The 50,615-nt window shown below is 61.2% G+C and carries 51 protein-coding genes; 15 read left to right on the top strand and 36 right to left on the bottom strand.

Going from position 1 to position 50,615, the window contains the following annotated elements; all coding sequences use genetic code 11:
• Window positions 1-121 precede the first annotated feature (121 nt).
• The 9 genes from HX855_RS07640 to HX855_RS07680 all read right to left on the bottom strand — a co-directional run bounded on the left by HX855_RS07640 (window position 122) and on the right by HX855_RS07680 (window position 10,848).
• Window positions 122-886, bottom strand: a complete 765-nt coding sequence (locus tag HX855_RS07640; RefSeq protein ID WP_003209529.1) for an ABC transporter ATP-binding protein — start codon at window positions 884-886, stop codon at window positions 122-124.
• A gap of 13 nt (window positions 887-899) precedes the next feature.
• Window positions 900-2,018, bottom strand: coding sequence for a succinylglutamate desuccinylase/aspartoacylase family protein (locus HX855_RS07645; protein ID WP_177082226.1), 1,119 nt, complete (start codon window positions 2,016-2,018; stop codon window positions 900-902).
• 9 nt (window positions 2,019-2,027) lie between these two features.
• Window positions 2,028-2,738, bottom strand: a complete 711-nt coding sequence (locus HX855_RS07650) for an ABC transporter permease (RefSeq protein WP_177082227.1) — start codon at window positions 2,736-2,738, stop codon at window positions 2,028-2,030.
• Window positions 2,735-3,463 (bottom strand): ABC transporter permease, encoded by a 729-nt coding sequence (locus tag HX855_RS07655; RefSeq protein WP_177082228.1) that lies wholly within the window; start codon window positions 3,461-3,463, stop codon window positions 2,735-2,737. Before HX855_RS07655 ends, HX855_RS07650 begins: the two co-directional genes overlap by 4 nt.
• A 57-nt stretch (window positions 3,464-3,520) precedes the next feature.
• On the bottom strand, window positions 3,521-4,300 hold the full coding sequence (locus tag HX855_RS07660) for a transporter substrate-binding domain-containing protein (RefSeq protein ID WP_177023308.1): 780 nt from the start codon (window positions 4,298-4,300) through the stop codon (window positions 3,521-3,523).
• Window positions 4,301-4,660: 360 nt separating this feature from the next.
• On the bottom strand, window positions 4,661-6,295 hold the full coding sequence (locus HX855_RS07665; RefSeq protein WP_177082229.1) for an ATP-dependent DNA ligase: 1,635 nt from the start codon (window positions 6,293-6,295) through the stop codon (window positions 4,661-4,663).
• The gene (locus HX855_RS07670) at window positions 6,292-7,296 is read right to left on the bottom strand and encodes a ligase-associated DNA damage response exonuclease (protein WP_177082230.1); all 1,005 of its coding nucleotides are present in this window, start codon (window positions 7,294-7,296) and stop codon (window positions 6,292-6,294) included. Before HX855_RS07670 ends, HX855_RS07665 begins: the two co-directional genes overlap by 4 nt.
• Window positions 7,297-7,528: 232 nt before the next feature.
• Window positions 7,529-9,970: a penicillin acylase family protein gene (locus HX855_RS07675; protein WP_177082232.1), complete on the bottom strand. Its 2,442-nt coding sequence runs from the start codon at window positions 9,968-9,970 to the stop codon at window positions 7,529-7,531.
• Window positions 9,971-10,203: 233 nt separating this feature from the next.
• Window positions 10,204-10,848: a glutathione binding-like protein gene (locus HX855_RS07680; protein ID WP_177082234.1), complete on the bottom strand. Its 645-nt coding sequence runs from the start codon at window positions 10,846-10,848 to the stop codon at window positions 10,204-10,206.
• Between the two features lie 96 nt (window positions 10,849-10,944).
• On the opposite strand from HX855_RS07680, the gene HX855_RS07685 reads away from it, so the two are divergent.
• On the top strand, window positions 10,945-11,496 hold the full coding sequence (locus tag HX855_RS07685; RefSeq protein ID WP_177082236.1) for a cysteine hydrolase family protein: 552 nt from the start codon (window positions 10,945-10,947) through the stop codon (window positions 11,494-11,496).
• Window positions 11,497-11,654: 158 nt separating this feature from the next.
• On the opposite strand, the gene HX855_RS07690 is transcribed toward HX855_RS07685, so the two are convergent.
• From HX855_RS07690 to HX855_RS07710, 5 genes are all read right to left on the bottom strand, one after another.
• Complete coding sequence (locus HX855_RS07690) at window positions 11,655-12,443, bottom strand: ABC transporter ATP-binding protein (protein ID WP_177082238.1); 789 nt, start codon at window positions 12,441-12,443, stop codon at window positions 11,655-11,657.
• The gene (locus HX855_RS07695) at window positions 12,440-13,498 is read right to left on the bottom strand and encodes an iron ABC transporter permease (RefSeq protein WP_177082240.1); all 1,059 of its coding nucleotides are present in this window, start codon (window positions 13,496-13,498) and stop codon (window positions 12,440-12,442) included. The genes HX855_RS07690 and HX855_RS07695 overlap by 4 nt, the downstream gene beginning before the upstream one ends.
• Window positions 13,499-13,659: 161 nt before the next feature.
• Window positions 13,660-14,775, bottom strand: coding sequence for an ABC transporter substrate-binding protein (locus tag HX855_RS07700; RefSeq protein WP_177082242.1), 1,116 nt, complete (start codon window positions 14,773-14,775; stop codon window positions 13,660-13,662).
• Window positions 14,776-14,803: 28 nt separating this feature from the next.
• Window positions 14,804-15,484, bottom strand: coding sequence for a Fe2+-dependent dioxygenase (locus HX855_RS07705; RefSeq protein ID WP_177082244.1), 681 nt, complete (start codon window positions 15,482-15,484; stop codon window positions 14,804-14,806).
• Window positions 15,485-15,487: 3 nt separating this feature from the next.
• Window positions 15,488-17,869, bottom strand: a complete 2,382-nt coding sequence (locus tag HX855_RS07710) for a TonB-dependent siderophore receptor (RefSeq protein WP_177082246.1) — start codon at window positions 17,867-17,869, stop codon at window positions 15,488-15,490.
• Window positions 17,870-18,065: 196 nt separating this feature from the next.
• Here HX855_RS07710 and HX855_RS07715 point away from each other — a divergent pair, with 196 nt between their 5' ends.
• Window positions 18,066-18,776 (top strand): response regulator, encoded by a 711-nt coding sequence (locus tag HX855_RS07715; protein ID WP_177082248.1) that lies wholly within the window; start codon window positions 18,066-18,068, stop codon window positions 18,774-18,776.
• A complete protein-coding gene (locus tag HX855_RS07720) occupies window positions 18,773-20,164 on the top strand; it encodes an ATP-binding protein (RefSeq protein WP_177082250.1) in 1,392 nt (463 codons plus the stop codon). Before HX855_RS07715 ends, HX855_RS07720 begins: the two co-directional genes overlap by 4 nt.
• Before the next feature lie 121 nt (window positions 20,165-20,285).
• Here the strand turns inward: HX855_RS07720 and HX855_RS07725 are convergent, their stop codons facing one another.
• The 4 genes from HX855_RS07725 to HX855_RS07740 all read right to left on the bottom strand — a co-directional run bounded on the left by HX855_RS07725 (window position 20,286) and on the right by HX855_RS07740 (window position 22,017).
• Complete coding sequence (locus HX855_RS07725) at window positions 20,286-20,486, bottom strand: SEC-C metal-binding domain-containing protein (protein WP_003213695.1); 201 nt, start codon at window positions 20,484-20,486, stop codon at window positions 20,286-20,288.
• Window positions 20,483-20,983, bottom strand: a complete 501-nt coding sequence (locus HX855_RS07730; RefSeq protein WP_177082252.1) for an LEA type 2 family protein — start codon at window positions 20,981-20,983, stop codon at window positions 20,483-20,485. The genes HX855_RS07725 and HX855_RS07730 overlap by 4 nt, the downstream gene beginning before the upstream one ends.
• 61 nt (window positions 20,984-21,044) lie before the next feature.
• The gene (locus HX855_RS07735; protein WP_177082254.1) at window positions 21,045-21,515 is read right to left on the bottom strand and encodes a YchJ family protein; all 471 of its coding nucleotides are present in this window, start codon (window positions 21,513-21,515) and stop codon (window positions 21,045-21,047) included.
• 4 nt (window positions 21,516-21,519) lie between these two features.
• Window positions 21,520-22,017: a DUF6231 family protein gene (locus HX855_RS07740; protein WP_177082256.1), complete on the bottom strand. Its 498-nt coding sequence runs from the start codon at window positions 22,015-22,017 to the stop codon at window positions 21,520-21,522.
• A gap of 180 nt (window positions 22,018-22,197) precedes the next feature.
• Here HX855_RS07740 and HX855_RS07745 point away from each other — a divergent pair, with 180 nt between their 5' ends.
• The 3 genes from HX855_RS07745 to HX855_RS07755 all read left to right on the top strand — a co-directional run bounded on the left by HX855_RS07745 (window position 22,198) and on the right by HX855_RS07755 (window position 24,066).
• A complete protein-coding gene (locus tag HX855_RS07745; RefSeq protein WP_177082258.1) occupies window positions 22,198-22,893 on the top strand; it encodes an OmpA family protein in 696 nt (231 codons plus the stop codon).
• A 128-nt stretch (window positions 22,894-23,021) separates the two neighbouring features.
• Complete coding sequence (locus HX855_RS07750) at window positions 23,022-23,315, top strand: DUF1145 domain-containing protein (RefSeq protein ID WP_177082260.1); 294 nt, start codon at window positions 23,022-23,024, stop codon at window positions 23,313-23,315.
• Window positions 23,308-24,066, top strand: a complete 759-nt coding sequence (locus HX855_RS07755) for a collagen-like protein (protein WP_177082262.1) — start codon at window positions 23,308-23,310, stop codon at window positions 24,064-24,066. The genes HX855_RS07750 and HX855_RS07755 overlap by 8 nt, the downstream gene beginning before the upstream one ends.
• A gap of 135 nt (window positions 24,067-24,201) precedes the next feature.
• On the opposite strand, the gene HX855_RS07760 is transcribed toward HX855_RS07755, so the two are convergent.
• On the bottom strand, window positions 24,202-24,666 hold the full coding sequence (locus HX855_RS07760) for a CopD family protein (protein ID WP_177082264.1): 465 nt from the start codon (window positions 24,664-24,666) through the stop codon (window positions 24,202-24,204).
• A gap of 99 nt (window positions 24,667-24,765) precedes the next feature.
• Here HX855_RS07760 and dinG point away from each other — a divergent pair, with 99 nt between their 5' ends.
• The 6 genes from dinG to HX855_RS07790 all read left to right on the top strand — a co-directional run bounded on the left by dinG (window position 24,766) and on the right by HX855_RS07790 (window position 33,309).
• On the top strand, window positions 24,766-26,910 hold the full coding sequence (gene dinG, locus HX855_RS07765) for an ATP-dependent DNA helicase DinG (RefSeq protein WP_177082266.1): 2,145 nt from the start codon (window positions 24,766-24,768) through the stop codon (window positions 26,908-26,910).
• 95 nt (window positions 26,911-27,005) lie between these two features.
• Window positions 27,006-29,333 carry a beta-galactosidase gene (locus HX855_RS07770; RefSeq protein WP_177082268.1) on the top strand — a complete coding sequence of 776 codons (2,328 nt, stop codon included), beginning with the start codon at window positions 27,006-27,008 and terminating at the stop codon, window positions 29,331-29,333.
• A 92-nt stretch (window positions 29,334-29,425) separates the two neighbouring features.
• A complete protein-coding gene (locus HX855_RS07775; protein ID WP_177082270.1) occupies window positions 29,426-30,571 on the top strand; it encodes a serine hydrolase domain-containing protein in 1,146 nt (381 codons plus the stop codon).
• 142 nt (window positions 30,572-30,713) lie between these two features.
• Complete coding sequence (locus HX855_RS07780; protein WP_177082272.1) at window positions 30,714-31,886, top strand: OmpA family protein; 1,173 nt, start codon at window positions 30,714-30,716, stop codon at window positions 31,884-31,886.
• Window positions 31,887-31,913: 27 nt separating this feature from the next.
• On the top strand, window positions 31,914-32,561 hold the full coding sequence (pdxH, locus tag HX855_RS07785) for a pyridoxamine 5'-phosphate oxidase (protein ID WP_177082274.1): 648 nt from the start codon (window positions 31,914-31,916) through the stop codon (window positions 32,559-32,561).
• Window positions 32,562-32,844: 283 nt separating this feature from the next.
• Window positions 32,845-33,309, top strand: coding sequence for a glycine zipper 2TM domain-containing protein (locus HX855_RS07790; protein ID WP_003189251.1), 465 nt, complete (start codon window positions 32,845-32,847; stop codon window positions 33,307-33,309).
• A 77-nt stretch (window positions 33,310-33,386) separates the two neighbouring features.
• Here HX855_RS07790 and HX855_RS07795 read toward each other — a convergent pair whose 3' ends face one another.
• From HX855_RS07795 to nhaA, 4 genes are all read right to left on the bottom strand, one after another.
• Window positions 33,387-33,716 (bottom strand): hypothetical protein, encoded by a 330-nt coding sequence (locus HX855_RS07795; protein WP_177082276.1) that lies wholly within the window; start codon window positions 33,714-33,716, stop codon window positions 33,387-33,389.
• Window positions 33,717-33,737: 21 nt separating this feature from the next.
• Window positions 33,738-33,983: a pyocin S6 family toxin immunity protein gene (locus tag HX855_RS07800; protein ID WP_177082278.1), complete on the bottom strand. Its 246-nt coding sequence runs from the start codon at window positions 33,981-33,983 to the stop codon at window positions 33,738-33,740.
• 14 nt (window positions 33,984-33,997) lie between these two features.
• Window positions 33,998-35,203, bottom strand: coding sequence for an S-type pyocin domain-containing protein (locus HX855_RS07805; RefSeq protein WP_177082280.1), 1,206 nt, complete (start codon window positions 35,201-35,203; stop codon window positions 33,998-34,000).
• Between the two features lie 156 nt (window positions 35,204-35,359).
• The gene (gene nhaA, locus HX855_RS07810; RefSeq protein WP_177082282.1) at window positions 35,360-36,547 is read right to left on the bottom strand and encodes a Na+/H+ antiporter NhaA; all 1,188 of its coding nucleotides are present in this window, start codon (window positions 36,545-36,547) and stop codon (window positions 35,360-35,362) included.
• Between the two features lie 213 nt (window positions 36,548-36,760).
• Between nhaA and HX855_RS07815 the strand changes: the two genes are divergently transcribed.
• On the top strand, window positions 36,761-37,858 hold the full coding sequence (locus HX855_RS07815; RefSeq protein WP_177082305.1) for a PLP-dependent cysteine synthase family protein: 1,098 nt from the start codon (window positions 36,761-36,763) through the stop codon (window positions 37,856-37,858).
• 136 nt (window positions 37,859-37,994) lie between these two features.
• Here HX855_RS07815 and HX855_RS07820 read toward each other — a convergent pair whose 3' ends face one another.
• From HX855_RS07820 to HX855_RS07830, 3 genes are all read right to left on the bottom strand, one after another.
• Complete coding sequence (locus HX855_RS07820; protein ID WP_177082284.1) at window positions 37,995-39,608, bottom strand: NAD(P)/FAD-dependent oxidoreductase; 1,614 nt, start codon at window positions 39,606-39,608, stop codon at window positions 37,995-37,997.
• Between the two features lie 107 nt (window positions 39,609-39,715).
• Complete coding sequence (locus HX855_RS07825; protein WP_177082285.1) at window positions 39,716-40,387, bottom strand: COG3650 family protein; 672 nt, start codon at window positions 40,385-40,387, stop codon at window positions 39,716-39,718.
• A gap of 74 nt (window positions 40,388-40,461) precedes the next feature.
• Window positions 40,462-41,061 (bottom strand): short chain dehydrogenase, encoded by a 600-nt coding sequence (locus HX855_RS07830; RefSeq protein ID WP_177082287.1) that lies wholly within the window; start codon window positions 41,059-41,061, stop codon window positions 40,462-40,464.
• 104 nt (window positions 41,062-41,165) lie between these two features.
• Between HX855_RS07830 and HX855_RS07835 the strand changes: the two genes are divergently transcribed.
• Complete coding sequence (locus tag HX855_RS07835; RefSeq protein ID WP_177082289.1) at window positions 41,166-42,074, top strand: LysR family transcriptional regulator; 909 nt, start codon at window positions 41,166-41,168, stop codon at window positions 42,072-42,074.
• Here HX855_RS07835 and HX855_RS07840 read toward each other — a convergent pair.
• From HX855_RS07840 to HX855_RS07885, 10 genes are all read right to left on the bottom strand, one after another.
• Window positions 42,071-42,556, bottom strand: coding sequence for a DoxX family protein (locus HX855_RS07840; protein WP_177082291.1), 486 nt, complete (start codon window positions 42,554-42,556; stop codon window positions 42,071-42,073). The two genes, HX855_RS07835 and HX855_RS07840, sit on opposite strands and share 4 nt — an antisense overlap.
• Window positions 42,553-43,329 (bottom strand): DUF2063 domain-containing protein, encoded by a 777-nt coding sequence (locus tag HX855_RS07845; RefSeq protein ID WP_177082293.1) that lies wholly within the window; start codon window positions 43,327-43,329, stop codon window positions 42,553-42,555. Before HX855_RS07845 ends, HX855_RS07840 begins: the two co-directional genes overlap by 4 nt.
• A complete protein-coding gene (locus HX855_RS07850; protein ID WP_177082295.1) occupies window positions 43,326-44,201 on the bottom strand; it encodes a DUF692 domain-containing protein in 876 nt (291 codons plus the stop codon). Before HX855_RS07850 ends, HX855_RS07845 begins: the two co-directional genes overlap by 4 nt.
• Before the next feature lie 26 nt (window positions 44,202-44,227).
• On the bottom strand, window positions 44,228-44,533 hold the full coding sequence (locus HX855_RS07855) for a DUF2282 domain-containing protein (protein WP_177082297.1): 306 nt from the start codon (window positions 44,531-44,533) through the stop codon (window positions 44,228-44,230).
• A 217-nt stretch (window positions 44,534-44,750) separates the two neighbouring features.
• A complete protein-coding gene (locus HX855_RS07860; protein ID WP_003211664.1) occupies window positions 44,751-45,452 on the bottom strand; it encodes an ABC transporter ATP-binding protein in 702 nt (233 codons plus the stop codon).
• A 1-nt stretch (window position 45,453) separates the two neighbouring features.
• A complete protein-coding gene (gene livG, locus HX855_RS07865) occupies window positions 45,454-46,221 on the bottom strand; it encodes a high-affinity branched-chain amino acid ABC transporter ATP-binding protein LivG (protein WP_177082299.1) in 768 nt (255 codons plus the stop codon).
• Window positions 46,218-47,471: a high-affinity branched-chain amino acid ABC transporter permease LivM gene (locus HX855_RS07870; RefSeq protein WP_177082301.1), complete on the bottom strand. Its 1,254-nt coding sequence runs from the start codon at window positions 47,469-47,471 to the stop codon at window positions 46,218-46,220. Before HX855_RS07870 ends, livG begins: the two co-directional genes overlap by 4 nt.
• Window positions 47,468-48,391 carry a high-affinity branched-chain amino acid ABC transporter permease LivH gene (gene livH, locus HX855_RS07875; RefSeq protein ID WP_003211659.1) on the bottom strand — a complete coding sequence of 308 codons (924 nt, stop codon included), beginning with the start codon at window positions 48,389-48,391 and terminating at the stop codon, window positions 47,468-47,470. The genes HX855_RS07870 and livH overlap by 4 nt, the downstream gene beginning before the upstream one ends.
• Complete coding sequence (locus tag HX855_RS07880; RefSeq protein ID WP_177082225.1) at window positions 48,391-48,573, bottom strand: hypothetical protein; 183 nt, start codon at window positions 48,571-48,573, stop codon at window positions 48,391-48,393. The genes livH and HX855_RS07880 overlap by 1 nt, the downstream gene beginning before the upstream one ends.
• Before the next feature lie 45 nt (window positions 48,574-48,618).
• The gene (locus tag HX855_RS07885) at window positions 48,619-49,746 is read right to left on the bottom strand and encodes a branched-chain amino acid ABC transporter substrate-binding protein (RefSeq protein ID WP_177079680.1); all 1,128 of its coding nucleotides are present in this window, start codon (window positions 49,744-49,746) and stop codon (window positions 48,619-48,621) included.
• A gap of 340 nt (window positions 49,747-50,086) precedes the next feature.
• On the opposite strand from HX855_RS07885, the gene HX855_RS07890 reads away from it, so the two are divergent.
• Window positions 50,087-50,389 (top strand): DUF2288 domain-containing protein, encoded by a 303-nt coding sequence (locus HX855_RS07890; RefSeq protein ID WP_177082303.1) that lies wholly within the window; start codon window positions 50,087-50,089, stop codon window positions 50,387-50,389.
• Window positions 50,390-50,615 lie beyond the last annotated feature (226 nt).

Genomic DNA, 50,615 nt, shown 5'->3' on the forward strand with positions numbered 1-50,615 from the left:
GCGAGGCACCGAGTGGTGGGGCAAGAGCGTTTTGCTTACTTTTGCGCTTTTCAAAAGTGAGCCGCTGTAAGAGCGGAACCGTCAGCGGCCGTTACCTAAATAACGGATATGCCCCCCAGCCCTACTTCAAATTCCCACTCAAAAACTGCTGCAACCGCTCACTCTTCGGATTCCCCAGCACATCCTCCGGCGCGCCCTGTTCCTCCACCAACCCCTTGTGCAAAAACAGCACCTGGCTCGAAACCTTCCGGGCAAAGCTCATCTCATGGGTCACCATGATCATCGTCCGGCCCTCCTCAGCCAAACCCTGGATCACCTTCAACACCTCACCCACCAATTCCGGGTCCAGCGCCGAAGTCGGCTCATCAAACAGCATCACCTCCGGCTCCATCGCCAACGCCCGGGCAATCGCAACCCGCTGCTGCTGACCACCCGACAAAAACGCCGGATACTGACCCGCCACCCGCGCCGGCAGCCCAACCTTGTCCAGATAACGGCGAGCGCGGTCCTCGGCGTCCTTCTTGCTGCAGCCCAAGACCCGACGCGGCGCCATGGTGATGTTCTCCAGCACACTCATATGGCTCCACAAGTTGAAATGCTGAAACACCATCGCCAACCGCGTACGCAAACGCTGCAACTCCGCGTCATCAGCCACGCGCATCCCGTGGCGGTCACTGACCATACGAATCTGCTGGCCATCCAACGTCATGGCCCCGTCATTCGGCTGTTCAAGAAAGTTGATACACCGCAAAAAGGTGCTTTTGCCCGAGCCGCTGGCGCCGATCAAACTGATCACATCGCCGGTCTTGGCCTTGAGCGAAACACCTTTGAGCACCTCATTGTCGCCATAGCTTTTATGCAGGCCTTCAACGGTCAATTTGTACATGGGGCGTGCATCCTCAAGGCGAAAGTAGATAGCCGCTGCGATAGGCCTCAAGGCCTGCGACATGGGCGATAACCATCCCGGCAGTGGCCATGCGTCGCAGCGAGCGGGCGTAAAGCAGGCCGGCATTGCGGCAATGCACCGGCGTTACGCGGTCAGAAATGGGGTCGATGATTTCGGCAATCAGTTGCCCGGCTTCCAGGTATTCCCCGGGCAGTGCGCTGAACACCAGCAAGCCGCCCACGGGGGTAGCGATCGGCTCCACACCCGCCAGCGGTGTGGCCGGGTAGGGCAGTTCCGGCAATGGCGCAGGCTCGCCGCTGATCGCGCCGAAGTGAATCAGGTAGTCAATGATCGCCTGGCAGTCGAGGCTGGCCAGGCCATGATTCACATCACCTTGGCCGCGCAATTCGACGGTCACCGAAAAACTGCCCATCGGAATCGGGAAGCGCTCGCCAAACCGTTGCTGCAGTTGCCACCACACCAGGGTGAAACACTCATCGAACGACTGCCCGCCGGAGTCGGTGGCCAACAGGCTGGCTTCCGACCCGATATAGCGCGCCAACGGCTCAACCTTTGGCCACGCTTCGGGGGTGGTGTACAGGTGCGCCACGGCTTCGAAGTCGCAGTGCAGGTCCAGCACCATGTCGGCGTCGCACGCCAGGCGTTGCAGCGTCAGGCGCTGGGACTCCAGTTGCGTAACCGGTTCTTGCGCCGCCAGGGCCAGGGTCAGGGCGTCGCGGATCAACTCCACGTTGTGCTGCGGGTCATCCCCCAGCAGGCCTTCGACCTGATGGCCGACTTCGCCGCTCAGGTCGACAAACAGGCGATTGAAGTTCTGCCCGCTTTCCAACTCGTAGCGGCCCAGGGGGATGTCCATCAACACCTGTTCCAGGCCGGTCGGGTTGGCGATGGGCACCAGCACGACCTCGCTGCGCAGGCGGCCGGCGGCGGCCAGTTGCGCCAGGCGTGCCTTCAAGTGCCAGGCCACCAACATGCCCGGCAACTCGTCGGCATGCAGCGACGACTGGATGTAGATCTTGCCTTCGGCCTGTTCCGGCCCGAAGTGGAAGCTGTGGATCTGCCGCGCCGTGCCCGGCACCGGCGCCACAAGTGGATGAATCTGATGACGCATGAAGGCTCCTTAATGGCTGGGCCCGAGAAAGGCCAGCCAGCGGCGCTCCGCCAGACGAAACAGACCGACCAGGGCAAAGGTCACGGTCAGGTAGATCAGCGCAGCGATACCGAATGATTGAAACGTCATGTAGGTGGCCGAGTTGGCGTCCCGGGCGACTTTCAGGATATCCGGGATCGTCGCGGTGAAGGCCACCGTCGTCGAGTGCAGCATCAGGATGACTTCATTACTGTAGTACGGCAGCGAGCGACGCAGGGCCGACGGCATGATCACGTAGGCGTACAACTTCCAGCCGCTCAGGCCGTAGGCTTTCGCCGCTTCCACTTCGCCGTGGGCCATGCTGCGGATTGCCCCGGCAAAAATCTCCGTGGTGTAGGCGCAGGTGTTGAGGGCGAAGGCGAGAATCGTGCAGTTCATCGCATCACGAAAGAACGCATCCAGCACCGGCTGCGCGCGAACCGCCGCGATGCTGTAGATCCCGGTGTAGCAAATCAGCAATTGGATATACAGCGGCGTGCCGCGAAACAGGTAGGTGTAGAACTGCACCGGCCAGCGCACCCAACGATTGGGTGAAACCCGGGCGATGGACAGCGGAATGGAGACCAGGAAGCCGATGAAGATTGAGGCACTGAGCAGCCACATCGTCATGGCCAGGCCGGTAATGTGTTGGCCGTCGCTATAAAGGAAGGGGCGCCAGTATTGCTGAATAAGCTCGATCATCGCACGGCCTCCCGGGAGCCTGCGGAGTAGCGCCGTTCCAGGTAACGCAGGACGACGTTGGACGCGCTGGTGATCAGCAGGTAGATAAACGCCGCGATCACGAGGAAATAGAACAGCTGATAGGTGCTTTTGCCCGCATCCTGCGCGGCCTTGACCAGGTCCGCCAGGCCGATGATCGACACCAGTGCCGTGGCTTTGAGCATCACACACCAGTTGTTGTTAATGCCCGGCAGGGCGAAGCGCATCATCTGCGGGAAGGTCACGAAACGAAACCGCTGGCCGCGCGTAAGCCCGTAGGCCGTGGCGGCCTCCAATTGGCCACGGGGCACGGCGAGGATCGCGCCGCGAAAGGTCTCGGTGAAATACGCACCGTAGATAAAGCCCAGGGTGATCACCCCGGCGCTGAATGGGTCGATCTCGATGTAGTCCCATTCCATAAAGTCGGTAAAGCCAGTCAGCCAGATTTGCAGGCTGTAGAAAATCAGCAGCATCAGCACCAGGTCAGGCACGCCGCGAATCAAGGTGGTGTAGATCTGCGCGGGAATCCGCACGAACGACAGGCTGGAGAGTTTGGCGGTGGCGCCGAGCAGGCCCAGCAACACGCTGACGGCCAGGGAGAACACCGACAACTTGACGGTCATCCAGGTGCCTTGCAGCAACAGCGGGCCGAAACCCTTCAAGCTAAAGGCACTGAGCCCCAGGGTTTGCAAAAGATCTTCGAACATAAATCAGGACCTATGGCGATAAAAAAGCGCCCCTCCAGAGGAAGGGCGCCCCAGGCATTATTTGCCGCTGTACAGGTTCAGATCGCCAAAGTGTTTCTTCTGGATGGTGGCGTAGGTGCCATCATCGTGTAACGCTTTGATACCTTTATCCAACAAGGCCTTGAGGTCTTTGTTACCTTTTTTGATACCGACCGCAGTTTTGGACGGCAGCAATGGATCGTCGATGGCCTTGCTGACTTCGTAGTCAGCGCCGGCTGGCGACTTCAAAAAGCCCAGTTCGGCTTGCAGCATGTCCTGTACGGAAGCGTCCAGGCGGCCGGAAGTCAGGTCGGCATACACCTGGTCCTGGTTGGCATAGGCCTTGGTGGTCACACCGGCTTTGTCCAGTACGGCCTTGGCGTAGGCTTCCTGGATGGTGCCTTGCTCGTAGCCCACGGTTTTGCCCTTGAGGGACTCAGGCGTGGAGTAGTTCGCGCCCTTTTTGAACACCAGGGACGTCGGGCCGGAGAACAGCTCGTTGGAGAAGTCGATCGCCTTTTCACGGGCTTCGGTCACGGTCATCGAGGAAATCACGCCATCAAACTTGTTGGCATTGAGGCCTGGAATCATGCCGTCGAAATCACTTTCGACCCACTTGCACTTGACCTTCAGCTCGGCACAGATGGCATTGCCCAGGTCGATATCGAAGCCCACCAGGCTACCGTCAGCGGCTTTTGACTCAAACGGCGCGTAGGACGGATCGACACCAAAACGCAATTCCTTGTATTCCTTGGCCAGCGCAGAACCTGCGGCCATGCACAGAGCCAGTGCAGAAAGGGTCAGCAATGCTTTTTTCATTATGTAATCCCTGGAAACCAAGATAAGCGCTTGTGGCGCGGTTAGGACTGTTACTGAACGGTGTCAGACCGAACTCAAGTAGCAATTTCTGCACCATAGTTCCGAATGGTCGTTTTAAAAGGTGAGATTAAGGAGTTTAGTCGACAGGAAATGCCCGAAAATGGGCATTGATAAATCCATGCATCATTTTGAGGCGTGTGAAGTTTTCAAATGAGGGGGCGGGCTTGCTGTGGTGAGGGGGCTTGTCCCCCGTCGGGTTCACCACAGATTGATGGGGCTGCTTCGCAGCCCAACGCGGGGCAAGCCCGCTCGCCACAGCAAACCCGCTCCCACATTGATCGGTGGCGTTTGTGAGAGGTGTCAGGCCAGTAAATCCTGCAGGGTCGCCAGGTTGTCGGCCTCCTCGACGGACTTGTCCTGGCGCCAGCGCAACATCCTCGGGAAACGCACGGCAATCCCGCTCTTATGCCGCTTGGACAGGGCAATGCCTTCGAAGCCCAGCTCAAACACCAGGCTTGGGGTAACACTGCTCACCGGGCCGAATTTTTCCACGGTGGTCTTGCGGATAATCCCGTCGACCTTGCGCATTTCTTCATCGGTCAGCCCCGAATACGCCTTGGCGAACGGCACCAGCGTACGTTCGCCGCCCGGCGGGCCGTCCCACACGGCGAAGGTGTAGTCGCTGTACAGGCTGGCGCGCCGGCCATGGCCACGTTGGGCGTAGATCAACACCGCGTCGACGCTGAACGGGTCGACTTTCCACTTCCACCACACGCCCATGTCCTTGGTCCGGCCCACCCCGTAAAGGCCATCCCGCGCCTTGAGCATCATGCCTTCCACCCCCAGGCTGCGGGACGCTTCGCGCTGCTGCGCCAATGCCTGCCAGCTGGCGCCGGTCAGCACTGGCGAAGCTCGTAACGCGGGCTGGTCGCAGTCGGCAATCACCTGCTCCAGTTGTGCCCGGCGCTCGGCCTGGGTGTGGTTGCGCCAGTCTTCGCCGTGGTGTTCCAGCAGGTCGTAGGCCAGCACCGCGACCGGGGCGTCCTCGAGGATTTTCTTGCCCAGGGTTTTGCGGCCGATGCGTTGTTGCAGCAGGGCGAAGGGTTGTACCGAGCCTTTCCACACCACGATTTCCCCGTCGATCACCGTGCCATCAGGCAGGCCGTGTACCAGGTCGTGCAGCTCCGGGAAGCGATCGGTGACCAGTTCTTCGCCCCGTGACCAGATCCACAGGCGGCCTTCGCGCTTGACCAGTTGCGCGCGGATGCCGTCCCACTTCCATTCCACCTGCCAGTCAGCGGGGGCGCCGAGCAGGGCATCGAATTGCTCCACCGGTTGGGCCAGGGCATGGGCAAGAAAAAACGGATAAGGCTGCCCACCACGTTGGGCGTGTTCGTCGGACGATTCGGCGGCAATCAGCTTCAAATAGCCTTCGGCCGTCGGGCGATTGGACAGGTCGGTGTAGCCCACCAGACGCTGGGCCACCCGCTTGCTGTCCAGCTCCGCCATCGCGGCGAGGGCTCGGGTGACGAGCAGCTTCGACACGCCGACCCGGAAACTGCCGGTGATCAGCTTGATGCACAGCATCAGGCTCGGTTGATCCAGTTGTGCCCATAAGGCGGGCAGGCGCTCGGCCAATGCTTCGGGCGGCAAGCCACGCAGGGGCAGGAGTTTTTCTTCCAGCCACACCGCCAAACCGTCGTCCGAGGTGTGGGGCGATTCCGGTAACAGCAGGGAAATGGTTTCCGCCAGGTCGCCTACCGACTGATAACTCTCTTCGAACAACCACGGCTCAATGCCGGCGGCGGCGGTCGCCATGTCCCGCAGCAATCGTGAGGGCACCAGTTGCCGGGGCCGCCCTCCGGATAAAAAGTACACCGCCCACGCGGCATCTTGCGCCGGCGCCTGGAGAAAATAGGCCTGCAGCGCGGCAAGCTTGGCGTTGCTGGAGGTGGTGGCGTCGAGGTTGGCGTACAGCTCGGCGAAGGCTTTCATGACGCCACTTCCTCTTCGTCATCGCCGTATTCGGTGGTGAATCCCTGGGCATCCAGGCCTTGTTCCCGCAGGTGCCGGACCAATACGCCCACGGAACCGTGGGTGACCATCACCCGCTCGGCGCCGGTTTGCTCAATGGCCCACAACAGGCCGGGCCAATCGGCGTGGTCTGAAAGCACAAAGCCGCGGTCCACCCCGCGTCGCCGCCGGGCACCGCGCAAGCGCATCCAGCCGCTGGCGAAGGCGTCGCTGTAATCGCCGAAACGGCGCATCCAGGTACTGCCGCCGGCCGAGGGCGGGGCGATGATCAGGGCTTGGCGGAGCAAGGGGTCGGTCTTTTTGAAATCACCGGCGTAGAGGGTTTCGGGGATATAGATGCCGGCTTCGCGGTACACCCGGTTCAGGGGGTCGACCGCGCCATGGCTGAGGATCGGGCCGATACTGGCGTCGATGCCGTGGAGGATTCGCTGAGCCTTGCCGAAGGAATAACAGAACAACACGCTGGCTTTGCCGGCGGCGATATTGGCCTGCCACCAATCGTTGATCCCGGCAAAAATCTGCGCCTGGGGCTGCCAGCGGTAGATCGGCAGGCCGAAGGTCGATTCGGTAATAAAGGTATGGCAGCGCACCGGCTCGAACGGCGCACAGGTGCCGTCGGGCTCCACTTTATAGTCACCGGAGGCCACCCAGACTTCGCCCTGGTATTCCAAACGCACCTGGGCCGAACCGAGCACGTGGCCAGCCGGATGGAAACTCACGTTGACGCCGTGGTGGCGCAGGGTTTCACCGTAGGCCAGGGTTTGCAGGTTGATGCCCTGGCCCAGGCGCGAACGCAGGATGCCTTCGCCGGGGGCCGCGGCCAGGTAATGCTGGTTGCCGGTGCGGGCGTGATCGCCGTGGGCGTGGGTGATCACCGAGCGCTCCACCGGGCGCCAGGGATCGATGTAGAAATCCCCGGCGGGGCAGTAGAGGCCTTCGGGCCGGGCGATAACAAGGTCCATGGGCGTGCCGGGGAGGTGGGCTTGTTAGTTATGAGGCGGGGATGAGCGGAGAAGTTCTATCGGAATGTATGCAGTCAAATGTGGGAGCGGGCTTGCTGTGGTGAGGGGGCTTGTCCCCCGTCGGGTTCACCCCAGATGGATGGGGCTGCTTCGCAGCCCAACGCAGGGCAAGCCCGCTCACCACAGCAAGCCCGCTCCCACAGTTTGATTCGGTTTTGTCAGGTATATCGGGTTATTTTCCCGGCACCAACGTCAACCGCGTCTTCCCATACACCCCGTCAAAATTCTGCGGCTGCATCGGGAAGCTCAGGTATTGCGCCTTCAGCCACGGGTCGATGCCATTGGCGTAGTTCGGGCTGGCCGGGTTGCCGGATTGGCCGATGCCGCTTTGGCCCATCATCGGTTCCACTTGCCCGAAGTCGACAATCATCCGCAGCGCCGGCACCTGGGTGGTGTCGAAGCTCTGGCCCCAGCTATACGGCGCGCTGTTCAGCGTGTTGTGATCGCCCCCCGCTGCCACTGGCCCACGAAGGGCCTGGCCGCGGGTGTTTTTCCAGGTGTAGCTGTGCAGTTTGCCCCACTGCCAGGCCTTGTGATCGACGCCCAATGCGCTGTCGCCCGCGGTGATTGCAGCGGCCAGGCTGCGGGCCAGGATCGCCGGCTTGTCGGTTTTCTGCCCGGTGCGGGCGTCGTTCCAGAACGGGCTGTCTTCGCGGCCCAGCAGGTGATCGGCCACGGCCGAGTACGACAGGTTGGCATTGCCGATAAAGGCTTTCCAGGTGGCACTGTTTTCCGGGCCGAGTTCGTCGAGGAAAATCTGCTTGGCGCTTTCCTGCAGGAACAACTCATAGATCGCCGCGTCGGCGGAGGTGGCGGACAGCCGGCCATCGAAGGCCATCAGGCGGCCCAACGCTTCCCGCGCCTTGGCCTGTTCGGCCAGCGGCAATGCGTCGATCGCCTGTTTCAGCGGCTGGGCCATGCCCGGCGCCTGGAACATGCTCTTGAGCTTGGCGGCAAACGTGGTGGTCTGGTCGTACTGCATGGCGATCATGCTGCGGCTGTCATGCTTGCCGCTGCCCGCCAGTTGCGCGATCCGTTCGGCGCGTTCCGGCGCCGCCCACGAGTTGGACAGTTGCATGCCGTAGCCGCGGGGAATGGTGCGCTGGTTGGCGGTGCCGATCCAGCCCTGGGTCGGGTCCTGATCGTAAGGGTGCAGCATCGCGTCGGCGTAGCCGTCCCAATCGAAACGCCCATCCCAGCCCGGCGACGGCACCAGGCCTTCGCCCTCACGGCGGTTCGGGAAGCGCCCGGTCACTTGCCAGCCGATGCTGCTGGCGTCGGCGAAGATCATGTTCAGGGCAATGGCGCGAATTTCCCGGGTGGCGTCAGACGCTTTACCGGCATTTTGCGCACGGGACAGGTCGAAGAACGCGTCCAGGCTCTTGTCGTCCTTGAAGTCGGCGGTCTGCAAGGCCAGGCCGTAGCCGCTGTTCAGCGACTGGGCGCTATTGAGCAATGGCCCGTGACGGGTTTCGTACACCGCTTCACGAATCGGCCGCTGGCCCTTGGCGAAGTAGGTTTCGTTACGCACGATGGCCGGCAGCCATTTGCCGTTGTTCTCGTAGTACAGCGCAGTGCCCTGGCGCTTGACCTTCTCCAGGAACACGTCCTGAGTGTCACCCGCGACCTGGCTCATGCTCCAGGCCACCTTGCCGTTGAAGCCGGAAAGCAGGGTTGGCAGACCGGCAATCGACACACCGGCGGCCTGGTATTTCGGCGAGCGGATCTGCACGTAGTTCCACAGCGACGGGGCCTGCATCGACGTCGACAGGTCGTTGGCCAGCAGGCTCTTGTTGCTGCGGCTGCGCTGCGGGCCGATCGCCCAGTTGCTGGAGCTGGAGGTGCCCAGGGTGTTCAGGGTGCCGAGGTGTTCGCTGAGGCTGGTCAACGCGGCAAGGCCCGGGATCTGGCTCAGGTTGATGCCCTTGAGCTTGTCGGACTCGGCCACCGGCAATGGTTCATCCGGGTAGCTTGGGGTCAGCCAGGCGAGTTTGTCGGCGCCGACTTTTTGCGCCAGTACCAACGAGGACAGTTCTTCCTGCAAGTTGGTGGACTCGCTGAAATTCAGCAGGCAGAACAGCAGCGCCGAATCTTCCGGCTTCCAGTATTCAGGCTTGTAGCCGGTCTGGGCCAGGTCAGGCGGCAGCTTGTCGCGGTAGCGGAACAGGTAGGCGTTGACCCCGCGCGCATACACTTCAAAGAAGCGCTTGAGGCGCGGCGACGAGGCGTTATACAGCTCGCCGGCGCTCTTGCGCAGGTTGACCGCCCGCATGAAACGGTCGACATCCAGCACATCCGGCCCGGACATTTCCGCCAGACGGCCCTGGGCCAGCAGGCGCAGGGTGACCATCTGGGTGATGCGGTCGCTGGCGTGCACGTAGCCCAGGGTGAACAGCGCGTCATGGAAGGTGCTGCTTTCAATCAGCGGGATGCCCTGGCTGTTGCGGCGCACCGAAACGTTCTGCGCCAAGCCCTTGATGGGCTGCACGCCGGAAACCGGAGGCAGGGTGTCTTGGGTGCTTTGTAACTGGCAACCGGCCAGGCCCAGGGCACTGGCAATGGCCGCGGCAACGCCGAACCGGGGAAGAAAATGTGAGAGGGCTGGCGAGGCCATGGCAAAGCTCCTGCGGGGGTAGCGTCAGTAAAGGCGCTACGTTAGTGAGCGCGGCGAAACGACGCAAGCGGGAGGCGATGCTTATTTCAGGATTTGCGTAAGGTTTCTAGTCGGGCACAAATCAGTGTGGGAGCGGGCTTGCTCGCGAAGGCGGTGTATCAGCTAAAAGAGTTGTGGCTGATCCACCGCCTTCGCGAGCAAGCCCGCTCCCACATTTTTGATCCCGTTGACCTTCAGGACTTCGGCGGATTGACCTTCTGCACCAGCTCATAAGCACGCACTGTCGCCGGGCGTTGCTTGATGTGGTTGAACCAGCGTTCTACATGTGGGAAGTCTTCCAGCTTCTGGCTTTGCCACTTGTGGGAAACGATCCACGGATAGATCGCCATGTCGGCAATGCTGTATGCCTCGCCGGCCACAAATGTGCGGTCGGCCAGGCGCCGGTCCAGCACGCCATACAGGCGGGCGGTCTCATCCACATAGCGTTTGATCGCGTAGGGAATCTTCTCCGGGGCAAACTGGCTGAAGTGGTGATTCTGCCCGGCCATCGGGCCCAGGCCGCCCATTTGCCAGAACAACCATTGCAGGGCTTCCTGACGCCCGCGCAGGTCCTGGGGAATGAACTGGCCGGTTTTTTCCGCGAGGTACAGCAGGATTGCGCCGGATTCAAACAGGGAAATCGGTGCGCCACCGTCCGTCGGGTTGTGATCGACGATGGCCGGGATGCGGTTGTTGGGAGCGATTTTCAGAAAGTCGGGCTTGAACTGGTCGCCCTGGCCGATGTTGATCGGGTGCACCTTGTAAGGCAGGCCGGCTTCTTCCAGGAACAACGATACTTTGTGACCGTTGGGGGTGGTCCAGTAGTACAGATCGATCATGAAGCTCTCCAAGGGGTGGGACGCTTGGGCGAATGCCTGTAGGTATAGGTAATGTTACCGTGACGAAAATTCAATGAAACATTTGGGTCTATCGATATGGAAATCCGTTCGGGCGCAGCGTTGGTGCTGATTGATCAGCAAAAAGGCATCCATCATCCCAAGCTGGGGCGGCGTAATAACCCGCAGGCGGAAGCACGGATGCTTGAGCTTTTGAAGCATTGGCGGCGCAACGGGTGGCCGGTGATTCATGTGCAGCATTTGTCCCATTCACCGGAGTCGGTGTTCTGGCCGGAACAGTCGGGTGTGGAGTTTCAGGACGCGTTTATTCCGCAAGCCGATGAGCGACTGATCCAGAAGCGGGTGCCGGACGCGTTTTGTGGGACGGGGCTGGAAGCGAATTTGCGTGAGGCCGGGATTCGGCAAGTGGTGCTGGTGGGCGTGGCCACCCATAACTCGGTGGAGGCCACGGCCCGAACTGCCGGCAACCTGGGGTTTGAGACATGGGTGATCGAAGATGCCTGCTACACCTTCGACAAGGCGGACTTTTTCGGGCGGATGCATTCGGCCGAGACGGTGCACGCCATGTCGTTGGGTAACCTGCACGGTGAATACGCCACAGTGATTTCCTCCAAACAGTTGCTGGAGTGACCGTTGTGGCGAGGGAGCTTGCTCCCGCTGGACCGGGCTGGAGCTCCAGTGCGAAGCGCTCCCGAGTGCCTCACCTCAGTCCGCCTGAAGACGCGTGTGCCCAGGTTTTGGGGCTGCTGCGCAGCCCAACGGGAGCAAGCTCCCTCGCCACAGAGGATCTAAGCCACGGCGCCATCCACCAGCACCTGCAACGTCTGCTGGGAACACCGCTCAATGCGCACCTGCACGCCATAGACCTCGGCAAACAACGCCGCATCCAGCACGTCGTCCGCTGTACCACTGGCATACAACCGGCCCTGTCGCAGCACCGCGATATGGTCGGCATAACGCGCCGCCAGGTTGATGTCGTGCAGCACCACCACCGCAATCAGGTTGTGCTCGCGCACCAAACCCCTGACGCAGTCCATGACCTTCAGCTGGTAGTTCAGATCCAGCGCGCTGGTGGGCTCATCCAGCAGCATCACCTGCGGGCGGCGCGCGATCAGTTGCGCCAGGCTGACCAATTGCCGTTGGCCTCCGGATAACGTGCTCAACAGCTGATCCGCCAGATGAGCGATGCCGATCCTTTGCAATGCATCAAACGCCTCGCGCATGCACGCGTCGCTGGACAGCGCAAGGCCATCGACGCTCGCCACCCGCAGCGCGGCGATCACGCTTTCCATCACGCTCAGGCTTAAGCCCGGCGGCAGGTTCTGCGGCATATAGGTCACGCGTCGGGCGCGTTCGCCGACAGACATTTTTGTCAGGTCCAGGTCACCCAATCTGACAACGCCCTGCATCTTTTCCAACCCGGCCACGGCCCGCAACAACGTCGATTTGCCCGCACCGTTGGGCCCGATCAACGCGGTCAAGCTGCCGTGGGCCAAGGTCGGCAAACTCAAGTCATGCACAATCTGCCGCCGGCCATAACTGACGTGGGCGTTTTGAACCGACAACCCGCTACTCATAACTGCCTCCCACGCTTGAACACCAGCAACACGAAAATCGGCACGCCCACCAGGGCGGTGACGATACCCACCGGTACGATCACCCCGGGCATGATCAGCTTGCTGGCGATGGACGACAGCGACAGCAGCAAAGCGCCCACAAGCGCGCTGGCCGGCAGCAGGAAGCGCTGGTCTTCCCCCACCAGAATCCGCGCGATATGCGGACCTACCAGGCCGATAAATCCGATGGTTCCCACAAACGCCACGGCGGTGGCCGACAGCAGGCTGATGCGCAACAACGAGAAAAACCGCAGGCGCTTCACGTCGACACCAAAGCTTTGCGCGCGGTCTTCGCCCATGCGCAGCAGGGTCAGGCGCGGGGCGGCAGCGAAGGAAAAGGGCATGACCACGGCGACCACAAAGGCAAGGATGCCGAGCTTGTCCCAATTGGCGCGGGTCACGCTGCCCAGGGTCCAGAACACCAGTTGCTGCAGCACGTCCTCGGTGGCCACCAGTTGCAACAGGGCGACCACCGCGTTGCAACTGAACACCAGGGCAATCCCGAACAGCACCAGGCTTTCCACCCCGGCACCCCGCAGGCGTGACATGGCTTGCAGCAAAAATACCGAGGCGGCGGCGAATACAAACGCCGAAATGGAAATGGCTGTATTGGCCGACACCCACAGCGTGGTCACCGGAAACACAATCACCAAGGACGCGCCCAGCGCCGCCGCCGAGGAAACCCCCAGCGTGAACGGACTGGCAAGCGGGTTATTAAGGATGGCCTGCATCTCGGCGCCTGCGAGCGACAGTGCGCAACCGACCAATACGGCCATCAAGGCGTAGGGCAGGCGCACGTTCCAGATAATCACTTGGTCGGTGGCACTCAGGTGGGCCGGGTGCAGCAAACCGTCGAGCAGGGCGCCAAGGCCCATGCCCGACGGGCCGCTGGCCAGGTCCACGAGGATTGCGCAAACCAGCGCGCCTCCCAGCAGGGCCAACAGCCAGCAACGGCGCGCGAGCAGGCGACGATAGCCCTGGCTGGCGGTGGCGAGGTCGAGGGTTTGAGTGGTCATTGGATTCGCAGCCTTGAAAACGACGAAAATCCCTGTCGATACTCGGTCAGTGTGGGAGCTGGCTTGCCTGCGATGGCGATGGTGAATCCAACACCGCTATCGCAGGCAAGCCAGCTCCCACAGGAACCGTGTCCAGGCAGGGAATGGGGTGTGAGCCTTGGTTACTTGGCCTTGCCATCAATCCAGTAAGCACCCTGCAGCGGCATGCCGAGGAACTGCTGGTTCATCGCTTCCATGGTGGCCTGTGGGTCCAGCTTGGCGAACAGCTCCGGATGCACCCACTTGGCCAGCGCTTCAATCGCCAGCAGGTTGTACGGCGAGTTGTAGAAGTCATGCCACAGGCCGTGGGCATTGCCCTCACGAATCGCCCGAAGGTTCACAAACTCTGGCCGTGCGAGCACCGTGTCAAACGCGGCTTGAGCGTCTTTGTTGCTCACGCCAGCCCCCAGAATTAACCCAGGCGTGTGATTGCCGGTGGCCACATACACATCCGGGTCAGCCTTCAGCGCGTACTCCACACTGATATCCCCCAGCGCCCCCGGCACCACGTCGGCGGCGATGTTGCGCCCGCCCACCAGTTTGATCACTTCACCCATGCCGCTCTTGCCGGTGGTGTGCCCCGGTGCCTGCCAGGCGCCGGCCAGCAGCTCAAGGAACACGCTCGGGCGCGGCCCGGCCGGCAAGGTGGCGACGGCGTCGGTGATCACCTTGATGTGCTGGTCATAAAAGTCGAGGAACGCCTTGGCCTGGGTTTCCCGGCCAAGGGCCTGGCCCAGGGCCGTCATGCTGGTGTGGGTGCCTTGCACCGGGTTGATGCGGAAGTCGACGAACAACACCGCTATCCCTGCCTTGGCCAATACATCCGCCACCGGGCTGTGTTCGGTCGGGCCGTGGCCGGAAATGCTGAACACCGCCAGGTCGGGTTTCAGCGAAAGAATTTCCTCGGCGCTGACGCTTTGCTCCGAGGCCTGACCAATCAGCGGAATGTCTTTCACCGTCGGAAATTTCGCCACGTAAGCGTTGTAGGTGTGGGCGTCCAGCAGTTTCAGATCATTCTGCCAGCCGACGATCCGTTGGAACGGCGCGTCCTTGTCCAGCAAGGCAAAGGCCGAAATCAGCCGGCCTTCGCCGAGCACCACACGCTGTACGTGGTCTGGCACCTCGACCTTGCGGCCCAGCACATCGGTGACTTCATGGGCGGCGGCGGTTTCGGCGTGACCAAGGATCAGCACGGCAAACAGCGCGCCCAGCTTGAGGAAGTTGCGAGGTTTCAGCATGGCGAGAACTCCAGGTGAAGGCGGCGCATCAGGCATCGCTCCAGCGCCGCAAAAGGTTGTGATAGGCGCCGCTCAGTTGCAGCAGCGCGTGGTCGTCGGCGTGCTGGGCGGTGAGGCGTTGAATCGCCACGTCCATGTCCAGCAGCAGTTGGCGCTGGCTGTCTTCGCGCACCAGGCTTTCGATCCAGAAGAAACTGGCGATGCGCTCGCCTCGGGTCACCGGGTTGATCTTGTGCAGGCTGCTGCCCGGATAGATCAGCACGTGCCCGGCGGGCAGCTTCACCGCGTGGTCGCCGAAGGTGTCGCGGATAACCAGTTCGCCGCCGTCATAGCTGGCCGGGTCGGCGAGGAACAAGGTGGCGGAGATATCGGTGCGCACCCGTTCGCGCACGCCCTTGAGGCCACGGATGGCATTATCGATATGCCAGTCGAAGGCCTCGCCGCCGCTGTAGCGGTTGAACAGTGGCGGGTAGATTTTCTTTGGCAGGGCCGCGGACATGAACAGCGCGTTGTCCGACAGCCGCGACAGAATTTGCTCACCCAGGCGAATGGCTACCGGAGTGTCCTCCGACAACTGCCGGTTATTTTTCGCCATGGCCGAGCGCTGCCCGGCGGTGACCTTGCCGTCGACCCACGGTTGGTCGAGCAAGGTGGCGACGGCCACCTCGACTTCCTGGGCACTCAACAGGCCGGGGATCTCGATCAGCACGGCTTAAAACTCATAGTCGACGCTGGCCGTGAGCGTGCGCCCGGCGCCCGGGATGCCGTAGAGCTGGAAGCCGTCCAGGGATGAGCCGATCTGGCTGTAGTAGAACTTGTTGAACACGTTGTTGAGGTTGAGGTTGACCGTGGTTTGTTTGGTCACCTTGTATTGCGCGGCCAGGTTGTTGAGCCAGTAGCCGGGGGCCTTTTCGTGGTCGCGGGTGTAGATGGCGTACACGCCGGACGGGCCGGTGGCGTAGCTGCTGTTGTTGTTCAGGCCGCCGACGTATTTGTTGTCGCTGTAGCGCCGGCGTCCTACGTATTGCGCGCCGTAGCTCAGGCTCAGGTCGTCGGTGACGGCGTAGGTGGTCCACAGGTTGGCGGTCAGGTCGGGAACGTTCTTGGCTTCTTCGCCTTTGTTGGCGCCCTTGGTCTGGGTGCTCTTGAGCGCCGAGAACCCGCTGTACACCGTCCAGCGCGGGGTGATATTGCCTTGCAGGCCCAGCTCCACGCCGTCGACACGTTTGGCCGGGAGGGCGCGGACCGGGGCGCTTTCGCCATCCTGATATTCCCAGGAGTTGTCCAGTTCGGTGCGGAAAATCGCGGCGGTGACGTTCAGCAGGTCGTGGGCAATGTCCCACTTGGTGCCGATTTCGTAGGTTTTCGACTTGGCCGGGGTGTAGTTGCTGGTGCTGGCGGCGCCGTAGATCTGATTGTTGGTGGACGCGCCCAAGGCCGACGGTTGTGCCGCCTCGCTGTAGGACACGTAGATGCTGCCGTTAGGCAACGGCTTGTACACCGCGCCAACGCGACCGCTCACGGCGCCGTCGGTGCTGTTGATGGACGCCTGGCCACGCTGGGTGGTCTCGGCCTGCCAGTTGTCGTAGCGCAGGGAACCGAGCACTTGCCACTGTTCGTTCAGGGTGATGGTGTCACCCAGGTAGATACCGGCGTTGTCGATCACCGAGCGAGGCTGGCCTTCGCCCTTGGTCACCGTGGTGCTGGCAAAGCTGTGGTTCGGGTCGTTCATGTCAAAGAACAGATCGCCCGCCGGCACCTCGGCGTTGCGTTTCAGGCCGCCGTAGGTCTCGTGATAGAACTCAAGCCCGCTGACCACGGCGTGTTCCAGGCTGCCGGTATTGAGCGTGAAGGCGAAGTCGGTCTGGTTGTCGAGAATGGTGTAGCGCGTCGACTGACCGAAGTCGCTGCCCCGCAGAATGCCGTAGGCGGTGTTACCGCTGTTGGTATATCCCGGGTAGGCATTCACCGTGCTGCCGGGGACTTGGCTGATCGGTCCTACGCCCGTGTAGCCCAAGGTCGCACAGCGTGTGCCGGTGCAGGTTTTCTGGCCATTGGCGTTGGCGGCAAAGAAGCGTGCGGGTGAAAGCACCGCGAAGTTGTCGGTGCGCTCCCACTTGGTCTGGTTTTTCAGGGTCGCTTCGTTCCAGTCGAAATCATGCTCGAAGCGGGTGGTCAGCGAGGTGGTTTTGGTTTGCTGGGTGTACAGGTGCGAATCGCCGTACCAATTGGAGCGCTTCACGCCGGGCATGCGGTCGCCATCGGTGCCGCGCTGGATCGGTACGCCACCGTCCGGGGTGTTGTCGTCCTTCTGGTAGAAGGTGTCGATAAACAGGCGGGTGTCGGTGCCCAGGCCGAAGCCGAGGGACGTCGCGATGCCCCAGCGGTCGTAGTCCACGTCGTCGCGCTCGGCCACCTGGTTGTAGTGCTTCATCAGGTTGATGCGCAGGGCGGTGGTGTCGTTCAGTTGTTTGTTGAAATCGCCCGTGAGGCGGCGGTAGCTGTCGGTGCCGATGCCGGCGGAGAGTTTGTTGGCATCCCCCAGGTGCGCTTCTTTGCTCACCAGGTTGACGCTGCCGCCTACAGCCGACACGCCGGATTCGATCGAACCGGTGCCCTTGAACACTTCCGCCTGTTGCAGGTTGAAGGTGTCGGTACGGGTCGATTGGCCAGCATCCCGCACGCCGTCGACGGTCAGGCTTTGTTCCGAGGAAAAGCCGCGAATCGAAAACAGGTCGCCCCAGCCCAGGTTGCCTTCGCCGGACATGAAGGTGATGCCCGGCACGTTGCGCAACACTTCCTGCAACGTCTGCGCGTTCTGCTCCTTGAGCACTTGCTGCGGGACGATGGTCACGCTTTGCGGCGCGTCCAGCAGGGGCTGGCTGATTTTTGCCGAGGTCACCCGGTCCACCTTGAAGGTGGAGGTGGCTTCGCCATCGACTTTGATTTCCGGCAGGCTCAGCACCGAATCATTGGACGCCGCCACGGGCGCATCGGCCCAGGCAGTGGGAGAAAGGCTGCCGGCGGCAAGCAGGCCAAACATCGGCGCAAGGGTAGAGGGCAGCGACAAGGCGCGAGGGGAAGGCAATGGCATTCAGAGTGACCTAGGCTAAATTACAATTAATCTCATTTAGATTCGGTAGTCTAAAGACCGATACCGGGCGTCATGCCGTGGCTTTGTAATGTGGATGCGCGATTACCGCTTACCACAACATTCCATTACATTTGCGCGTACTCCCGGCTGACGTTTCGGCTATCTCCTGCCTTTTGAGTTTCGGACGAGTTGCCCCATGGCCAAACAAGACCACCTGCTGATCGTTGATGACGACCCGCAAATCCGCCAACTGTTGTGTGACTACCTGAGTGACGCCGGTTTTCAGGTGTCCACTGCCGGCGACGGCAAGGAAATGCGCCGTCGCCTGGCGCTGAACGTCATCGACCTGATCGTGCTCGACCTGATGCTGCCCGGCGAAGACGGCCTGAGTTTGTGCCGTGAATTGCGGGTCAGCTCCAACACGCCGGTGATCATGCTCACCGCCAAGGGCACGCTGATCGACCGGATCGTCGGCCTGGAGATCGGCGCCGACGATTATTTGCCCAAGCCGTTCGACCCACGGGAATTGCTGGTGCGAATCAAGGTGGTGCTGCGCCGGGTGCAGAGTTTTCCCGACCGGGCGCGGCTGGACGAAGCGCCGAGTATCAGCTTCGCCGGCTGGCAGCTGGACACCCGGGCGCGGCAATTGCTCTCGCCGGACGGCGTGGTGGTGAGCCTCGGCAACTCCGATTACCGGGTGTTGCGCCTGCTGTTGCAGCACCCCAACCGGCCGCTGAGCCGCGACTTCTTGCTCAACCACGTGTTCGACAAGGACAGCACGCCATTCGATCGCTCCATTGATGTGTGCGTCAGCCGCCTGCGCTCGCAATTGCCGGCCGGGCTGATCAAGACCGTGCGCAATGAGGGCTACATGCTCACCGCCGACGACGTGGCGCTGCAATCGTGACACTGCTGCCGCGTTCGCTGTTTGGCCGGCTGGTGCTGATTCTGGTCAGCGGCATGCTCGCGGCCCAGGCCCTGACCAGCAGCATCTGGTACGACATGCGTCATGGCCAGGTCCTGGAAATCCCCAGCCGGCTGATTGCCACGCGGCTGGCGGACGTGGTGCGGCTGGTGCACAGCGATCCGGCGCAGGCTGATGTGCTGATCAAGATGCTGGACACACCGCGTTTTCACCTGACCTTGAGTGATCAGGCCAGTGATGTGGCCAGTAGTATCAGCGGCAGCGACCAGGCCACCGAGCGTTTGCTCAATAAAGTGCTCTCGGAAAAGACCGGCTACACCCAGAACCTGCACCTGTTGAGCCTCAAGTTGCTGGACGCTGAAGGCCATCACGCGGGGCTGTCGACCTTGCTCGGTTCCAAACCGGTGGTGGGACAGTTCCTGATTGACCTGCGTTTGCCGGACGGGCGCTGGCTGCAGGTGCAGGCCACCGAGGAGCAGGGCTGGACCAGTACGTCGCCGATGGACTTGCTGTTCGACTACGTGATGCGCATTTACTTGCTGCGGGTATTGGTGCTGGTGATCATCGCCCTGGTGGCGGTGCGCCTGGCCATTCGCCCGCTCAATGCCCTGGCCAAGGCTGCCGAAGCGTTGGGCCGGGACATTCAGCGGCCACCGTTGGCTGTTGATGGCCCCACGGAAGTGCGCCGCGCCGCCCAGGCGTTCAATGCCATGCAGCAGCGGCTGATCGCCAACATTGCTGAACGCACGCGCTTCCTCGCGGCGATTTCCCACGACCTGCGGTCGCCCATCACACGCCTGCGGTTGCGCACGGAAATGCTCGACGACAACCGCACCAAGGAACGTTTTCGCAGCGACCTGGAGGAAATGGAACACATGGTTGCCAGCACCCTGGACTTTGTCAGCAGCGGTGAAATCAACGAGAAGCGCCAGAACATCGACATCAACGCCTTGCTGCAAAGCTTGCAAGCGGACCTGCAGGATGTGGGAGAGACCGTCACGATAGAGGGGCGGGCCAAACAGCCATTGCCCGGATACGCCCGCAGCCTCAAGCGTTGTGTGCAGAACCTGCTGGAGAACGCGGTGCGTTATGGCAGTGAGGTGGTGGTGCGGGTTGAGGACAAGGCGCCCAGCCTGAAGATTGTGATCAGCGACCGTGGGCCGGGGATTCCCCAGGAACAGCTGGAGCAGGTGATGGAGCCGTTCTACCGGGTGGAAGGCTCACGCAATGCCGAGACCGGCGGGTACGGGCTGGGGTTGAGCATCGCGCATACGATTGCCAGTGCCCATGATGGGCGGTTGAGCTTGAGTAATCGGGAAGGCGGGGGATTGGAGGTGGTGTTGCAGTTTCAGCGCAAAATTCCAGCTTGAAATACGGTCAAAATGTGGGAGCTGGCTTGCCTGCGATAGCGGTGTTTCAGTCACACCAATGTTGTCTGAAAGATTGCTATCGCAGGCAAGCCAGCTCCCACACTGACCAGTGTTCAGGGCATCAAGCCCCGTGGCACTTCTTGAATTTCTTCTCGCTGCCGCACGGGCAAGGATCGTTACGACCCACATCCTTCAACGTGTTGCGCACCGGCTCCTGGTGAGCGTGGCCGCAGTTTGGGCCGTGGACATGGCCGTGGTCGTGATCATGGTGATCGTGGTCGTGGTTGCAGTCAGGACCATGGACATGGGGTTGCTGAGTCATCGATGTCGCTCCGGAATAAAATCGCCGGGCATTATCTCGCCATTGCGCCGCACCTGCACGTCGTTCCCGATAAATAAACCGGTTTTCAGTTCGCCTTCAAGGCGATAGGGCACGGGCTCCCGCGGATTTTTCAACATGTCGACCACCTCGCGGATCTGCGGCCACAGGTTGGTGCGCACCGATACCCGGAAAAAAGCGTGGCTGTGGGGCGGCACGGTCAGCCATTCATTGGACTCGCCTTCGGTCAGCAGCATAGTGCCCAGGGTGACCTTGTACACCAGGCCGCGCACCGTCAGGTCGTTGTCATCGCGGTTATCCACACGGAAATACAGCTTGAACTTCTGCTCCAGCAGCTTGACCCGCACGGGATCGACCTTGACCAGCCGAACCTCGGGGGCGGGCGCATCGTCGGCAAACCAGGACGCGCAGCCGGACAGCCCGAGCATCAATGCCAGCAGAAGGCTGTAAGTCCTGAATACCCGCGCTTGAGAAACCATGCCGTTACTCCGTATGAAGAGTCAGCATAGCAAGCACGAGCCCGCCGGGTATCAACGAATGTCAGAGGTAGCCGGAACAGCACTTCTTGAATTTCTGCCCGCTGCCGCACAGACAGGCGTCATTGCGCCCGGCCTTCACGTCCACCGTCGGGTCGATGAAGTACCAGTGTTCCTTGTTCTGTACGAATGAGGAGCGCTCACGGTGGCTGTGTTCGCCGGTGCTGTCGTGCCAGCGGGCGGTAAAGGTCACGAAGGCATGTTCCGGCTGGCCGCCGAACACCTCGGAGCTTTCCACTGAAAGGCCCAGCCAGGTGCTTTGGGCGCTCCAGGCGCCGATGGCCGCGGTGTCCAGTCCCGCCTGTTGTGCGGGCAGGGTGGTGGTTACCAGGTAGTCCACCAGGCCCAGCACATAGGCGCTGTAGCGCGAGCGCATCAACGCTTCGGCGCATGGTGCCGGGTGGCCAGCGTGGTAATGGCCGCAGCAGGCATCCAGCAGGTTGCCACTGCCGCAGGGGCAAATGGATGTACTCATCGGGTTACCACCAATACTTTCCAAAGTTTTCCGGGTTGGCCCAGAAGCGGGCGTTCAGCCAATCCGGCACCTGCTTATAGTCAAGCAGATCATAGGTAAACAGCGTCAAAACCTGATCGTCCCGCTGGAAACGCTCGCTGGCTTGCAGGGCCAGGGAGAAGAAGTCGGTGTCTTGCCAGTGGCAGGCGGCCAGGTCCACCAGCACTGCAATGCGGCTGGCGTTGAGGTTGCGGATGCCCCCCAACAGGGTCAGGCCCGCAGGTTTTGACAGGTGTTCCAGGCAGTCGACCACCAGGGCCAGGTCAAAACGCTGGGCGGCGAGGTCGGCGGGCAAGGGGCCAGGCTCGGCAAAGGACACCACGGTATCCGGGTGGGCCTCTTTGAACGCATCCAACGCCGGGAACTGGCTGGCACCCAATAACAGCAGGCGTTTGGGCGCGTGTAGATCAAGCAGCGCGGCGAGCGCTTGCTGGGGTGTACGGGTAGAAATACCGGCGGTCATCGAAGATCCTCGCATCAGGACCGTAGAGACTAGCCTGCCTGAGCGTGCGGGCCTAGAGCGGGCGGCGACAATAAACAGCCCGGCCCAATGAATACAGGGGTGTGACACGCTGGCGCAGATGAAAAGAGCCGTCTTTACTCCACCCATCGGCCCCCGCCGATCCCCTCAGGAGAAAGTCAGATGAGCATCATGCGGACAGCTCTACCCTTGGTTCTGCTAACCGGAGTATTGACAGGTTGCGCAGGCTTGCAAAAAACCGATTGGCCCACCTGCGCTGCGGTCGGCGGTGTGACGGGAGCGGCCATCGGTGCGACCCAAAGCTCTTCCTATGCGGGCTATGGCGCGCTGCTGATCGGCGGCATGGCCGGCGCCTACTGCTGGGTGCACGGCGATGGCGATGAAGACGGCGACGGTGTGCCGGACAGCCGCGACAAGTGCCCTGGCACGCCCAAAGGGGTGCAGGTGGATGCCAATGGCTGCCCACCGGTTCCGGTCGCGGTGGTTCAAGAGGAAGTGGTGGTGGTCAAGGAAGAGACCATCGTGATCCGTGACGTGCACTTCGAGTTCGACTCCGCCAAGCTGACGGCTGCCGACAAAACCAAGCTCGACACCATCGCCACCCGCCTGAAAAAAGAAGCCTCGAGTGCGCAACTGCGCGTCAGCGGGCATACCGACAGCGTCGGTAAAGACGCCTACAACCAAAAACTCTCTGAACGACGCGCTCACTCGGTGACCGACTACCTGGTCAGTTCCGGCATCCCGCGTAGCAGTTTTGTCTCAGTGACCGGCGCCGGCGAAAGCCATCCGGTGGCGGATAACAAAACCGCGGATGGCCGCGCCCTGAACCGTCGCGTGGAAATTCAGATCAACCGCTGACACACCCTCAAGGCCCCTGTGGGATCCACAGGGGCCCCTTTATCAATTTTTTAATCCTTCACTGGCACAACGCCCTTAGAAGTCGTTACTGTGCGCCCAAAGAATAATGTGCAAGGGGAGCGTGCGGGATGAAGGTGTTTTGGGGGCTGGGGAAGTGTTTGACGTTGGTGTTCTGGGTCGTGGTGGTGGTCAATCTGTTTACACCCCTGATCAATCCGTTTCACCTGTTGGTCAGTCTGGCCGGCAGCCTATTGTTGTTGACCCATATTCTTGAGCTGCTGTTGTTCAACGGCAGTGTGAAAAACCGTGCCCATCCCTGGCGTGACCGCTTGCAAATCCTGCTGGTGGGTATGTTCCATGTGCAGAGCTTTTCGGCGCCGGCACCGACTGATGATGTAAATAAGGAGGCCAATCATGCGTAAGGTTTTTCTGTTGGCCCTGCTGGTCAGCCCCATCGCCCTGGCCCAGAGCGTCAGCGTCGAGACCAACTCGTTGATGCGCCTGCCCAACAGCAGTGGCGTTTTGCAGCTGGAAAGGCTGGACGTGGCGGATTACGGCACCTTGCTGATTCCCGCCAATATCACTCAGGTGACGGTGGATGAATTGCACCTGGGCCGCGACGCACGCATCGCCATCGTCCCCGGCAGCACTGCGCTGCAGTTGCAGGTGCGCCAGGCGCAGCTGGAACATGGTAGCCAGATCACCTCCCGTGGCGCACCGGGTACTCACGAACGTCCGGCCAAGGCCGGGCGCGATTTGATCTTGCGCATTAACTCCCTGACGGCCGATGAGCTGTCGGTGGATGCTCGCGGCGGTGCAGGCGCCCAGGGTTACGCCGGACTGGACGGTGCCAACGGTGAAGACCCGGGTTGCACCTGGGGCTCGGCCGGGCGCGGCGCCAATGGCGACAACGGCGGCGACGGGCTGCCGGGTGCGGCGGGTGCGCAGGTTCGTGTGGAGCTGCCGCAGGACTTCCCAGGCGAGAAAATCAAAGTCTGGGTGGACGGCGGTGCCGGTGGTTTGGCGGGCACGGCGGGCAAACCGGGTAAAGGCGGGCAGTCCAAGGGGTGCCTGGTGTACCGCGCCGATGGCGGCGAGAAAGGCCGGGCCGGGTTGGAAGGGCAGCCGGGGCCAGCGGGGCCTGCGGGTGCTGTGACTGTTCAACGGCTTTAATGCTTTACCTGTGGCGAGGGAGCTTGCTCCCGCTGGGCTGCGTAGCGGCCCCAAAAAAAGCGGGAGCGCTGCGCACTCCAGCGGGAGCAAGCTCCCTCGCCACAGCAAGCCCCTCGCCACAGGGTATGGGGTGCCCTAGAACATCGGCCGTGCCGAAGCAATCGCCACCAGCACCAACCCCACAATCAAATTAATCCCCACCAACTTACGAATCTGCCCCAGCGCCGCCGCCCCGGCCGGCCAATCCTCAGCCGCCACCGCCGTGCGCAACTCAGGCAACTTCAACGCCTGGATCCGGATAAACAACGCCGTCATCACCACATACAATCCCATCATGATCTGCACATAACGCGGCGCGGTCTCAAACCCGTTGAAGCGCAGTTGCAGCAGGCCGACGCCGCTGATCGGCAAGACCAGCACCGCCACCCAGACCCACACGAAAAAACGTTGAAACACATTTACCCAGAGTTTCAGCCGGGCAGGCCCGTCCAGCGCGGCCATGGCGGCGGGGCGCAGGATCATCCAGGCGAAAAACATACTGCCGACCCAGATCAGGGCGGCCAGTACATGCAGGGTATAAGCAAGGCTAAACACGGTCATTGGGGTACTCCGTTCTGCGCGGGATTAATTAGCGGGGTATGATAGCGGCCGATCCGAACCACTGAAAATTTATCCAGCGTTTTTTGCGCCCGACTATCCATGATCAGCACTGAACTCAAAACCACGATCCAGGGCGCCTACTCGCGTTTTCTCGAAGCCAAGAGCTTGAAACCGCGGTACGGCCAGCGCCTGATGATCGCCGAAGTCGCCAAGGTCCTCGGGGATATCGACACCGACGACGAAGGCCGGCGCAGTGGCGACCCCGCGGTGGTGGCCGTCGAAGCCGGCACCGGTACCGGCAAAACCGTGGCCTATTGCATCGCGGCGATTCCCACCGCCAAGGCCGCCGGCAAACGCCTGGTGATTGCCACCGCCACCGTCGCCCTGCAAGAGCAGATTGTCTACAAAGACCTGCCAGACCTGATGCGCAACAGCGGCCTGAACTTCACCTTCGCCCTGGCCAAGGGCCGTGGGCGCTACATGTGCCTGTCCAAGCTCGATGTATTGTTGCAGGAAGGCCACGCGCAAACCGCCACAGCGTCGCTGTTCGAAGAAGAAGGCTTCAAGATTGAGGTCGATGAGGTCAGTCAGAAGCTGTTTACCAGCATGATCGAGAAACTCGCCGGCAATAAATGGGACGGCGACCGCGACAGCTGGCCGAATGCCCTGGAAGACGCCGACTGGGCACGCCTGACCACCGATCACAGCCAGTGCACCAACCGCCATTGCCCCAACTTCGGCCAGTGCGCCTTTTACAAGGCCCGGGAAGGCATGGGCAAGGTCGACGTTATTGTCACCAACCATGACATGGTCCTGGCCGACCTGGCCCTGGGCGGCGGCGCCGTATTGCCGGACCCGCGTGACACCCTCTACGTGTTCGACGAAGGCCATCACCTGCCCGACAAGGCCATCGGCCACTTCGCCCACTACACGCGCCTGCGTTCCACCGCCGACTGGCTGGAAACCACCGCCAAGAACCTCACCAAACTGCTGGCCCAGCACCCGCTGCCCGGCGACCTGGGCAAGTTGATCGAGCAGGTTCCGGAGCTGGCGCGAGAGATCAAGACCCAGCAGCAGTTCATGTTCAGCGCCTGCGAGCAGGTAGCCGACTTCAAGCCCGGCGAAGACGTGGAAGGCCGTGAGCGGCCGCGTCATCGTTTCGTCGGCGGGCTAATCCCCGAGCACATGCGCGAGATGGGCATCGAGCTGAAGAAAGGCTTCTCGCGCCTGACCGACCTGTTCACCCGTCTTACCGACCTGCTCAAGGAAGGCATGGACGGCGAGGTGAACATCGGCATCGCCAGCAACCAGGCCGAAGAATGGTACCCACTGTTCGGCAGCCTGCTGTCCCGCTCCCAGGGCAACTGGGAGCTATGGACCGCTTTTACCGTGGAAGACCCGGAAGACAACCCGCCCATGGCGCGTTGGCTGACGTTGTCGGAAAGCGGTGCGCTGTTTGATATCGAGGTCAACGCCAGCCCGATCCTGGCGGCGGAAATGCTCCGACGCAACCTGTGGAACGTGGCCTACGGCACCCTGGTGACCTCGGCCACGCTGACAGCCCTGGGCACCTTCGACCGCTTCCGCATGCGCGCCGGGCTGCCGAAAAAAGCCGTTACCGCCGTGGTGCCGAGCCCGTTCCATCACGCCGACGCCGGTGTGCTGCGGGTGCCGGACCTCAAGGCCGACCCACGGGATGCGCCGGCCCACACGGCGGCGATCATTCGCGACCTGCCGTCGCTGGTGGAAGGTTCCCGGGGCACGCTGGTGCTGTTCTCGTCCCGCAAACAGATGCAGGACGTGTTCGACGGCCTCGACCGTGACTGGCGCAAGCAGGTGTTTATCCAGGGCAACCTGTCGAAACAGGAAACCCTGAACAAGCACAAGGCGCGGGTGGATGGCGGTGACTCCAGCGTGCTGTTTGGCCTGGCGAGTTTCGCCGAAGGTGTGGATTTGCCGGGCGCCTACTGCGAGCACGTGGTGATCGCCAAGATCCCGTTCTCGGTGCCGGATGACCCGGTGGAAGCGGCGCTGGCCGAATGGATCGAGGCCCGGGGCGGTAATCCGTTCATGGAAATCTCGGTGCCGGACGCTTCCCTGAAGCTGGTCCAGGCCTGCGGGCGCCTGCTGCGGACCGAAGAAGATCGCGGCACCATCACCTTGCTTGACCGGCGCCTGGTCACCCAGCGCTATGGGAAAGCTATCCTGAATGCTTTGCCGCCGTTCCGGCGGGAAATTTCATAAGCCACCGTGGGCGAAATCGCCCACTTCGTGGTCTATCTCACCATCGTTTCACTTCATCAGGCCAGTCATCGGCCGTTTGGGAGAGCCTTGTTCACATGATTCGCACGCTGCCCGCTGTTTTTGCCCTGTTGTTTGCCGCGCCATTGCTGGCTGCGCCTGCCGGGCAACAAACGTTATTCAACTTTGTACGGCCCGCCGATGTGGTCAAGGTGGCGACCCAGGACGCCAGCCTGCCGCAATACAACGCCGAACAAACCCCTGAAGGCGAAGTGCTGCGCCGTATCACCTTCAACCCCGCGGCCGAACCGAGCCTGGTGCTCAGCCCGCAAAGCGGCGCCTGGGACTGGTCGCAGTCCGGCGCCATGAGCTTGCGCATCCAAAGTGCGATGGACTGGGCGCTGACCGTGTACGTCAAAGTACAGAGCAATGACGGCAGGGCGCTGTTCAGCCGTGTCGACCTGCCTGCCGGCCCGGCGCAGACGTTGCTGATTCCCCTGCAAGCCAATTCGCCGCTGAGCCAGGGCATGAAGGCCGGCCCGCCGATGCCCATCACCGTTGACGGCCAGCGCGTGTTGCTGGCCAGCAGTGAAGGCGAGATCGACCGCAGCCAGGTGGTGTCGGTGACCCTGTCGATGATCAAGCCCAATGTTGCCCAGAGCATTTTGCTGGAGCGCTTTGGCGTGCAGGACATCGAACCCGTGCTCAAGGCCACCTACAGTGAACTGGTGGACGCTTACGGGCAGTCCACCCGGGCCCGCTGGCCGGAAAAAGTCAGCAGTGACGACCAGTTGAGGGCCGCTGCGGTCAAGGAGCAGCAACAGCTCAAGGGCTGGCTGGCCGAACGCGACAAGGCGTCCCTGGACAAATTCGGCGGCTGGAACAAGGGCCCGGCCTTTGACGCCAGCGGTTTCTTCCGCACCGAGAAACGTGACGGGCGCTGGTACCTGGTGACACCGCAAGGCCATCCTTTCTATTCCCTGGGCGTTAACACCGTGGCCCCGGACAACAGCCAGACCTACGTGGCGGGCCGCGAATGGATGTTTGCCGCGTTGCCCAAGGCCGGTGAACCGTTCGACAAATACTACGGCAGCAGTGACAGCCGCAGCGGCAATGGCGCAGATCAGGGCCGCAGCTTTAATGCCGGGCGCTGGTACGACTTCTATGGCGCCAACCTGCAGCGCACCTATGGCCAGCCTTGCGTGCCGCCTGCGCCGTGCACGCCGGAAGGTTTCGACTCGAAACGCTGGGTCAGCCATACCCTCGACCGCTTGCGAGCCTGGGGTTTCAACACCGTGGGCAACTGGAGTGCGCCGCAGTTGGCGACCGCCGACCGGGTGCCTTACACCTTGCCCCTGTCGATCGTCGGTGATTACGCGAGCATCAGCACCGGTACCGATTGGTGGGGCGGCATGCCCGACCCGTTCGACCCGCGCTTCGCCATGGCCACCGAACGCGCGGTGGCGATTGCCGCCCGCGACCATCGGGATGACCCGTGGCTGATCGGTTACTTTGCCGACAACGAGCTGGCCTGGGCCGGCCCCGGCGATGATCCGAAATCCCGCTATGCCTTGGCCTACGGCACCTTGCGCATGACCACCGACGTACCGGCCAAGCGCGCGTTTCTCAAACAATTGCGCGACAAGTACCGCAACCAGGCCGGGCTGTCGAAGGCCTGGGGCATCGACCTGCCGGCCTGGGAGCTGATGGAAGACCCGGGTTTTGTGCCGCCGATGCCGAACCCCGAGCACCCGGAAATCGAAGCAGACTTCAAATACTTCCAGAAGACCTTCGCCGATGCCTACTTCAAGACCATCTCCGACTCGCTGAAATGGCATGCGCCCAACCAGCTGTTGCTGGGTGGCCGTTACGCGGTCAGTACACCGGAGGCGGTGGCGTCCTGCGCGCAGTATTGCGACGTGTTGAGTTTCAACATGTACACCCTCAAGCCCCAGGACGGTTACGATTTCGCAGCGCTGCGGGCGCTGGACAAGCCAGTACTGATCACCGAGTTCAACTTCGGCTCGGCGGACCGTGGCCCGTTCTGGGGCGGCGTGACCCAGTTGGCCAGGGAAGAGGACCGTGGGGCTGCCTACGCCAACTTCCTCAAGCAGGCCATGGCTGAACCGTCGATCGTTGGCGTGCACTGGTTCCAGTACCTGGACCAGCCGGTCACCGGACGTCTGCTGGACGGCGAAAACGGCCACTTTGGCCTGGTGGGCATCACCGATGTGCCGTACCAGGGCTTTGTCGACAGTGTGCGTAAAAGTAACCTGGCGGCGGTCGACCAGTTGGGCAAGGAGGCCGAAAAGGCCAAGGCGGCAAGCGCGGCCCACACCGGTGAAGGCGGTAGAACCGGGCGTGAGGGCAATGCCGGGGAGCCGGGCGCAGGGCATGCCGGCGGGCATTCCGGCAAGGGCCATTGATGGGGCCTGATCGACGAGTGCGGGTTCCCAAATCACTCAATGGCTGGAACAATGTCGGCCACTTTTTGCGGTACGTTTCCGAGGGGGCTTAGGTGCAGATTCAGGGTCATTACGAGCTCCAATTCGAAGCGGTGCGTGAAGCCTTTGCCGCGCTGTTCGACGACCCTCAGGAGCGTGGCGCCGCGCTGTGTATCCAGATCGGTGGCGAAACCGTCGTCGACCTGTGGGCCGGTACTGCCGACAAGGACGGTGCCGAGGCCTGGCATAGCGATACCATCGCCAACCTGTTCTCCTGCACCAAGACCTTCACGGCCGTCACGGCGCTGCAGCTGGTAGCCGAAGGCAAGTTGCAGCTGGATGCACCGGTCGCTAAATACTGGCCGCAATTCGCGGCAGCCGGCAAAGAAGCCATCACCCTGCGCCATCTGCTCTGCCACCAGGCCGGGCTGCCGGCCCTGCGCGAAACCCTGCCCGCTGAAGCGCTTTACGACTGGCCAATGATGGTCGACGCCCTTGCGGCCGAGGCCCCGTGGTGGAAGCTCGGAGAAGGCCATGGCTATGCGGCGATTACCTACGGCTGGCTGGTGGGTGAATTACTCCGTCGCGCCGACGGCCGCGGGCCGGGCGAGTCCATCGTGGCCCGGGTTGCACGGCCATTGGGCCTGGACTTCCATGTGGGTCTGGCAGATGAAGAGTTTTATCGCGTGGCCCATATAGCCCGGGGCAAGGGCAATGTAGGCGATGAGGCGGCACAACGTTTACTTCAAGTAACGATGCGCGAGCCGATGGCCATGACTACCCGCGCATTTACCAATCCACCGTCTATTCTCACCAGCACTAATAAACCCGAATGGCGGCGTATGCAGCAGCCAGCGGCAAATGGTCACGGTAATGCGCGAAGTCTGGCGGGTTTTTATAGTGGGCTGCTCGACGGTAGTTTGCTGGAAGCCGATATGCTTGAAGAGTTGACCCGTGAACACAGTATTGGCCCGGATAAAACCTTATTGACACAAACCCGGTTCGGCCTGGGCTGCATGTTGGATCAACCGAACGTGCCAAACGCCACGTTCGGCCTTGGCCCACGGGCGTTCGGGCATCCCGGGGCAGGGGGCTCGGTGGGGTTTGCCGACCCGGAACATGATGTAGCCTTTGGTTTTGTGACCAATACATTGGGGCCTTACGTACTTATGGACCCGCGGGCGCAAAAGTTGGTCAGAATATTGGCCGGTTGTCTGTAAATAGCTTGCTGTCTTGCGTTTTTTTGTTACAAAGGCACATACAAAAAGACGCTAGGCAAAATGTTGTAACTTTAATGTTCCAGAAGCGTCTGTTTAACGGGTCATTCAGGCCCCTGATTTTTTCTCATTTTGTGGATATCTCATGTTATCGAACAAGTCCTTGGCACTGGCGCTATGCCTCACTATTACTGGCTGTGCACAAACCCCACAAAATGATGCCGAAGGTGGGCATTGGTGGTCATTTGGCTCTGATAAGGCTGCTACCAAGGACGCAGTGAGCCAAGCTGATACCAAGCCGGATGCCAAGCCTGCCGTCGCTGCCAAGGCGGCTGCGCCGGTAGCGCCTGCCGCTGCGGCACCTGCCCCGGCTGCTGCTGCACCCGTCGCCAAGGCGGATACCGGCTCCAGCTGGTGGCCGTTCTCGTCGAAAACCGACGATGCCAAGGCTGACCTGAAGGCCGACCTCAAGGCTGCGACGCCTGCATCCGGCGCCCCAGCTGCTGCACCGGCTGCCGCACCCGCTGTTGCCAAGACAGATACCGATACCAAATGGTGGTGGCCGTTCGAAAGCAAGCCAAAGCCATTGGCCAAGGTCGACGTTGCCAACATCCCGATGCCTGATCCAAAAGTTACCCAGGCCTGGCTGGACGATTACGAGCCACGCCTGCGTCTCGCGATCAAGGACAGCAACCTGCAACTGGAACGTCGCGACAACGTCTTGGTCGTGATTGCCCCGGTCGACGGCTCCTACAACCCGAAACGCCCGGCGATGTTGCTGCCGGTGACCCTGGGTCCATTCACCCGCGTTGCCAAGGCGGTTGAAGGCGATCCGAAGACGGCCGTACTGGTACTGGGCCACGTCGATACCACAGGCGCCGAGCCGGTGAGCCAGGCCCTGACCAAGGAACGTGCGCAGTCCATCGCCTCGATCTTCAGCCTCAGCGGCCTGAAGCAGGACCGCCTGATGCTGCGTGGCATGGGTGACCTGATGCCGCGCGCCGCCAACGACAGCACCCAGGGCCGTGCCCTGAACCGTCGCATGGAAATCATGTTCACCCAGCGCACCACCATGCTGGCCCTGCTGAGCAAGTACAACTCGGCCAACCCGCCGAAGGCTGAAATGGTTGCGGTGCAAGACGTTCCTGCGCCAGTGGCGGCTCCGGTCAAGAAAGCGGCTCCAGCGAAAAAGCCAGTCGCCAAGAAAGCCGCTGCCAAGCCGGCTGCCAAAAAGGCACCTGCCAAGCCCGCCGCGAAAAAACCGGCACCGGCCAAGGCTGCAGCTCCAGCCGCTACGAACGACCAGGCAAAAAACTGATTATTTGAGCAAGAAGGATAACGCCGCATGACCCAGGCACTGGCCGATATGCGCCGTGACTACACACGGGACGGTTTGAGCGAGGCCCAGGCCCCGGACGAACCGTTTGCCTTGTTCCACCAGTGGTTCAGCGACGCGGTGAAAACCGAGCAGCCACCGGTGGAGGCCAATGCCATGACGCTGGCAACGGTCGACCAGGACGGTCGTCCCCATTGCCGGATCCTGCTGCTCAAGGGGCTGGATGCACAGGGCTTTACCTTCTTCACCAATTATCAGAGCGCCAAGGGCGAACAGCTCGCGGCGCGCCCGTTTGCTGCCATGACCTTCTTCTGGCCGACCCTGGAGCGCCAGGTGCGCATCGAAGGTCGGGTCGTGAAGGTCTCGCCCGAGGAGTCGGACGCTTACTTCCAGGTCCGCCCGCTGGGCAGCCGCCTGGGCGCCTGGGCTTCACCGCAGAGCCGGGTGATCAGGGATCGCGAAGAATTGCAGGACCTGCTCAAGGCGACCGAACAACGCTTCAGCGATACCCAGCCAGACTGCCCCGAGCACTGGGGCGGCTACCGCCTGCTGCCAGAGCGCATCGAGTTCTGGCAAGGCCGCGCGAGTCGTTTGCACGACCGCTTGAACTACCGCTTGCAGGGTGCCGACTGGGCCCGTGAGCGGCTGGCGCCCTGAGCCCACCTTTCGTCACCTCGCCTGAATGTTGCACGGCACGCCGAAGTCTCTAGTCAGACGCTTCGGTTGGCCAGTGCTGCGTCATGCTGCCCTTACGTATGGCTACAATGATTAAACAGGCCTATGAAGAGCCTGATGGCGTTGAGGCTGTTACCATTCGTCGAGTTTTTCGGTACAGGCTCTCTGTACTAAGGCTGAATGAAAACAATTTTCTGCCCGGCATGCCGTGACAGGCAGCAAGCCGCAGCGGTTTAATGAATACCTGTCCTTTGGAGTTGATGCTATGCGTAAGTCCGTTTTACTGGTTGCCTGCTTTACCACCCTGTCGCTGCTGCTGGGTGGCTGCGCCTCGAGTCTGACCGGCGACTCGTACTCCCGTGACGAAGCACGTCGTGTGCAGACTGTTCGCATGGGCACCATCGAATCCCTGCGTCCGGTGAAAATCGAAGGCACCAAGACCCCAATCGGCGGCGCTGCTGGCGCAGTCATCGGTGGCGTTGGCGGCAGCGCCATCGGTGGCGGCCGTGGCAGTATCGTCACCGCCGTTATCGGTGCAGTTGCCGGCGGCCTGCTGGGCTCGGCCACCGAAGAAGGCCTGACCCGCACCCAGGGCGTTGAAATTACCGTTCGCGAAGACGACGGCAGCATGCGCGCCTACGTCCAGGCTGTTCAAGAGAACGAAATCTTCCGCATCGGTGATCGCGTTCGCATCATGACTGTGGACGGAACCAGCCGCGTTACTCGTTAAGAGTAAGGTCGCAGGAACAGAAAAACCCCAACCGGGTGATCGGTTGGGGTTTTTTGTTGGGCGTATGTCTTGCCGGATCAGGTGAACATCTGGATATCGTCAAGCGTGTCTTGGACGGCACCACTCAGAAACGGTGATTTTGTTTTTGCTTGTTGCAGTGCTGGCGAAATTTTCGCCATGTCCAGCTCACCGAAGCGCCGCGCGATGTGGCCTATCGCAATGATGGCAGCTGACGCGATGTTCTCGTCATCATTGCTCACATACCGGAGGCAGGTTTCTTGTGCCCACGTAGCGTCTGTTTCGTTAAGGCCGATGGATATTATTGCTTCTGTGACCTTGCTTAGGTCGGTGGTGGTGAGAAAGCTGATAGCTTCATCGTGACTCAAAGACGGGTCGTGATAAATCAAGGCATACCTTTGGTTGTGCCGTTACGCGCGTACCCCGATGAAGTATTCCAAGTCATCGGGGAGGTTGATGTTAAGCAACACCGCCAATTGCGTTATCTGACTTTTTGTCAGCTCCAGCTCACCTGGAGCCAGGTTTTCCAGAGGCTTTGACTCTGTGAGTTGGGCAGCAGCCTGATTGAGTTCGGCTCCTTCTATATCGAATTCGAATTGCAACGAGTCATCCTGTTTTTCGTCAGGGTAGAAGCCGGTAATTGATAAATGGGTCATGAATCGTATTCTCGCTATTGTCGAGTAGTCGTTCTGCCTGGCTTTGCTGGGCCAGTCTGCTCGCCCGTTATATGGTTGAACTCTCCTAGGTGTATCGCAAATCTGTCAAATTTTTCCACGGCGTTGCTTTTATAGTCCCATTCGTAGATTTTCCCTTTCCTATCGACCCACCTTGCTCTCTTTTTTCCTCCACCTTGAACGGATGATTTAGGTTTAACCCTTGCTGCGTCGGGAAAGGCTGGAAGTGTGTTAGGGGCCTCATAGTAGCCATGGTCACCTGGTCTAACGCTGACCACCACGTAGAGCGGCCGAATGCCCGAATCCGCCGGAAACACCAGAATGAAATCCCTGTATTCCGGCGGGTATATCGGGTCAACGATGATGCTGGCGGCCTTCTCGGTCGGCGGATACACCCAGATTTGCGGTGCCTGCGGCGCAGCTTCCAAAGCAGGGATACCAAGTGTGCCAGCCGGATCGATGGCAGGCGTCCAGATCAGCTCAATCCCGTCGCCCAAGTCCGCGACCTGATGTGTGCCTCGCAGCCCAAACTGCACGACATCGATCATTTCCCAGTCGCGATTTTTCCCTGTGTAGAAGGCGTATCCCTTGAGGGTGCCGTTAGCTAATTGCTCGACGTGCAGGCGAACCCGTGTACGCGCGCGTGGCATTGAGCGCAGTTGACGGTCGCTGTAGAGCGCGCTGTCGCCCAAGCTGGAGGGCCAGATAAGTGCTGCAACCCCAAGCATCAGGCCAGCGGCGACTGTTCCAGCACCGGCTGCGACGCTTGATGCTCCGCCTATCGCGGAACCGCCCAATGCCAATGTGCCGAGCCCTGCCGGGAGTGCGCTGCCGCTGATCTTCTTGAGCGGCAGCAGCCCCTCACTGTCCGTTTCACGGCCACCGAGCAGCACGTGCTCGCCATAGTCCCCTATGCGATCCAGCGGTATGTAGCCGGACGGATTGTTGTAGTCGATGAGGGCGTCGGGCAGGTTGCAGGACTTGGCGAACACGCATCCAACCCTGGGCAGTGGCGTTGGCGGCGACTCCACTGTGCGTCTGGCCTCGTAGGCCTCCTGTCGGGCAAGCATGGCTTCGTAGGCTCGCTGCCTGGCCTCTCGATCAGCCAACTCGCGCTCGTTCATGTTCTCGAGCTTTCGGTAGCCCCCCGTGCCGGTCCCGTAGCATCGCCAGACCTGGGGTATGTCCTTGTTGTTTGCCATCGTGCCCTCCTGGCGTGTTGCATAACGACGTCCGACGGTGGAGCCGGGAGCACGACGTTATGGCAAGCAGCGGAGGGTGGATGTAGGACGGTTCTGTGAGATGGCGCCGAATGGGCCTAGAGGAGGTTGGAGCCGGCAAGCCGGCTCCAAAAGCGGTTACGCATGAACGAGTACCTGCTTGCGACTGGCCATCGCCGTCACTGCATACCCGATCAACGCCGCCAAGATCGACCCGGTCAGGATGCCCATCCGGTCCATGCCGGCGTATTCGCTGCTGCCCGGCAAGAACGCCAGTGAGCCGACAAACAGGCTCATGGTGAAGCCGATGCCGCACAGGATCGCCACGCCCAACACCTGGCCCCAATTGGCGCCATTGGGCAGCACGGCAAGGCCGGTTTTGATCGCGACCCAGGTGAAGCCCAGCACGCCAACGGTCTTGCCCAGCAGCAGGCCGGCGGCGATGCCCATGGGCACGTGGTGGGTGAAGCTTTCCAGGTTGACGCCGGTCAGCGAGACGCCAGCGTTGGCAAAGGCGAACAGTGGCAGGATCGCGTAGGCCACCCAGGGATGGAGTGCGTGTTCCAGGGTCAGCAGCGGCGAAGGCTCGGCGTTTTTGGTGCGCAGCGGGATGCAGAATGCCAGGGTCACCCCGGCCAGGGTGGCGTGCACACCGCTCTTGAGGACGCAGACCCACAGGATCAGCCCGACAATCATGTAAGGCCCCAGTTTGACGACACCGAGCCGGTTCATTGCAATCAAGGCAATCAGGCACGCCGCCGCCCCGGCCAGCGAGGCCCCGGACAGATCGGTGGAGTAGAAGATGGCAATCACGATGATTGCGCCGAGGTCGTCGATGATGGCCAGGGTCATCAGGAACAGCTTCAGCGACACCGGCACGCGCTTGCCCAGCAGGGCCAATACGCCCAGGGCGAAGGCAATGTCGGTGGCCATGGGAATCGCCCAGCCCCCGAGGGCTGCCGGGTTGTCCTTGTTCAGCGCCCAGTAGATCAGTGCCGGCACCACCATGCCGCCGATGGCGGCTGCGCCGGGCAGCACCACTTGCGAGGGCTTGGACAGTTGGCCATCGAGCACTTCGCGTTTGACCTCAAGACCGATCAACAGGAAAAACAGGGCCATGAGGCCATCGTTGATCCACAGCAGCGCCGGCTTGGCGATTTTCAGTGCGCCAATTTGTGCGACCACCGGGACGTCGAGAAAGCTCGCGTAAAAGTGCGACAGCGGGGAGTTGTTGATGATCAGCGCCAAAGCGGCGGCAGCGATCAGAAGCAGACCGCTGGCGGCTTCCAGCTGGAAGAAACGGGTGAAAGTGCTACGCAGAGGCAAGGGATGCTCTCCCATCAAAGTTCAGTAAGCGGGTACCCTAACGCGAGTCGATAGTTATTAAAACAAAAGTTATATTCTTATTTGTTATAAGGGAGCGGCCTGATCAATCGTGCTTCAGACCCCGAAAATTGTGTTTCCAATTGAGTCATGACTGTATCTGTGTGGAGTGTAGGAAACATCCTAAGATCAAGTCTGAAATCCTTAGAGAAACCGATCATGAGCGACAATCGCCAATGGGCCCGCGAAGCTATTCGTATTATTGAAGCGGACTTCCAGCGCAGCGCCGACACCCACCTGATCCCCTTGCCGCTGCCGGGTTTGCCGGGCATCGAGTTGTATTTCAAGGATGAATCCAGCCACCCCACCGGCAGCCTGAAACACCGGTTGGCGCGTTCGCTGTTCCTCTATGCGTTGTGTAATGGCTGGCTCAAGCCCGGTGCGCCGGTGATCGAGGCGTCCAGCGGCTCCACGGCGATTTCCGAGGCGTACTTTGCCCGGCTGCTGGGCTTGCCGTTTATTGCGGTGATGCCGGCCACCACCTCCCAGGAAAAGATCGCGCAGATCGCGTTCTACGGTGGCAAGAGTCATCTGGTGCAGGATCCGACGCAGATCTACGCCGAATCCGAACGTCTGGCCCAGGAAAGCGGCGGCCACTTCATGGACCAGTTCACCTACGCCGAGCGCGCCACTGACTGGCGGGCCAACAACAACATCGCCGAGTCGATCTTTCAGCAGTTGCGCTTTGAGCGTTACCCGGAGCCCAGCTGGCTGATTTCCAGCCCCGGCACCGGCGGCACCACGGCCACATTGGGGCGTTATGTGCGTTATCGCCAGCATTGCACCCGGGTGTTGTGCGCGGACGCGGAGCGTTCGGTGTTTTTCGACTATTACCTGAGCGGCGACGCCAGCCTGCGCCTGGAGTGTGGATCGCGCATCGAAGGCATTGGCCGTCCACGGGTCGAGGCGTCGTTCTTGCCCAAGGTGATTGATGCGATGGTCAAGGTGCCGGATGCGCTGTCCCTGGCCGCCATGCATTACCTGGCTCAGCGCCTGGGGCGGCGAGTGGGCGGTTCCAGCGGCACCAACCTGATCGGCGCGTTGATTGCGGCGCAGCAGATGAAAGCGGCGGGGGAGTCGGGTTCGATCGTGGCGATCTTGTGCGACGGCGGTGAACGCTATGCCACGACCTATTACGACCAGGCCTGGTTGGCGGGGCAGGGGTATGAGTTGGACGGTTTGATTGCGGCCGTTGCGGCCAGTGTAGAGCGGGGCGAGGCGCTGCCGGATAGCGTGTTGCGCGCCAATATCTGAAACACCGCATAACCAAATGTGGGAGCGGGCTTGCTCGCGAAAGCGGTGGATCAGTCGGCACATTCGCTGACTGTCACACCGCCTTCGCGAGCAAGCCCGCTCCCACATTTGATCTGCTGCGTTTTTGGCGTGGGGGTTAAGCCTCCAGGCCCAACATATCCCGCGCCAATGCCTCGGCGATCCGAATTCCGTCGACACCCGCCGACAAGATCCCGCCTGCATAACCGGCACCTTCACCCGCCGGGAACAAGCCCTTCACGTTCAAGCTCTGCATCGACTCGTTTCGGGTAATCCGCAGCGGCGACGAGGTGCGGGTCTCGATCCCGGTCAGGACCGCATCGTGCAGCGAGTAACCCTTTATCTGCTTCTCGAACGCCGGCAACGCTTCACGGATGGCTTCGATGGCAAAGTCTGGCAGCGCCAAGGCCAGGTCGCCCAGGGCTACACCCGGTTTGTAGGACGGCTCTACGGTGCCGATGGCGGTGGACGGCTTGCCGGCGATGAAATCGCCTACCAGTTGCGCCGGCGCTTCGTAGGTGCTGCCGCCGAGGATGAACGCGTGGGACTCCAGGCGTTCCTGCAACTCGATCCCGGCCAGCGGGCCGCCCGGGTAATCCACTTCCGGGGTGATGCCCACCACGATCCCGGAGTTGGCATTGCGCTCGTTACGCGAGTATTGGCTCATGCCGTTGGTCACCACGCGGTTCGGCTCCGACGTTGCCGCTACCACGGTGCCGCCCGGGCACATGCAGAAGCTGTACACCGAGCGACCATTCTTGGCGTGGTGCACCAGCTTGTAATCGGCAGCGCCGAGTTTCGGGTGCCCGGCGTATTTGCCCAGGCGCGCGGCGTCGATCAGCGACTGCGGGTGTTCGATACGGAAACCCACCGAGAACGGCTTGGCTTCCATGTACACGCCCCGGCCATGGAGCATGCGGAAGGTGTCGCGGGCGCTGTGGCCGAGGGCCAGGATCACGTGCCTGGACAGGATCTGCTCGCCGCCATCCACCACCACGCCGTTCAACTGGCCGTCTTCGATCAGCACGTCGGTGACCCGTTGCTCAAACCGCACCTCACCGTCCAGGGCGATGATCTGCTGGCGCATGTTTTCCACCACGCCGGTCAGACGGAACGTACCGATGTGCGGCTTGCTGACGTAGAGGATTTCGTCCGGCGCGCCCGCCTTGACGAACTCGTGCAGCACCTTGCGACCGTGGAATTTCGGGTCCTTGATCTGGCTGTAGAGCTTGCCGTCGGAGAAGGTCCCGGCGCCGCCCTCGCCGAATTGCACGTTGGACTCGGGGTTCAGCACGTTTTTACGCCACAGGCCCCAGGTGTCCTTGGTGCGCTGGCGCACTTCACGGCCGCGTTCGAGGATGATCGGCTTGAAGCCCATCTGTGCCAGCAGCAGCCCGGCGAAGATCCCGCACGGGCCAAAACCGACGACGATTGGCCGCTCGGTCAGGCCTTCCGGCGCATGGCCTACCACCTTGTAGCTGATGTCCGGGGCCGGGTTGACGTTGCGGTCGTCGGCAAATTTGAGCAGCAGGGCCGCCTCGCCTTTGACCTCCAGGTCGATGGTGTAGATGAAGCACAGCTCCGACGATTTCTTGCGGGCGTCGTAGCTGCGTTTGAACAGGGTGAAATCGAGCAGGTCGTCACTGGCGATGCCCAGGCGCTGCACAATGGCAGGCCGCAGGTCTTCTTCGGGATGGTCGATGGGCAGCTTGAGTTCGGTGATTCGTAACATGACAGGAATCCGGTAGGCGGCGGGCAAAGAGGCCGGCTGTTTTGCAAACCGGCGATTATAAGCCCCAACAGCGGTTTCCCGTCATGCTAAAACAGCGCAGGGTGCAATCAGTCGTCCCGCGAGCCGCCGAACGACGCGCAACCGCGCTGTACCTGGCCATTCACCCGCAACTCGGCCGACATGTGTTGCAGGCTGCCGCTGGCGCTGTCGACGCAGCGTTGCGGGGCCACCCACAGTTCAATGTGCTGGTTATTGGCTTCGGTCATCAGGTTGAACCGTCCGTCGCCCGATTGCTCTTCCACATAAGGCACGGCCAATGGCGGCTGGCCTTCGCGTTCCAGCACCATGCCCTTGGCGGTGACGTTCATCGCCCAGGCCGGCTTGTGGCCGTTGGCCCGCAGGATCATGCGCTTGAAGTCCGGGTCATCGCAGGCTGACGTCGAGCGTTCGACGCGATACACCTGTTGCAGGTCCACCGTCCCCTGGGTGCCGCTGGCGACGCCGGAAAACTTGCCGCGCAAGTCGGCAAACAGTGCGCCTTGCTGGCCGGCCAGGGAGGCGGCCTCCTGCAGGATGCTGGTACCGCCCGTGTCGTTGACGACGTAGTTGCGTTTGTCGTTGCAGGGTTGGAACAGCAGTTTGTCACCCTGGGCCGTCAGCTCACCCTGCATACGGGTCAGCCCGGCGAGGGAGGGCTTGGCCGGCTCGTTATCAAACATCTGGCAGGCAGTGAACAGAGGCAACAGGGCAAACAAAGCTAGGGTACGGGCGGCACGCATTATCGGGTCTCCTGATAAGTGCCGCCACGTTACGCAGGCTGGCGGTGCATCACAAGCCCGGGACACAGGTTGAATCAACCAACTATAAACGTCTGCCCGGTCTGCAAGCCTTCCACGCTTTTCGCGTAGGCCAGTGCCACCTCTGCTCCCGGAGCCGGTTTGTACCCACGGAAGTACGGTGCGTAGCTGCCCATGGCTTCCAGCAATACGGTCGGGCTGACCGAGTTGATGCGCAGGCCGCGTGGCAGTTCGATCGCCGCTGCCTTCACGAATGCATCCAGCGCGCCGTTGACCAAGGCCGCTGAAGCACCGGTGCGAATCGGATCGCGGTTGAGAATGCCGCTGGTGAAGGTGAACGACGCACCGTCATTGGCGAACTCACGGCCGATCAGCAACAGGTTGACCTGGCCCATCAGCTTGTCTTGCAGGCCCAGATCGAAGTCGGTTTCGCTCATGTCGGCCAGCGGCACGAAGTTGACACTGCCGGCGGCGCAGACCAGTGCGTCGAACTTGCCGGTCTGCTCGAACAGTTTGCGGATCGAGGCGCTGTCGCTGATGTCGACCCGAAAGTCGCCGCTCTTGCGACCGATGCTGATCACTTCATGACGTTGGGACAGCTCTGCCTTGACCGCCGAGCCCACGGTGCCGCTTGCGCCAATCAACAGGATTTTCATCGTACTTTCCTCCAGATGTGTAGGTGAGTTTTCAGTCTAGAGTGATTTTTTGCGCGGATAAGTGCACTAATAGGCAACCTTTGGTTTTCAATTGGAAACAATCCATGAGCGAAATGGATGACCTGGCGGCGTTTGCGGTGCTGATCGAAGCCGGCAGTTTTACCCTGGCGGCCCAGCAATTGGGCTGCAGCAAGGGGCAACTGTCCAAGCGCATCAGCCAATTGGAGGCACAGTTTTCGGTGGTGTTACTGCATCGAACCACCCGCCGTTTGAGCCTGACGGCGGCGGGGGCGGCGCTGTTGCCCCAAGCCCAGGCGTTGGTGGTCCAGGTGGAGCGGGCCCGCCAGGCATTGGCCAGGCTCAAGGACGACCTGGTCGGGCCCGTGCGTATGACGGTGCCGGTTTCCCTGGGCGAAACCTTCTTTGATGGCCTGTTGCTGGAGTTTTCCCGGGAGTACCCGCAGGTGCAGATCGAGCTGGAACTCAATAACCAGTATCGCGACCTGGCGCGGGATGGCTTTGACCTGGCCGTGCGCTCGGAAGTCGCCAACGATGAGCGGCTGGTGGCCAAGCCGTTGCTCGCCTGGCACGAGATGACCTGCGCCAGCCCGGCGTACCTGGAACAGCATGGCGAGCCGCTGACTCCGGCCGAGCTGGTGGGCCACGACTGCTTGCTGAACAGCCACTACAGTGGCCGCGAAGAGTGGCTGTATCACCAGCAACATGAGCTGCTGCGGGTTCGCGTGTCCGGGACCTTTGCCTCCAACCATTACAACTTGCTGAAGAAGGCTGCGCTGGTAGGCGCGGGCATCGCACGTTTGCCATCCTACGTGCTGCATACGGAATTGGCTGACGGTCGCCTGCGCTGGCTCCTGCGCGATTATCAGACCCGCAGCCTGCCGATGTACCTGGTCCATCCGTACCAGGGCGGCTTGCCGCGACGCACTCAGGTGTTGGCGGATTACCTGGTGGGCTGGTTCAAGCGCCGCGGCGAAGCCCTGGATCGTCTTTAGCGGTAGCGCCGTGCAATCAGGTGATCAAGGGAGAAACAGCCCGGCCCCTTGGCTATCAGCAGCAACAGCAGTGCGATCCACGTGCCATGGGTGGGGTAGGCTTCCGGGTAGACGAACAGCTGGATGGTCAGGGTCATGCCCAGCAACGCCAGCGCCGAGAACCGTGTGGCAAACCCCACCAGGATCAGCACCGGGAAAAAATGCTCGGCGAATGCCGACAAATGCGCTGCGACTTCTGGCGACAGCAACGGCACATGGTATTCACTGCGAAACAGCGGCACGGTGGACGGCGCCAGCTGCGGCCAGCCCAGTTGGAACGTACCGCCTATCAGGTCCACGGCAAAGCCTTCGACTTTGGTCTGGCCGGATTTCCAGAACACCGCGGCAATGGAGAACCGTGCGACAAAGGCGATCAGGCTGTAGGGGATTTTCTCGAAGAGCTGGATGATCCGTTGGATCAGGCCGGGGGCGCTGGCGTTCATGGCGATACCTTTTGTTCTAGGTGCAAGTGAGTGATAGCGCCGTGGCCGATCAGCAGGGCCAGGCATTGGTGCAAGTCAAACTCGGCGGCGGCATCGAGGGCGTAGGCCACGGCCATCTCCAGCGGCCAGCCGTTGTTCAGGCTGTTGATAAACGCCACCGAGCCGCTGTCGATGCGAAACACCTGCACGTCCAGGCCGTTGCGCAGTACCAGCGCACTTTGGGCGTGGAAGGGGTCGAGGGTGGCAAGGGATTCGTCCGTCTGGTGCGCGGCCCATAAAGCCACCACGGCGTAGGCCGAATTCAGGGTGGCAAGGGAGGGATGCAGTTGCAGGCGCAGTTCGCCCAGGCCCGACTGTTGTTGCAGGGCGGCGATGACCTCTTGCTGATCCAGTACCAATACATCTGCGGCGTGATAGGCCATCACCCGCAGCCGCTCCAGCCGCGCCACGTCAGCCAGGTACGGCACGCTGGCGGCGGGGGCGAAGGCCTGGATAAAGTCGGCCAGGTCGCCGCCGTACTCATTGATCAGTGGACCTGTCGGCGGGAACTCCTGGACATACACGCCGGCCATCGCGCGAAAAAACTCATCGCCCACCAGTTGCAGGGTGACCGGGTAGCTGGTGGCCAGGGCGTTGATCAGTGAGCTGTGAACATTGTTGCGATACACCGCAAAACGACTGGCCGGATCGGCGCCGTTGCGGCTGAACAAGCCTGGCGGGCAGCGTTCCTCTGACGAAAGCAGTGCGCGGGTAAAGACGTCCTGGCGGCTCATGCACTCACCTCCAGCAGAAACCGTTCGGCCTGACGCGCTTCGGCGTGCAGCACGCTGAAGGCCGGTACCTGGTTGTCACGTTCGATGAGCGTGGCCACTGGCCCCGTGCGCTTGAGCACGTGCTGGTAGAGCTGCCATACCGCGTTGTCGATCGGCGCGCCGTGGTCGTCAATCAGCAAGCGGTCGCCTAGGCTGTCGGTGTCTTCGGCAAACCCTGCCAGATGAATCTCGCTCACGGCGTGCAGGGGCAAGGCGTCGATGTACTTCAACGGGTCTTGCTGATGGTTGATGCACGACACATACACATTGTTGACGTCCAGCAGCAGCCCGCAGCCGGTGCGGCGGATCACTTCGCTGATGAAGTCGGTTTCTTCCAGGGTGGAGCACTGGAACTGCAGGTAGGTCGACGGGTTCTCCAGCAGCATTCGCCGCTGAAGACGGCTTTGCACCTGGTCGATGTGTTCGCATACTCGTTGGAGGGTTTCATCGTCATAGGCCAGCGGCAGCAAATCATTGAGAAACACCGGGCCGTGGCTGGACCAGGCCAGGTGTTCGGAAAAAGAGTGGGGTTGATAGCGTTCGATCAGCGTCGCCAGGCGCGCCAGGTGGTCATCGTTCAGCGGGCCTTCGCCGCCGATAGACAGGCCAACACCGTGCAGCGACAGCGGGTACTGTTCGCGGATTAATCCCAGGTAGTGATGGAAAGGCCCGCCGGCCACCATATAGTTTTCGGCGTGGACTTCGAAAAAACCAATGTCGGGGGAAGTCTCGAGCACTTCACTGAAGTGCTCGTTCTTGAGCCCCAGCCCGGCCCGACGTGGGAGGCCGGGCGCCTGAGCCTGGGAGATGGAGTGGGTGCATGGGAGCGTCATCGTCAGTACTCAGGCTGTGCAGGGTTTCAGGACTTGGCGGTGAAGGCTGCTTCCTGGCCGAAACCGGTTGGCGAGGTGGCGCTTGGGGTTTTCAGGCAGGTGCCGGCCGGGACGAGTTTCCAGGCGTTGGCTTGGTCCTTGACCTTCGAGGTGCCGGCGCAAGTGGTGCCAGCGCCTGCAGCGCAATCGTTCTTGCCGGCTTCGGCCACACCGAAGCATTTCTGCATGTCATCGGCAGCGTGGGCGGTGGTGGTCAGGGCGGACAGGCTCAGGGCCGAACCCAGGGCCAGGATCAGGGTGGCAGCGGACAGCGAACGGGTTTTAGTAGTCATGGTGTATCTCCAGCAGTGGGTTGAGTTGGCAAGCGTAGCTGCCTGCTTACACCACTAGAGACAGGGGGAAGGGATTCGTTACAAACGCGGCGAAATTAATTTCAGGTTTCGCAAAACAAGTGTGGGAGCTGGCTTGCCTGCGATGCTGACGCCTCGGTGTTTCAGAACCACCGAAGCGATGCTATCGCAGGCAAGCCAGCTCCCACAGAGGCCGGCATTAACCGCCCAGGTAAGCCTCACGCACTTTCGGGTCGGTCAGCAGTTGTTCGCCGCTGCCCTGCATCACCACCCGGCCGTTTTCCAGCACATAGGCACGGTCGGCGATCTTCAGTGCCTGGTTGGCGTTCTGCTCCACCAGGAACACCGTCACCCCGTCCTTGCGCAGCTGTTCGATGATGTCGAAGATCTGCTGGATGATGATCGGTGCCAGGCCCAGTGAAGGCTCATCCAGCAGCAACAGCTTGGGCTTGCTCATCAGCGCGCGGCCGATGGCGAGCATTTGCTGTTCGCCACCGGACATGGTGCCGCCGCGCTGGCTGAAGCGTTCCTTGAGCCGTGGGAACAGGTGCAAGACCTTGTCCATCTGCTCCTGGTAGTCGCCCTTGTCGGTAAAGAACCCGCCCATGGCAAGGTTCTCTTCCACGGTCAGGCGGGCAAACACCCGACGGCCTTCCGGAACCACGGCAATGCTCTTGCGCATGATCTCGGAGGAGGCCTGGCCCACCAGTTCCTCACCCATGTAGCGGATGCTGCCGCTGTGAGCCTGGGGCGAACCGCACAGGGTCATCAGCAGCGTGGATTTACCGGCACCGTTGGCGCCGATCAGGGTGACGATTTCGCCTTGGCGCACTTCGACGTTGACGCTGTGCAGCGCCTGGATCTTGCCGTAGAAAGTGGAAACGTTTTCGAATTGCAGCATTTTACGCTTCCCCCAAATAGGCTTTGATCACGGCCGGGTTGTCGCGGATCTGCTCCGGCGTGCCGTCGGCCAGTGGCGTGCCCTGGTTGATCACGACGATATGGTCGGAGATGCTCATGACCAGTTTCATGTCGTGTTCGATCAGCAGCACGGTGGCGTTGTTTTCTTCACGCAGCACACTGATCAGCGCCTTGAGGTCTTCGGTTTCCCTTGGGTTCAGGCCGGCGGCCGGTTCGTCGAGCATGAGGATCCGCGGGCGGGTCATCATGCAGCGGGCGATTTCCAGGCGACGTTGCTGACCATAGGCCAGGGTGCCGGCAGGGCGGTTGGCAAACTCGGTGAGGTTGACCTTGTCCAGCCAGTACTCGGCGTATTCCATGGCCTCGCGCTCGCTCTTGCGGAACGCCGGGGTCTTGAACAGGCCGGCAAAGAAGTTGGTGTTCAAGTGACGATGCTGGGCGATCAACAGGTTCTCGACCGCCGTCATGTCCTTGAACAGCCGCACGTTCTGGAAGGTTCGCACCACGCCCTTGCGGGCAATCTCGTGGCCGGCCAGGCCCTGGATCGGCTGGCCGTCCAGCAGGATGGTACCGCCCGCCGGCTTGTAGAACCCGGTCAGGCAGTTGAACACCGTGGTCTTGCCGGCGCCGTTGGGGCCGATCAAGGCCACAACCTGTTTCTCTTGTACGGTCAGGGCCACGCCATTGACCGCCAGCAAGCCGCCGAAGCGCATGCTCAAGTTTTCGACTTTCAGGATCTCGCGGCTCATTTGCGCAGCTCCATGTGTGGACGTTGCATGGGCAGCAGGCCTTGAGGACGCCAGATCATCATCAGCACCATCATGGCGCCGAACATCAACATGCGGTATTCGCTGAATTCACGCATCATTTCCGGCAGCAGGATCATCACGATCGCCGCGAGGATTACCCCCAACTGCGAGCCCATGCCGCCCAGTACCACGATGGCGAGGATGATTGCCGACTCGATGAAGGTGAACGACTCCGGTGTCACCAGCCCCTGGCGCGCGGCAAAGAAGCTGCCGGCGAAACCGGCGAAGGTTGCCCCGAGGGTGAATGCCGAAAGTTTGATGACGGTCGGGTTCATGCCTAACGCACGGCAGGCGATTTCATCTTCGCGCAGCGCTTCCCATGCACGGCCGATCGGCATGCGCAGCAGGCGGTTGATCACGAACAGCGCCGCCAGTGCCAGCAACAGAGCCACCAGGTACAGGAACACCACTTTGCTCACCGGGTTGTAGTCGATCCCGAAGTACTCGTGGAACGTCTGCATGCCTTCGGCGGCGGTGCGGTCGAACGACAGCCCGAAGAACGTCGGCTTGGGAATGCTGCTGATGCCGTTGGGACCGCCGGTGATGTCTGTCAGGTTACGCAGGAACAGACGGATGATTTCACCGAAGCCCAGGGTCACGATCGCCAGGTAGTCACCCCGCAGGCGCAGCACCGGGAAGCCCAGCAGGAAACCGAAGGTGGCCGCCGCCATACCCGCCAGAGGCAGGCAGATCCAGAAGCCCCAGCCCAGGTAATGGGAGAGCAGCGCGTAGGTGTAGGCACCCACGGCATAGAAACCCACGTAACCCAGGTCGAGCAGGCCGGCCAGGCCTACCACGATGTTCAGGCCCAGACCCAGCAACACGTAGATCAGGATCAGCGTTGCGATATCCACTGCGCCACGGGAACCGAAGAACGGCCAGACCAGGGCGGCCACGATCAGGCCGATGATGATGTAGCGCTGGGTGCGCGGCAGGGTCAGGAACTGGCTGACCTTGGGCGACACCAGCGGGCCACGGTTGGACTTGAGCAGTGCACCGACCTGCTGGGTGAACAGCACGCGCAGGAACATCAGCACCGAGCACAGGGCAATGATGGTCAACGTCACGGGGCCGGTGCCATGCACTTCAAGGTTGATCCCGACAATGCTCAGCTTGAGGCCGAGTACCGGAAAGGCCACGGCCCATACCAGCAAGGCGCTGAAAAACGCCGATTTAAGATATCTGCTCATACTTTCTCAACCTCCGGACGGCCCAGAATGCCGGTCGGCCGGAACAACAGCACCAGAACCAATAGACCGAATGCCACCACGTCCTTGTACTGGTCACCGAACACGTCGGCGCCAAAGGCTTCAGCCACCCCCAGCACCAGCCCGCCGAGCATCGCGCCCGGAATGCTGCCGATGCCGCCCAATACCGCTGCGGTGAAGGCCTTGAGGCCCACCAGGAAGCCGGCGTTGGGGTTGATCACGCCATACTGCATGCTCAGCAACACGGCAGCGATGGCGGCCAGTGCGGCACCGATGACGAAGGTCAGGGCGATGATGTTGTTGGTGTTGATGCCCAACAGGTTGGCCATCTTGATGTCTTCGGCGCAGGCCCGGCAGGCGCGCCCCAGACGGGAGCGGGAAATGAACAGGGTCAGGCCGAGCATCGCCACCAGGGTGACGACGAAGACCAGGATCTGCATGTAGGAAATCAGCACTTCTTGTGCGCCGCCTGGGCCGAAGGAGATGCTCCCCGGGATCAGGTTGGGAATGGATTTGTCCTTGGAATCCTGGGACAGCAATACGGTGTTCTGCAGGAAGATCGACATGCCGATCGCAGAGATCAGCGGGATCAAGCGGTTGCTGCCACGCAAGGGGCGGTACGCAACGCGTTCGATGCTGTAGCCATAGGCACTGGTTACGACGATGGACGCCAGGAACGCAGCGGTCATCAACAGCGGCAGGGAGTGGATACCCAGCATGGCCAGCCCGGCAAGGGCGATGAAGGCCACGTAGGAGCCAATCATGTACACCTCGCCATGGGCGAAGTTAATCATTCCAATGATGCCGTAAACCATTGTGTAGCCAATGGCTATCAAGGCATAGGTGCTGCCAACGGTCATGCCGTTAACCAGCGTTTGGAAAAAATGATAGATCTCAGGCATTACAGCGCTCCTAAAAACCCGATACGCATTTCACTGGTGGAGTCAATTTCCGGCTCGGTGCCCTGTTCTGTGATCAGGTTGCACAAAGCGTTTGCCAGCGAACCGCTGGTGACGGTTTTAAGATTTTCAGGTGAGCCAGCTCCCGGATCGCGGGTGTCGGGCCCATAAACCTCGTAAAACAAAGCCCACTGCTTGCACAGTGGGCTTGTTGACCAGTAACGCCTGGCTTACTGAGGGGAAACTTCGGTTTTTGGTTTGCCGAAGTGCCATTCGTAGACCACGAACTTGAAGTCCTTCAGGTCGCCCTTGGCGTCGAAGCTCAGGTCGCCGGTTGGGGTCTTGAAGGTACCGGCGTGGATGGCCGCAGCCACTTTCGCGGTGTCTTCGCTCTTCGCGGCAGTGATACCACCGGCGATCACTTCAACAGCCGAGTAGGCCGGGAACACGAACGGACCGGTTGGGTCCTGCTTGTTCTTGGTGAACTCTTCAACGATTGCCTTGTTGGCAGGATCGGTGTCGAACGACTTCGGCAGGGTGACCAGCAGGCCTTCGGAAGCGCCCTGGGCGATTTGCGAGATGGAGTCGTTGCCGACGCCTTCCGGGCCCATGAACTTGGCGTTTACGCCTTTTTCCTTGGCTTGGCGCAGGATCAGGCCCAGCTCAGGGTGGTAGCCGCCGTAGTAGACGAAGTCGACGTTGGCTTGCTTGAGCTTCTGGATCAGCGAGCCGAAGTCCTTGTCGCCAGCGTTGATGCCTTCGAAGAGGGCAACTTTCACGCCTTTCTTCTCGAGGGTCTGTTTAACGGCGGTGGCGATGCCTTCACCGTACTGCTGTTTGTCGTGGATAACGGCGACGACTTTCGGCTTCACGTGGTCGGCGATGTAGTTGCCGGCGGCCGGGCCTTGAGCGCTGTCCAGGCCGATGGTGCGGAAGATCAGCTTGTAGCCACGGGAAGTGATTTCCGGGCTGGTGGCAGCCGGGGTGATCATGATCACGCCTTCGTCTTCATAGATGTCGGAGGCTGGCTGAGTGGAGCTGGAGCAGAGGTGACCGACCACGAACTTGACGCCGTCGTTGACCACTTTGTTGGCTACGGCTACGGCTTGTTTTGGATCGCAAGCGTCGTCGTATTCCTTGGCTTCGAGCATTTTGCCATCTACGCCGCCTTTGGCGTTGATGTCGGCGATAGCCTGTTTGGCACCCATGAACTGCATGTCGCCGTACTGGGTCACAGGGCCGGTTTTAGGGCCGGCAATACCGATCTTGATGGTGTCAGCGGCGAACGAATGGCTGGCAACCCCAGCCAGGACCATAGCGGCAAACAGTTTGGAAATCTGCTTAGTAGCCTTATTCATAGTGCTCCACTCTTACTGTTGTATTTTTTATAGTTCTAGCGGCCTTGTGAGCTGCAGAACCGGATCAGATATCTCGGATATCCCCCGGCAGCGGCCTGGCAACTGTACCGGTACAGTGTAGAGCGCCGGTTGATCGCTTGAAAAGCTGGCTGCTGGGGGCAAAACCCGGGTATGTCGCTTAAATGAAAGAAAAAGACAGAATTGCGGCGGGGTGATGCCAGAGTTTCGGGCAATCCTTGGCTTTCCTGACACTTTCGTTCGGTGCCTCATTTGCAACTGGGTTTTTCTGCCTGGTACTCGACGGTATGATTGCGCCGTTTTTTTCTTCAGGTGAATTCCCATGACGCAAGAACCTAGCACCCTCTATGCCAAGCTGCTTGGTGAAACCGCGGAAATTTCCTGGAAGGAGCTTGAGCCGTTCTTTGCCAAGGGTGCCCTATTGTGGGTCGACGCCGGGCTGGATTTGATCGAGGCCGCCGAGGGGATGGCGGAGGATAACCGTGAGAAAGTCGCTGCCTGGCTGGCTGCGGGGAGTCTGGGCGAGGTGTCTGCGACGCGGGCATTGGACCTGGTTGAGCGGGATCCGGCGCTTTGGGCTGTGGTGGTTTCGCCTTGGATTCTGATCCAGGAAAGGGCGGCGTAGGAAATGCCTGCTCGAAAATGGTGCGGGTTTTTTCTGGGTTTAAGTGTGTAGGCGGGTAACTGCGTTTGCCGTGATGGCACGTTGCCGTAGAGAAAGGTCACAGGCGGGGGTTACGTGCGCGTCATGGGAACAGTTTTGTTCGGGGCGGAATGCGGGGGGAATTGTTTCTTGGTGTGTGTACATATCCGTTATTTAGGTAACGGCCGCCTAGGGTTCCGCTCTTACA

This window comes from Pseudomonas sp. IPO3778 (assembly GCF_013386825.1).
In the GTDB taxonomy this organism is placed as follows: domain Bacteria; phylum Pseudomonadota; class Gammaproteobacteria; order Pseudomonadales; family Pseudomonadaceae; genus Aquipseudomonas.

Bases quoted from the DNA above. Each gene is read 5' to 3' on its own strand.
- HX855_RS07640 (WP_003209529.1), bottom strand. From the start codon at position 886: ATGTACAAATTGACCGTTGAAGGCCTGCATAAAAGCTATGGCGACAAT.
- HX855_RS07645 (WP_177082226.1), bottom strand. From the start codon at position 2,018: ATGCGTCATCAGATTCATCCACTTGTGGCGCCGGTGCCGGGCACGGCG.
- HX855_RS07650 (WP_177082227.1), bottom strand. From the start codon at position 2,738: ATGATCGAGCTTATTCAGCAATACTGGCGCCCCTTCCTTTATAGCGAC.
- HX855_RS07655 (WP_177082228.1), bottom strand. From the start codon at position 3,463: ATGTTCGAAGATCTTTTGCAAACCCTGGGGCTCAGTGCCTTTAGCTTG.
- HX855_RS07660 (WP_177023308.1), bottom strand. From the start codon at position 4,300: ATGAAAAAAGCATTGCTGACCCTTTCTGCACTGGCTCTGTGCATGGCC.
- HX855_RS07665 (WP_177082229.1), bottom strand. From the start codon at position 6,295: ATGAAAGCCTTCGCCGAGCTGTACGCCAACCTCGACGCCACCACCTCC.
- HX855_RS07670 (WP_177082230.1), bottom strand. From the start codon at position 7,296: ATGGACCTTGTTATCGCCCGGCCCGAAGGCCTCTACTGCCCCGCCGGG.
- HX855_RS07675 (WP_177082232.1), bottom strand. From the start codon at position 9,970: ATGGCCTCGCCAGCCCTCTCACATTTTCTTCCCCGGTTCGGCGTTGCC.
- HX855_RS07680 (WP_177082234.1), bottom strand. From the start codon at position 10,848: ATGATCGATCTGTACTACTGGACCACCCCCAACGGTCACAAAGTATCG.
- HX855_RS07685 (WP_177082236.1), top strand. From the start codon at position 10,945: ATGGAAATCCGTTCGGGCGCAGCGTTGGTGCTGATTGATCAGCAAAAA.
- HX855_RS07690 (WP_177082238.1), bottom strand. From the start codon at position 12,443: ATGAGTAGCGGGTTGTCGGTTCAAAACGCCCACGTCAGTTATGGCCGG.
- HX855_RS07695 (WP_177082240.1), bottom strand. From the start codon at position 13,498: ATGACCACTCAAACCCTCGACCTCGCCACCGCCAGCCAGGGCTATCGT.
- HX855_RS07700 (WP_177082242.1), bottom strand. From the start codon at position 14,775: ATGCTGAAACCTCGCAACTTCCTCAAGCTGGGCGCGCTGTTTGCCGTG.
- HX855_RS07710 (WP_177082246.1), bottom strand. From the start codon at position 17,869: ATGCCATTGCCTTCCCCTCGCGCCTTGTCGCTGCCCTCTACCCTTGCG.
- HX855_RS07715 (WP_177082248.1), top strand. From the start codon at position 18,066: ATGGCCAAACAAGACCACCTGCTGATCGTTGATGACGACCCGCAAATC.
- HX855_RS07725 (WP_003213695.1), bottom strand. From the start codon at position 20,486: ATGACTCAGCAACCCCATGTCCATGGTCCTGACTGCAACCACGACCAC.
- HX855_RS07730 (WP_177082252.1), bottom strand. From the start codon at position 20,983: ATGGTTTCTCAAGCGCGGGTATTCAGGACTTACAGCCTTCTGCTGGCA.
- HX855_RS07735 (WP_177082254.1), bottom strand. From the start codon at position 21,515: ATGAGTACATCCATTTGCCCCTGCGGCAGTGGCAACCTGCTGGATGCC.
- HX855_RS07740 (WP_177082256.1), bottom strand. From the start codon at position 22,017: ATGACCGCCGGTATTTCTACCCGTACACCCCAGCAAGCGCTCGCCGCG.
- HX855_RS07745 (WP_177082258.1), top strand. From the start codon at position 22,198: ATGAGCATCATGCGGACAGCTCTACCCTTGGTTCTGCTAACCGGAGTA.
- HX855_RS07750 (WP_177082260.1), top strand. From the start codon at position 23,022: ATGAAGGTGTTTTGGGGGCTGGGGAAGTGTTTGACGTTGGTGTTCTGG.
- HX855_RS07755 (WP_177082262.1), top strand. From the start codon at position 23,308: ATGCGTAAGGTTTTTCTGTTGGCCCTGCTGGTCAGCCCCATCGCCCTG.
- HX855_RS07760 (WP_177082264.1), bottom strand. From the start codon at position 24,666: ATGACCGTGTTTAGCCTTGCTTATACCCTGCATGTACTGGCCGCCCTG.
- dinG (WP_177082266.1), top strand. From the start codon at position 24,766: ATGATCAGCACTGAACTCAAAACCACGATCCAGGGCGCCTACTCGCGT.
- HX855_RS07770 (WP_177082268.1), top strand. From the start codon at position 27,006: ATGATTCGCACGCTGCCCGCTGTTTTTGCCCTGTTGTTTGCCGCGCCA.
- HX855_RS07780 (WP_177082272.1), top strand. From the start codon at position 30,714: ATGTTATCGAACAAGTCCTTGGCACTGGCGCTATGCCTCACTATTACT.
- pdxH (WP_177082274.1), top strand. From the start codon at position 31,914: ATGACCCAGGCACTGGCCGATATGCGCCGTGACTACACACGGGACGGT.
- HX855_RS07790 (WP_003189251.1), top strand. From the start codon at position 32,845: ATGCGTAAGTCCGTTTTACTGGTTGCCTGCTTTACCACCCTGTCGCTG.
- HX855_RS07800 (WP_177082278.1), bottom strand. From the start codon at position 33,983: ATGACCCATTTATCAATTACCGGCTTCTACCCTGACGAAAAACAGGAT.
- HX855_RS07805 (WP_177082280.1), bottom strand. From the start codon at position 35,203: ATGGCAAACAACAAGGACATACCCCAGGTCTGGCGATGCTACGGGACC.
- HX855_RS07820 (WP_177082284.1), bottom strand. From the start codon at position 39,608: ATGTTACGAATCACCGAACTCAAGCTGCCCATCGACCATCCCGAAGAA.
- HX855_RS07825 (WP_177082285.1), bottom strand. From the start codon at position 40,387: ATGCGTGCCGCCCGTACCCTAGCTTTGTTTGCCCTGTTGCCTCTGTTC.
- HX855_RS07830 (WP_177082287.1), bottom strand. From the start codon at position 41,061: ATGAAAATCCTGTTGATTGGCGCAAGCGGCACCGTGGGCTCGGCGGTC.
- HX855_RS07835 (WP_177082289.1), top strand. From the start codon at position 41,166: ATGAGCGAAATGGATGACCTGGCGGCGTTTGCGGTGCTGATCGAAGCC.
- HX855_RS07840 (WP_177082291.1), bottom strand. From the start codon at position 42,556: ATGAACGCCAGCGCCCCCGGCCTGATCCAACGGATCATCCAGCTCTTC.
- HX855_RS07845 (WP_177082293.1), bottom strand. From the start codon at position 43,329: ATGAGCCGCCAGGACGTCTTTACCCGCGCACTGCTTTCGTCAGAGGAA.
- HX855_RS07850 (WP_177082295.1), bottom strand. From the start codon at position 44,201: ATGACGCTCCCATGCACCCACTCCATCTCCCAGGCTCAGGCGCCCGGC.
- HX855_RS07855 (WP_177082297.1), bottom strand. From the start codon at position 44,533: ATGACTACTAAAACCCGTTCGCTGTCCGCTGCCACCCTGATCCTGGCC.
- HX855_RS07860 (WP_003211664.1), bottom strand. From the start codon at position 45,452: ATGCTGCAATTCGAAAACGTTTCCACTTTCTACGGCAAGATCCAGGCG.
- livG (WP_177082299.1), bottom strand. From the start codon at position 46,221: ATGAGCCGCGAGATCCTGAAAGTCGAAAACTTGAGCATGCGCTTCGGC.
- HX855_RS07870 (WP_177082301.1), bottom strand. From the start codon at position 47,471: ATGAGCAGATATCTTAAATCGGCGTTTTTCAGCGCCTTGCTGGTATGG.
- livH (WP_003211659.1), bottom strand. From the start codon at position 48,391: ATGCCTGAGATCTATCATTTTTTCCAAACGCTGGTTAACGGCATGACC.
- HX855_RS07885 (WP_177079680.1), bottom strand. From the start codon at position 49,746: ATGAATAAGGCTACTAAGCAGATTTCCAAACTGTTTGCCGCTATGGTC.
- HX855_RS07890 (WP_177082303.1), top strand. From the start codon at position 50,087: ATGACGCAAGAACCTAGCACCCTCTATGCCAAGCTGCTTGGTGAAACC.